Genomic DNA, 57,013 nt, shown 5'->3' with positions numbered 1-57,013 from the left:
TCTGGCCGTGGGCCGCATCGGGGCTGTCCCTGCTGTGCGTCGCGTACGGCGTCTATCTCATGGGGCTCGGTCTCAGCGCCTGGCAGGCCCTCCTCACCGGGGCGATCGGTTACGTGCTGTCCTTCGTCCTGGTCGGTCTGGTCTCGGTCGCGGGGGCGCGTACGGGAATGCCCACCATGGCCATCGGCCGTGGCCCCTTCGGGTGGCACGGCAACAAGCTGCCCACGCTGTTCAGTTACGTCTCGAACGTCGGCTGGGAGACCGTACTGGTCGCGCTCTCCTCGCTGGGCGGAGCGGCCATCCTGGCGCGCGTCGCCCCGGGTGCCTTCGCCCACGCCGACGGGAAGACGCCCACCACCGCCGCGCAGGCCCTGTGTTTCGCCGTGACGGCCGTGTCGGTGGTGGTCGTCGGGATCTTCGGGCATGCGTTGATCATGAAGGTGCAGAAGTACCTGACCGCGGCGATCACCGTGATGACCGTCGCCTACATGGTGTTGATGGCCGATCGCATCGACCCTTCCGCCCTCGGTCGCGGTGCGTCGGGCGACCTCGGCACCCTCGTCGGCGGCATCGTGTTCGCGATGACGCTGCTGGGCCTGGGCTGGGTCAACTGCGGTGCCGACTACAGCCGCTACCTGCCGCGCGGAAGCGGCGGCCGGGCCATCACCGGGTGGACGACGCTGGGCGGGGTGCTGGCCCCTGTGGTGCTGCTGGTCTTCGGCGTCCTGCTGAACGCCGGTGACCCCCGACTCGCCGACGCGGCGGCCGCCGACCCCGTAGGGGCCCTGGCCGCCGAGCTGCCGACCTGGTTCCTGGTGCCGTATCTGCTGACCGCCATCGGGGGCTTCGCGTCCGGGGCGATCATGGACATCTACAGTTCGGGCATGTCGATGCTGGCCCTTGGTGTCCCGGTCCGCCGTCACTTGGCGGTGCTGGTGGACGGCGTGCTCATGGCCCTCGGCGGCTGGTATGTCCTGTTCGTCTCGCCCAGTTTCTTCGCCACCTTCCAGGCGTTCCTGTCCGTCATCGGGGTGGCGATGGCCGCGTGGACGGCTGTCTTCCTGGTGGAGCGGTGGCGCAGGCGCCACGCGGACCGCGACCTGGCGGCCGAACGGGCCGTGGGCTGGCCCGCGGTGGTCTCCCTCGCGGCCGCCACCGGGGTCGGGCTCGGCCTGATCACCTCCGCCGATCCGCACATGGCCAAGGTGGTGGGCTTCCTGCTCACCGACAGCGCCGCCCACGGCACGCTGGGCGCCATGAACCTGGGCGTGGTGGTGGCCCTCCTCCTGGCCGGCGCGCTCTACGCCGTCACCGCCTCTCTGGCCGACCGTTCCGTCCCCGAAGGAGTCTCAATGACGGAAGTCAAGCTGTCAGGGCGATCGGAGGGGCAGGGGTGAAGACCCGTTGATCTCGCAGAAGTGCCCACAGGACGCTGGCCCGACGACGGGCCAGGGCGATCACGGCTTGGACATGCTTGAGTCCTTCGCCACGCTTCTTGAGGTAGAAGTCCCGGTTCGGGCCCTCGCGCATCATGCTGGTCTGTGCGGACATGTAGAACACCCGGCGCAGGTGGCGGCTGTAGCGCTTGGGCCGATGCATGTTGCCGGTCCGCCGTCCGGAGTCGCGCGGGACGGGCACCAGGCCGGCTGCGGAAGCGAGGTGGCCGGCGTCCGCATAGGCCGTCAGGTCACCCGCGGCGACCACAAACTCCGCGCCGAGTATGGGTCCCATACCTGGCAGGGACTCGATGATCTCCGCCTGCGGATGGCTGCGGAAGGTCTCGCGGATCTGCTTGTCAATTCGCTTCAGCCGGTCGTCCAGGGCCAGGATCTGGGCGGCCAAGTCGGCCACGATCTGCGCCGCGACGTCCTCACCAGGCAGCGCGGTCTGCTGGGCCTGCGCGGCCTCAAGCGCCGTTGCCGCTACGGCGTCGGCGCCGCGCACGCTGCGGTTGGCCAGCCATGCCGTCAGCCTCGCCTGCCCACGGCGGCGGATCGCGTCCGGGGTCTGATAACCGGTCAGCAGGACCAGTGCGGCCTTGTGGGACGAGTAGTCGAAGGCCCGCTCCAGCGCGGGGAAGACACCGGTCAGAACGTCCCTCAGCCGGTTGATCATCCGCACCCGGTCGGCGACCAGATCGGAGCGGTGCGACGTCAGCAAGGCGAGATCCGCAGCAAGCTGGGCAGGTACCTCGATCGCTGCGAAGTCCCGCCGGTGACGAGCCGTCTCGGCGATGACGTAGGCGTCACGGGCGTCGGTCTTGGCATCGCCCCGGTAGGCCCCGGACATCCGGTTGACAGTTCGGCCGGGGACGTAGACGGCCTGCTGGCCGTGAGCGGCCAGCAACGCGAGCAGCAATGCAGACGAGGTGCCGGAGATATCCACTGCCCAGTGGACCTCGTCGGCCAGGTCGAGGATTTCCCCGAGCGCGGTCAGGATCGCCGACTCGTCGTTGTCGATCTTCTTCGACCACAGGGTTGCACCAGTCTCATCGACCACCGCCGCCCAGTGATGCCCCTTACCCGCGTCGATGCCGACCCAGGCCCGGGCCCGTCGCTCATGCACTCGCCCCTCCTCGCTCCGAACAGCATGCCGTCGGCCCGAGGAACACCCCGCTGTCATCTCCGTAAAAGCGACTTGAGCGCACATCTCAATCAGCAGCCAGGGCGCCCCGAAGAGCCGGGCGGCCACTCCTTCGAAGCCACTGATGGCAGAGCCTGATCAGCCACACCCGGCCCTTCCGGGCCGCCTAACAACTTACGGAGCCCGATGACCGACGACCACGCCGACCGCGCCCACGACGTCCGCGCGTTCTTCGCCGCCCGCGCCGCCGGCTGGGACGACCGCTTCCCCGACGACGGCCCCGCCTACGCCGCGGGCGTCGCCGAACTGGGGCTGCGCGACGGCGACCGGGTGCTGGACGCCGGGTGCGGTACCGGGCGCGCCCTGCCGGCGCTACGGCAGGCCGTGGGCGCGCGCGGGACGGTGCTCGGCGCGGATCTCACGCCGGAGATGCTGGACGCCGCCGCACGGGCCGGACGCGCCCGCAGTGCGGGGCTGGTGGTGGCGGATGTGAGCCAACTTCCCCTGCGCGACGCCTCGTTGGACGCCGTCTTCGCCGCAGGGCTCCTCTCCCACTTGCCGGACCCCGCGAGCGGACTGACCGAACTGGCCAGGACCGTGCGCCCCGGTGGCCGGCTGGCACTCTTCCACCCCATCGGCCGGGCGGCGCTCGCCGCCCGCAAGGGCCGCGCCCTGACCCCCGACGACCTCCGGGCGGAGCCGAACCTGCGGCCGCTGCTGGCCGAGTGCGGTTGGGAGCTCATCCGCTACGTGGACGCGGACGCCCGCTACCTGGCGCTGGCCGTCCGCGGGGGTTGAGGGGCGGCCCGGCTCGGCGCCCGCCCGGGGTGAGCATCCGGGGCTGCCGAGGGGTCCGTCGAGCAGGGCCTCAGGGAGGCCGCCGGGGCCTCCAGGGGCGGGCCGGGCGGGCGGTGAGGCGGGCATGCCCGGGCCGGGTCTGGAAGCCGTCCGGGGAGCCCGTGGTGCCCGGGGCTCCGGCGGGCGTAGTGCGGCACATCACCGATGCCGACGGGCCATACCGCCACGGAGTGGGCCAGCGGGCCGTACCGCCACGGGGTGGGCCAGCGGGCGTCCGATACAGGCCGGGCCGCCTCGCCACAGCCGGGCCGGGCCACTTCGTGGTCAGCCCGGCGCCGCGCAAGGTTCTGGTCGGCCCGGCGGCGCGTGATCTCCCTGTCGGCATCGGCGGCGCGCGAAATGCTGAAGGGGTCGGCGAAGACCCGCGAGGCGCCCAGGTGCTGCCCGCTCTCAGCCGCGTCGGCGCGCGGGGGCCCGTCGGCGCGCGGGGGCCGGTCGCCGGGCGGCCCGGGCGGCGGCGGTGCCGTAGCGGTCGGTCACGGTCGGGTCCGCCGTCGCCAGTGCCTGGGAGACGGGCATGCCGGTGCGGTCGGCGAGTGCCAGCCGGTCGCGGACCTCGCGTGGCGTACGGGGACGGTAGCCCGGTCCCGTGCCGCAGCAGCCGCCGTGGAAGGTGAGCCCGGCACGCAGGACGGCTTCCAGGGCGCGCCAGCCCGCGTCGTCCCGCCGCTTGGGAACGGCCAGGTGGGCACCCGCGTCGATCAGCACGCCGCGGCACCGTGGGCAGGGGCTGCCGCCCGGCGCCTGGGCCTCCGGGGTCTTCTTGAAGGCGACCCGGCAAGCCGGGCACACGTGGTGCCCGCGGCGGCTGTAGAAACACATGAGCGCAGGGTAGGGCTGGTGACAAGCCGCTACCAAGCAAATTAAGGTGCGCCGACGTACTCCGGACGGATCGGATGGGGAGGCCCGCGTGCCCACGACGGAGAGCGCCGACAACGATCAGTTGTTCGTGCTGACGGCGGTGCTGCTGACGCCCGCCCAGTTCCCGAGCGTGCTCGGCGACGACTATCCGCAGGTATGCGCGGACCTCGGGCTCGAACCGTACGCGGAGGGCTACGGCCTGGTCCTCGGGCAGGACGGCGAGGGCGCGCGATGGACCGTGGCGACCGAGGACGTGTCGCTGGTGGCCTGCGCGATCGCGGCCTGGGACTGCGGGATGGAGTACGACCTCTCGCCGGACGAGAACAGCATCGTGGCGGCGCTGCCCGGCTGGCCGCTCCCCCTGGCCGTGTCGGCGCCCGGGGTCCCGGCGCCGCACGACCCGCCACCGCAGGAGGGGGATCCGGCCCCCTTGGCGCCCCCGGAGGCCGACGCCTGGGGGCCGGCGCAACGGCGGCTGGGAGCGGACGAGATCGCCTTGCAGTGGGCGGCGTGGCGCGAGCAGGTGGACGGAGAGGCCGCCTTCGCCGACCCGGGCGTGGAGACCCACAAGGGAGTGCGGCGGGTCCTTGAGGAGGCGCGCGGCTATCTGGCGGAGCCGCCGCCGCCCGGCAGGGTGCGGTCGTCGTTCGCGGCGGGCGAGGCGCGCACGCTGCGCGTCGACGGGCCGGGGTGGAGCATGGTGGCGCGCACCGACGACATCGCGTTCGTGTTGCTGGACGACGAGCCCGGCGAGGTGCATCCCGTGGGCCGGGGGCCCGAACTTCCCGGTCTCCTCTCGGCGTTGGACGCGCTGGCGGCACGGCCCGTCTGACGGGTCCGGCGCGGGCCCGGGACCCCCGGTGCCGCGGGCGGGGGCCCGAGGGCTCAGCGGCCGATCTGCTTGCGGCCGACGCGGCGCAGCCGGCGGCGCTGCGAGGAGTCGAGCGTCAGATAGGCCAGGGCGGGGACCCCGACCATGACCAGAACCGCCGCCCAGAACGGCAGCAGCCACAGCAGGACCACTCCTACCGCCACGCCGCCGATCGCGACCTTCGCCTGTGTGGACATCCCTCACGTCCCTTCCGCGGCTCGTGCCGCGCTCGGTGTAACCCATTGAACGCCGTTTTCTCGCCGCGGGTTCCCTGCGCGGCCTGATGATCCTGTACCCTCGGGCGCTCCTGCCGTCAGTAGTCAAACTTGAGGAGCTATCGGCCCAGTGGCATCACTCCCCACGGTCATCCCCGACCGGCTCACCGATCTCGCCCGCTGTGCGGCGGTGTTCCTGCCGTCCGATCCCCCGCGCGCCGGGCGGATCGCCTTCTGGCGGCCCGACGGCGAGCCCGTCACGGCCGGCGACGCGGGCTCCCCGCCACGGACACCCGCGCGGCCGCCGAGCGAGGCGGAGGTCGAGGAGGAGGTGCTGGTCGCGCTGCCGGACGAGGACGGCGGGATCGAGGTGTTCGGCGTCCCGGCCGTCGTCCTGCCCGTCGCTGCGGCGGTGCCCGTCCTGACCCGGGCCCGGGCCGCCCGTGGGGCGGATCCGGCCGCCGCCTTCTGGGGAGCGGCGTGTCTGCTGGCGCTTCAGCTCGCCGCCCGGGGACGGCTGCTGCCCGGCCTGAGCCCCGCCGACCATGACGCCTGGCGGCTCGGCCCGTTCGACCAGGGGGACGTCGAGCGGCTGCGCGACCTCGCGGCCGCCATGCCGCCGTACGCGCACGCCACTCCCCTGCCGGGCACCGATCCGGTCGAACTGCCCGAACCCGAGCGTCATCTGCGGGCCTTCCTCGACGCGGTGGCCGACGGCCTGCCCCGCTCCCCCGCCGCGGCCCTGGCCGCCGGCGGCCCGGCCTTCGCCGCGACGGCCCCGCAGCGCATCCCCGAGCAGCGCGCGTGGGCCGCCGACGTGGCCGCGGGGCACGACGCGGGCGTACGGATCTCCCTGCGCGTGGAGATGCGCGGCGCCCTCGGGGCGGGGCGGTCCTTCGATGCGACCACGGGTGCGGACGGTGCCGGCGGTGCCGGCGGTGTCGGCGGCCAAGGCGGAGCCGACGGTCCCGCCGCCACCAGCAGTCCCAGCACCCCCACCAGCGATCCCAGCGCCACCACCGACATTCCCACCGCCACCACCGGCGTCTCCTTCACCGCCGTCCTCCAACTCCACAGCCTCACCGATCCGACGCTGGTCGCGGACGCCGCCGAGGTGTGGGCCGGGACGTCGCCGGCCGGGCAGGGGTTCGGTCCGCGGGCGCGGATGGACACGCTGCTCGCGCTCCGGCGGGCCGCTGCCGTGTGGGCGCCGCTCGCCCCCTTGCTGTCGGCCGCGGTGCCCGGGGCGCTCGAACTGGCCGATGAGGAGATCGCCGAACTGCTCGGGCCGGCCTCCCGCGCGCTGGCCGCCGCAGGTGTGCGGGTCCACTGGCCCGAAGAGCTGGCGCGCGGGCTGAGCACCCGGGCCGTGGTGGGGCCGTCCGATCCGGAGAACCCGACGGACCGGACGGACCGGACGGCCCCGGGAGACGTGGGGGACGGAGCGCCCGGCACCGGGTCCGCGCTCCCGTCGATGCTGTCCGCCCAGGCCCTGCTCTCCTTCACCTGGCGGTTCGCGGTGGGCGGCCAGGAGGTGGACCGGGCGGAGCTGGAGCGGCTCGCCGAGGCCGGTCGGCCGCTGGTGCGGCTGCGCGACCGGTGGGTGCTGGTCGACCCGGAGGAGCTGCGGGCCGCCCGGGAACGCCAGGATCGCAAGATCACGCCGCTGGACGCGCTCGGCGCGGCCCTCACCGGCAGCGTCGAGGACGGCGACGGGCGGCGGGTGGAGGTGGCGGCCACCGGCTGGCCGGCGCGGCTGCGTGACCGTCTCGCCGACCCGGAGGCCGGGGACGCGGCTCCCGTCGAGCAGCCCGCCGCGCTCACCGCGACGCTGCGCGACTACCAGCTCCGCGGACTCGGCTGGCTGCACCGGATGACCTCGCTCGGCCTGGGCGGCTGTCTCGCCGACGACATGGGCCTGGGCAAGACCATCACCCTCATCTCGCTGCATCTGCACCGCCAGAGCGATCCCGACTCGGCCGGCCCCACGCTCGTCGTCTGTCCCACGTCCCTCATGGGCAACTGGCAGCGGGAGATCGAGAAGTTCGCGCCGGGCACCCCCGTCCGCCGCTTCCACGCCGGCCGGCGCAGCCTGGCGGACCTTGCCGACGGCGAGTTCGTGCTCACCACCTACGGCACGATGCGGCTCGACGCGGCCAGGCTGGCCGAAGCCGGCTGGGGACTGGTCGTCGCCGACGAGGCGCAGCACGTCAAGAATCCTTTCTCCGCCACGGCCAAGGCGTTGCGCGCGATTCCGGCCAAGGCGCGGGTGGCGCTGACCGGCACGCCGGTGGAGAACAACCTGTCGGAGCTGTGGGCGATCCTGGACTGGACGACGCCCGGGCTGCTGGGGCCGCTGGGCCGCTTCCGTAAGCGCTACGCCCAGGTCATCGAGGGCGGCGCGGGATCGGCCGAGGCCGCGGAGGCCGCCGAGCGGCTGGCCCGGCTGGTGCGGCCGTTCCTGCTGCGCCGCCGCAAGTCCGATCCGGGGATCGCGCCGGAGCTGCCGCCCAAGACGGAGACCGACCGCGCGGTGGCGCTCACCACGGAACAGGCCGGGCTGTACGAGGCGGTGGTGCGCGAGGGGCTGAGTGAGATCGCCGGGACGGACGGGTTCGCCCGCCGGGGTCTGGTCGTCAAGCTGCTCACCTCCCTCAAGCAGATCTGCAACCACCCCGCGCAGTACCTCAAGGAGTCCGGCACCGGGGACAACGCGCCGCGCATCGCGGGCCGTTCGGGGAAGGTCGAGCTGCTGGACGAGCTGTTGGACACCCTCCTGGCCGAGGAGGCGAGTGTGCTGGTGTTCACGCAGTACGTGCAGATGGCGCGGCTGCTGGAGCGGCACCTGGCGGCGCGTGGGGTGCCCACCGCGTTCCTGCACGGCGGGACGCCGGTGGCGCGTCGTGAGGAGATGGTGCGGCGCTTCCAGGAGGGCGCGGTGCCGGTGTTCCTGCTGTCGCTGAAGGCGGCGGGCACGGGTTTGAACCTCACCCGGGCCTCGCATGTCGTGCATTTCGACCGCTGGTGGAATCCGGCCGTCGAGGCGCAGGCCACCGACCGTGCGTACCGCATCGGACAGACCCAGCCGGTGCAGGTCCACCGCATGATCACCGAGGGCACGATCGAGGACCGGATCGCCGAGATGCTCGGCCGGAAACAGCGGCTGGCCGACGCGGTGCTGGGCTCCGGCGAGGCCGCGCTGACCGAACTCACCGACGCCGAACTGGCGGATCTGGTCGCACTGCGAGGGAGCGAGCGATGAACACGCCCGGGGACGACGACGTGAACGACGTATACGGATACGCGGGTGAGGGGAGCGCGCACGGGGACGACGCGCACCGTGCGGGCACCGGTGCGCCCGGGCCGGAGCGCACGTTCGCCGCGCTGCCGGCCGCCCGGGGCCGGGCCTTCGCGCGCACCTGGTGGGGGCAGGCATGGCTCAAGGCACTGGAGGACACGGCGCTGGACGGCGAGCAGCTCAAGCTCGGCCGGCGCCACGCGCGCGCCGGGGCGGTCGGCGCGGTGTCGGTGCGTCCGGGCCGGATCACCGCGGTCGTCCAGGACCGTGACCACACGCGGCACCGCTCCGACGTCCTGGTGCAGCAGCTCGGCGCGGCCGACTGGGACCGCCTTCTGGACCTGGTCGCGGACCGGGCCGGGCACATCGCGGCGCTGCTGGACCGGGACATGCCGCCGGTCCTGGTCGAGGACGCGGCGGCGGCCGGGATCGAACTCCTGCCGGGGATAGGCGATCTGGAGCCGGAGTGCACCTGCGAGGCGTGGGACCACTGTGCGCATTCGGCGGCCCTGTGCTACCAGTTGGCGCGGCTGCTGGACGAGGATCCGTTCGTCCTGCTGCTGTTGCGCGGGCGCGGGGAGCGGGAGCTGCTGGCGGAGTTGCAGGCGCGCAGCGCGTCCCGGGCCGAGGGGGCGGCGGGGCCCACCGGGGTGACGGGCGCGCCGGCGGAGCCGCGGCCTGTCGCGGGGGTGCCGGCCGCGGAGGTGTACGCGGCGCGCGACATCGTGCCGCCGCTGCCCGCCGCGCCACCGCCCGTCGACGTGGCGGGCGCTCCGCCGGTGCTGGGCGGCGGCGCCCCGCCCGCGCCCGGGGTGGACGTGGCCGCGCTGGAGTTCCTGATCGGCGACGCGGCGGCGCGCGCCCAGCGACTGCTGGCCGACGCGCTGTCGGCGTGGCATCCCGACGATCCGCCGCCGGCCGCCCTCACCCTGTCCCAGGACGCGGTACGGCTGGCCGCGGTCGGCCCGGGACCCGCCATGGCGGGTCGGCTGGCGGCCGGTACGGGGCGCGATTCACGGGAGTTGGCGCCGGCGGTGCGTGCCTGGCGGCTGGGCGGGACGGCCGGGCTCGCGGTCCTGGAGGAGGACTGGGAACCGGACCGGGAGGCGGTGGCGCGTGCCACCGCCTCCCTCGCCGCCGCGTGGGAGGACGGCGAGATCCGGCCACGGCTGCGGGCCACCGGCAACCGCTGGACCGTGGTCGGCGGCGACGCCCAACTGCGCTACGGGAGGGACGGCCGCTGGTGGCCCTTCCGTGAGGAGGGAGGCCGGTGGGTGCCCGCGGGGCCGCCCACGGACGACCCGGCGGCGGCGCTCGCGGGACTGTCCGCGGAGGGGTGAGCGGAGGGTATCGGCGGCGGGGCAGGGGCCGTGCCGGCTACGCGCCGCCCGCCGCCAGATCGCTCCTGATCGCTCCTGATCGCTCCTGATCCCTCCTGATCCCTCCTGCCCGACGGCCCGGGCGAGGGGCCGGTTCCCCCCACACCGTTCCCCACACGGCCGCCCCGCCACCGGCGTTACGATCCGAAGGATCGGGCCGGGCCGGAGATCCAGGCCGGCCGGCAGCAACGAGAGGTGCCGCATCATGCCCAGCACGACCCCGCCGCTCGCCGAAGCCCTTGCCGTGGGGCCGGTCGTCCTCGACGGTGGGTTGTCCAACCAGCTCGAATCGGCGGGCCACGACCTGACCGACTCGCTGTGGTCGGCGCGGCTGCTCGCCGAGGATCCCGAGGCCCTGGTGCGGGCGCACCTGGCTTATTACGAGGCGGGCGCGCAGGTCGCGATCACCTCCAGTTACCAGGCGACGTTCGAGGGGTTCGCGCGGCGTGGCATCGACGCGGCGCGGGCGGCGGAGCTGCTCGGCCGCAGTGTGGAGCTGGCGCGTGAGGCGGCCGGGCGGGCGCGGGCGGGCGGTGTGCGGCGGCCGCTGTACGTCGCCGCGTCGGCGGGTCCGTACGGCGCGATGCTGGCGGACGGCTCGGAGTACCGCGGTCGTTACGGTCTGTCGGTGGACGCGCTGGAGCGTTTCCACCGGCCGCGTCTGGAGGTGCTGGCCGCCGCGCGGCCCGATGTGCTGGCGCTGGAGACGGTGCCGGACGCGGACGAGGCCCGGGCGCTGTTGCGGGCGGTGCGCGGTCTGGGCGTGCCGGCGTACCTGTCGTACAGCGTCGCGGACGGCCGTACCCGGGCCGGGCAGCCGCTGGAGGAGGCGTTCGCCCTGGCGGCGGACGCGCGGGAGGTGATCGCGGTCGGGGTGAACTGCTGCACGCCCGACGACGCGGACCGTGCCGTCGAGGCGGCGGCGCGGGTCACCGGCAAGCCGGTGGTGGTCTACCCCAACAGCGGGGAGAGCTGGGACGCCGGGGCGCGGGCGTGGCGTGGCAGCGGGTCGTTCAGCGCGGAGCGGGTGGCGGGGTGGGCCGATTCGGGAGCGCGCCTGATCGGCGGCTGCTGCCGGGTGGGCCCGGACGCCATCGCCGAGCTGGCGGCCTGCCTCGGGCGCTGAGCCCGGGGCCGCGTCCGAACGGCCGTGCCCGCGAGAAGGGGCACGCGCAACCGCCCCGGCCGACACCGGCCGGGGCGGAAGGCTGCCATGTGCCGCAGGCGGCCGGCGGGTCAGCCGAGCGTCGCGATGGCCTGGTTGAAGGTCACCGACGGACGCATGACGGACGCGGCCTTGGCCGCGTCGGGACGGTAGTAGCCGCCGATGTCGGCCGGCGAGCCCTGGACCGCGATCAGCTCGTCGACGATCGTGCGCTCCTGCTCGGCGAGCGTCTTGGCGAGAGCCGCGAACGCCTCGGCGAGCTTGGTGTCCTCGGTCTGCTTCGCCAGCTCCTGGGCCCAGTACAGCGCCAGGTAGAAGTGGCTGCCACGGTTGTCGATGCCACCGAGGCGGCGGCTGGGCGACTTGTCCTCGTTGAGGAACGTGGCCGTCGCGCGGTCGAGGGTGTCGGCGAGCACCTGGGCGCGCGCGTTGCCCGTCGTCTGTGCGAGGTGCTCGAAGCTGACCGCGAGCGCGAGGAACTCACCCAGGCTGTCCCAGCGCAGGTAGTTCTCCTTGACGAGCTGCTGGACGTGCTTGGGCGCGGAGCCGCCGGCGCCGGTCTCGAAGAGGCCGCCGCCATTCATGAGCGGGACGACCGACAGCATCTTGGCGCTCGTGCCGAGCTCCAGGATGGGGAACAGGTCGGTCAGGTAGTCACGCAGCACGTTGCCGGTGACCGAGATGGTGTCCTCGCCGAGGCGGATGCGCTCCAGGGAGAACGCGGTCGCCTCGACCGGCGACATGATCTCGATCTGGAGGCCCTCGGTGTCGTGCTCGGCGAGGTAGGTCCGGACCTTCTCGATCAGCTTTGCGTCGTGCGCGCGGGTCTCGTCGAGCCAGAACACCGCGGGGTTGCCGGTCGCGCGGGCGCGGGTGACGGCGAGCTTGACCCAGTCGCGGATCGGCAGGTCCTTGGTCTGGCACATGCGGAAGATGTCGCCGGCGCCGACCACCTGCTCCAGCACCGCGTTGCCGGCCGCGTCGAGGACGCGGACGGTGCCCGTGGTGGGGATCTCGAAGGTCTTGTCGTGGCTGCCGTACTCCTCGGCCTTCTGCGCCATCAGGCCGACGTTGGGCACCGAGCCCATCGTCGCCGGGTCGAAGGCGCCGTTCGCGCGGCAGTCGTCGATGACGACCTGGTAGATGCCGGCGTAGCTGCTGTCCGGGAGGACCGCGAGGGTGTCGGCCTCCTGGCCGTCCGGGCCCCACATGTGGCCGGAGGTGCGGATCATGGCCGGCATGGAAGCGTCGACGATGACGTCGCTCGGTACGTGCAGGTTGGTGATGCCGCGGTCGGAGTCGACCATCGCCAGCTCGGGGCCCTCGGCGAGCTCGGCCTCGAAGGACGCCTTGATCCGCGGGCCCTCGGGCAGCGACTCCAGGCCCTTGAGGATGCCGCCGAGACCGTCGTTGGGGCTGAGGCCGGCCGCGGCCAGCGTCTCGCCGTGCGCGGCGAACGTCTTGGGGAAGAAGGCCCGCACGACGTGGCCGAAGATGATCGGGTCCGAGACCTTCATCATCGTGGCCTTCAGGTGCACCGAGAACAGCACGCCCTCGGCCTTGGCGCGGGCGACCTGCGCGGTGAAGAACTCCCGCAGGGCCGCCACCCGCATGACCGACGCGTCCACGACCTCGCCCGCGAGCACGGGCACCGACTCGCGCAGGACGGTGGTGCTGCCGTCGTCCCCCACCAGTTCGATGCGCAGCGTGCCGGGCTCGGCGATGACGGCGGACTTCTCGGTGGAGCGGAAGTCGTCGGTGTCCATGTGCGCGACGTTGGTCTTCGAGTCGGCCGTCCACGCGCCCATGCGGTGCGGGTGCGCCTTGGCGTAGTTCTTCACCGACGCCGGCGCGCGGCGGTCGGAGTTGCCCTCGCGCAGGACCGGGTTGACGGCGCTGCCCTTGACCTTGTCGTAACGGGCGCGGATCTCCCGCTCCTCGTCGGTCTTGGGGTCGTCCGGGTAGTCCGGCAGCGCGTAGCCCTGCTCCTGGAGCTCGGCGACGGCCGCCTTGAGCTGGGGGATGGAAGCCGAGATGTTCGGCAGCTTGATGATGTTCGCGCCGGGAGTCTTGGCAAGCTCGCCGAGCTCGGCGAGGGCGTCCTCGATGCGCTGGTCTTCCTTGAGGTGCTCAGGGAAGCTGGCGATGATCCGCCCGGCCAGAGAGATGTCACGGCTCTCCACAGTGACCCCGGCCGTCGAGGCATACGCCTCGACCACAGGCAGGAACGAGTACGTCGCCAAGGCCGGGGCCTCGTCGGTGTGCGTATAGATGATGGTCGAGTCAGTCACCGGTGCTCCGCTCCACGTCTGCAACATTGCTCGACATCAAGATATCTCGTGAGCGGCCCCTCCTCGACAGGACCCCGCGCCCGGCGGGCGGGGACGGCCGCCAGGCGGCCCGGGCGGCCGGTGCGGTCACCGCGCGTGGGCGGTCGGCACCGTCCGTGACGTACCGGGGCGGACGCTTCCCGTCCGGTGGCCGAGCGGCCCGAAGATCGCGGCGGTCGGGTTACGGGGTCGAAGGCGTTACCCAGACGCAACCCTCATAGCCGCGACAGGCACCGCGGCCGATGGCAGTATGCAGGCCAACTCTCAGCACGCACGGCTTGTTCGCTTCACATCCGCTCTGGAGGACCCGTGTCCGCTCGCTCCTCGTTGCCCGTGATAGCCGTCGCGGCGGCCGTCGCCGTCCTGGCGGGGTGCACCAGCACCAAGTCGGACGGGAAGAAGACGTCCGGCCTGGAGCTGGTCTCCTCCGGGACGCTCAAGACCTGCACCCACCTGCCGTACGCGCCGTTCCAGGTCAAGAAGGACGGCAAGGTCGTCGGATTCGACGTGGACCTGGTGGACCTGGTGGCCAAGGAACTCAAGGTCAAGCAGGAGATCGTCAACACGCCGTTCGAGGGCATCGAGACCGGCCAGGACTTCTCCATCCGCAAATGCGACCTGGCCGCCGCGGGCATGACCATCACGCCCGCGCGGGACAAGGTCATGGATTTCTCCGACCCTTATTTCAACGCCACCCAGGCGCTGCTGACAAAGCAGGGCAAGTCCTTCAAGAAGGTCGAGGACCTCAAGGGCAAGAAGCTCGGCTACCAGAAGGCCACGACCGGCGGAATCTTCGCCAAGGAGCACGGCAAGGGCGTCGAACTGGTGGAGTTCGAGGACCTCGGGCTGCTGCTGACGGCCGTGAAGTCCGGCCAGGTCGATGCCGGCATCAATGACAACGGTGTGCTCTTCGACTACGTGAAGTCGAACCCGGACACCGAGGTGACCGCGGAATTCAACACCGGCGAGCACTACGGCATCGGACTGCGCACCGGAAACGACGCGCTGCGCGAGAAGGTCAACGCGGTCCTGAAGAAGGCGAAGTCCGACGGCAGCTACGACCGGATCTACAAGAAGTGGTTCGGCACCGCCCCCAAGAGCTGACCCGGCCGCGCGACCCCTGGCGTAACGAACGGAGTAGGTCGGCCCTCATGCCCCTGTCCAAACGACGGCGCGCGCGGATCATCCGCGGCGCGCAGTACGGCGTCCTGATAGCCGCCGTGGTGGTCTTCGCGCTGGTCGCCGACTGGCACCAGCTCCGGGTGGCGTTCTTCGACATCGAAGTCGCCAAGGCCATGTTCCCCGACATCATCGTCACCGCACTGGTCAACACCATCCTCTACACGCTGCTCGGCTTCGGTTTCGGGCTCGCGCTGGGGCTGGTGCTGGCGCTGATGCGGCTCTCGTCGGTGCCGCCCTACCGCTGGCTCGCCATCACCTATATCGAGTTCTTCCGCGGGATTCCGGCGCTGCTGGTGTTCATCGCGCTCGGTTTCGGTGTGCCGCTGGCGTTCGAAGTGGCCCTCGATATGAACATCACCGTCATGCTGTCCCTCGGGCTGGTGGGCGCCGCGTATATGGCGGAGACCATCCGGGCGGGAATCCAGGCCGTGCCCAAGGGGCAGACGGAAGCGGCTCGTTCGCTGGGGATGTCGCACGGGCGGGCCATGGTCTCGATCGTCATTCCGCAGGCGTTCCGGATCGTGCTGCCGCCGCTCACCAACGAGTTGATCCTGCTGACCAAGGACTCGTCGCTGGTGTATCTGCTCGGCCTTTCCCTCACCCAGTTCGAGCTGGCCAACTTCGGCCGGGACGCGCTCAACGAACACAAGAGCCTGACGCCGATCCTCGTCGCCGGTCTGCTCTATCTCGTGATCACCCTCCCGCTCGGCCAATTGGTCCGGCGGCTCGAGGCCCGTACGGCGAAGGCCAGGTGACCGGTATGCGGCGGGACAAGACTCCACAGGGCTCCGGCGGCGAGAAGGCCATCGACGTACGGGGACTGCACAAGGCGTTCGGCGAGCTGGAGGTGCTGCGGGGGATCGACTTCTCGGTGGCGCGCGGCGAGGTGGTGTGCGTCATCGGGCCCTCCGGCTCGGGCAAGTCGACGCTGCTGCGCTGCGTCAACCTCCTCGAAGAGCCCAGCGCCGGGCAGGTCACCGTGGCCGGCACCGAGGTCACCGACCCGGATGTGGACATCGACCGGGTACGGCGCCGGATCGGCATGGTCTTCCAGTCCTTCAACCTCTTCCCGCACCTGACGGCGCTGGAGAACCTGACGATCGCCCAGCGCCGGGTGCTGCGGCGCGACCGGGCGGAGGCGGAGCGGATCGGGCGCGCCAATCTCGAACGGGTCGGCCTGAGCGACAAGGAAGGGGCCTATCCGGCGCAGTTGTCGGGCGGCCAGCAACAGCGGGTGGCGATCGCCCGCGCGCTGTCCATGGACCCGGAGCTGATGCTCTTCGACGAGCCGACCTCGGCACTGGACCCGGAGCTGGTCGGCGACGTGCTGGCGGTGATGCGGTCGCTGGCGCGGGAGGGCATGACGATGCTGGTGGTCACGCACGAGATGAGCTTCGCGCGGGAGGTCGCCGACCGGGTGGTCTTCATGGACGGCGGAGTGATCGTCGAGGAGGGCACGCCGGACCGGGTGGTGGGCGATCCCCAGCACGAGCGGACCAGGACGTTCCTGGCGCGGGTGCTGGACCCGGCGGCGGCCGAGGTGGGCGAGGTGGCGGACACCGGTCCGGTCGTCAAGCGCGTCGACCGCTGACCGGCGGGCCCGCCGGTGGCCGCGGCGTCATGGCGACGGCGCGGCCGCCCGGCTTCAGGACAGCGGCCTGGTGAGCTTCTTGGTGCCGGTCCGGTTGCCCATCAGGCTGCAGCTGACGGTTTTGATGCCGAGCCGGTAACCGCTGATGTTGGGGAACTGGACGTAGGTGCCCTCGGCGGTTCCGGAGGGCTGGCGGGCCGCCTTGCTCTCCAGCTCGTTCTTGCACAGCGACGCCGCCTTGCTCTTGATGGCGGAGCTGGTCGTGAAGCCGGAGTCGAGGCGGTGGGTGGTGACGACCTCCGCGTCGTGCGGGCCGTTGCAGGACGCGGACTCGTTGTTGCCGCTGCCGGAGGCCGGGAGGTTGTAGCAGTCGCCCACCTTGAGCTGGAAGAAGGGGATCTTGCCGTCGGTGGGCGACGGCATCAGGCTCTCCATGTCGGTGCCGGTCGGTGTCGCGGACGGCGAGGGGGTGTCGGAGGGCGTCGGGGAGGCGCTCTCGGACGGCGTGGCGCTGGTGCCGGAAGCGCTGGGCTGCGCGCGGTGGCGGTTGTCGTCGTCCCCGCTGTTGCCGATGACCACGGCGACGATGACGGCGGCCACGGCTATGACACCACCGCCGATGATCGCCGCGATCGTCTTGCCGTTGCCGCCACCGCCGGGCGGGCCGGCCGGCTGCTGCCAGCCGCCGGGTCCTCCCGGGCCGGCCGGGCCGCCGGGTCCTCCGGGGCCGAAGCCGCCGCCCGCCGGCGGGTAGCCGCCGGGCGGCTGGTTGGCGGCCGGCAGGCCGAAGCCGCCCTGACCGTAGCCACCCTGGCCCTGGCCGCCCTGGCCGTAGCCACCGGCGGGCGGGCCGTAGCCGCCCTGATTGTCGTGGGGCGGTTGGTTCGGCGGCGGGGGCGGAGGAAAGCTCATGGCAGAGATGATCGCTTCTTTACGGGGTTGTGGCGGACACGGTGACCAACCTGGAACATTCGCCGTCTGAACGACGCGTCACACGGGGACGGTTGGCGACAGTCAGCAAGCCACCCTACGGGCCGGGAGTTTTCCGCGTGCACCGCCCTCCCCCGGACGCGCCGCGCCCGGCGTGCGGCACCCCGGGACCGGTCCCCCGACCCCGGCTCAGGCGGCCCCCAGCAGATGGTCCACAGCGAGCTGGTCCAGCCGCTCGAACGCCATGCCGCGCGCGCCGGCCGCCCCGGCGTCGAAGGACTCGAAGGCGGTGGCGTCCGCGAGCAGGCCGGCCAGGCCGTCCTCGGCGGTGGGGCGGGCCAGTTCGGGCAGGCGGGCGGCGCGCAGGGCCTCCTGGACGGCCGGGTCGGCGCGGAAGGCGGCGGCGCGCTCCTTGAGCAGGAGGTAGGTGCGCATGCAGCCGGCCGCCGAGGCCCAGACGCCGTCCAGGTCCTCGGTGCGCGGCGGTTTGAAGTCGAAGTGCCGCGGCCCTTCGTAACCGCCCGTCTCCAGCAGGTCCACCAGCCAGAACGCGGACCGCAGGTCGCCCGCACCGAAGCGCAGGTCCTGGTCGTACTTGACGCCGCTCTGGCCGTTGAGGTCGATGTGGAAGAGCTTGCCCGACCACAGCGCCTGGGCGACGCCGTGTGCGACGTCGAGCCCGGCCATCTGCTCGTGCCCCACCTCGGGGTTGACGCCGTAGAGCGCGGGCCGCTCCAGCCGTTCGATGAACGCCAGGGCGTGGCCGACGGTGGGCAGCAGCAGGTCGCCGCGTGGTTCGTTGGGCTTGGGTTCGAGGGCGAACCTCAGGTCGTAGCCCTGCTCGACGACATACTGCCCGAGGAGGTCGAACGCCTCCTTCAGCCGGTCCAGGGCGGCCCGCACGTCCTTGGCGGCGCCGGACTCCGCGCCCTCACGCCCGCCCCAGGCGACGTAGACGCCGGCGCCCAGTTCCGCGGCGAGGTCGATGTTACGGAGCGTCTTGCGCAGGGCGTAGCGGCGGATGTCGCGGTCGTTGGCGGTGAACGCGCCGTCCTTGAAGACGGGGTGGGTGAAGAGGTTGGTGGTGGCCATCGGGACGACCATGCCGGTGGCGTCGAGCGCCTGCCGGAAGCGTTTGACGGCGACCTCGCGCGCGAGGTCGCCGGAGCCGGGCGGAACGAGGTCGTCGTCGTGGAAGGTGACGCCGTGGGCGCCGAGGTCGGCGAGCCGCCGGACCGACTCGACGGGGTCCAGCGCCCGGCGGGTGGCGTCCCCGAACGGGTCGCGGCCCTGCCAGCCGACCGTCCACAGGCCGAAGCTGAACTTGTCCTCGCGCACGGGCTGATGACTCATCGCGACTCCCTCGGTGATTTCGTCAACGCGCCTTACAAATCACGTCGCGGCCAAACTAATATGCGGCAGCACACCGGGGAACCCCCTGGACCAGGAGCGCAACACCGGCCGCCGAAGGAGAGCGCACGATGGGCGCACAGTCAGCGGGACCGCTCGTCGTCGGGGTGGACAGCTCCACCCAGTCCACCAAGACGCTCGTGGTGGACGCGGAAACCGGCGTGGTCGTGGCGCGCGGGCAGGCGCCGCACACCGTCAGCGGCGGGGCGGGCAAGGAGAGCGACCCCGCGCAGTGGTGGCGGGCGCTGGGCGAGGCGCTGCACCAGTGCGGTGACGCCGCCCGGCAGGCCACCGCGCTGTCCGTGGCCGGCCAGCAGCACGGCCTGGTGACGCTCGACGCGGCCGGCGCGCCGGTGCGCCCGGCGCTGCTGTGGAACGACGTACGGCCCGCTGCCCAGAGCGAGCGGCTGATCGGGGAGTTGGGCGGGGCGCGGGTCTGGGCGGAGCAGGTCGGGAGTGTGCCGGGGCCGGCGTTCACGGTGGCCAAGTGGGCCTGGCTGCGGGAGAACGAGCCGGCGGCGGCCGCCGCGACGACCGCGGTGCGCCTGCCGCACGACTATCTCACCCAGCGGTTGACCGGCGAGGGCGTCACCGACCGCGGTGACGCGTCGGGGACGGGCTGGTGGGCGTCGTCCACCGAGTCCTACGACAGCCGGATCCTGGAGCACGTGGGCCTCGCCCCCGAGGCGCTGCCACGGGTCGCGCTGCCGGGCGAGGCGGCCGGCACCGTACGGTCCGGCGATCTGCCGGTGCCGCGCGGCGCGCTGGTCGCCGCCGGCACCGGCGACAACATGGCGGCGGCGCTCGGCCTGGGCCTGCGCCCCGGACAGCCGGTGCTGAGCCTGGGCACCTCGGGGACGGCCTACGCGGTCTCCACTCGCCGGCCCGCCGACCCGACCGGCACCGTCGCGGGGTTCGCCGACGCGCGCGGCGACTGGCTGCCGCTCGCCTGCACCCTGAACTGCACCCTCGCCGTGGACCGGATCGCGGCGCTGCTGGGGCGCGACCGGGAGGCCGTCGAGCCCGGTGGCGGCGCGGTGCTGCTGCCGTTCCTGGACGGCGAGCGCACCCCGAACCTGCCCGGCGCCTCCGGCCTGGTGCACGGGCTGCGGCACGACACCACGGCCGGCCAACTGCTCCAGGCGGCCTACGACGGGGCGGTGTTCACCCTGTTGCGGGCCCTGGAGCGGGTGCTGGACCGGGACGCCGGGCCCGATGCGCCGCTGCTGCTGATCGGCGGCGGCGCGCGCGGCGGGGCCTGGCGCGACACCGTGCGCCGGCTGTCGGGGCGACCGGTCGTGGTGCCGCGGGCCGGGGAGCTGGTCGCGCTGGGCGCGGCGGCGCAGGCGGCCGGGCTGCTGCTGGGTGCGGATCCGGCGGGGGTGGCGCGTCGCTGGGGGACGGCGCGGGGCGAGACGTACGAAGCGGTGGAGCGGGACGGCGCCGCCTGGGAGCGGCTGACCGCGACGCTGACCGACGGGCAGGCGCTGCTACGGAGGTGACGCGGCCCGCGGCCGTCCGCCCGAAGCCGCCTTGGCCGCCCCGGCCGCGTACTTCTGCCGACATCCGACACCCGGAACCCGACGCCGACACCGATACCCGACGCCCACCCCCACCCCCACCCCCGCCATCCGCCCCGAGGAGACCACCATGCCCGCGTCCGGCGGCGACACCCAGCACGGCATACGACGGCGCAACCTGGCCAGGGTGCTGCGCACCGTGGCCGCGCGCGGTCCTCTCTCGCGGGCGGGCGTCGCGGCGCTGATCGGGCTGACCAGGGCCGGGGTGGCTCCGCTCGTCGAGGAGCTGCTGCGGGCCGGGCTGCTGGTGGAGGCCGGGAGGGCGGCGCCCAGCGGCCGGGGCCGGCCGGGCAGCGAACTGACGGTCAGCGACCGGGGGCCGGCCGGGATCGGCGCGGAGATAGGCGTCGATCATCTGGCCGTGTGCGCGGTGGACCTGCGCGGCCGGGTCCGGGCACGGGCCGCCCTCGACACCTCCAACCGGCACAGCGCTCCGGGCCCGGTGCTGCGGCGGCTGTCCGCGCTGCTCGCGCGGGTGACGGCGGAGATCGCGGCCGACGGACTGTGGCCGGCCGGGCTGGCGGTGGCGGTTCCGGGCCTGGTGGCCCGTGGTTCGGCGACCGTGGTGCACGCGCCCAATCTGGGCTGGCGGGACGCGGATCTGGCCCCGGGCCTGGCCACCGCCCTCGGTGATCCGCTCCCCCGCCCCCTCCCCCTCACCGTCGAGAACGAGGCGCATCTGGGCGCGCTGGCGGAGCTGCGACTGGGCGGTGGCGCGGACGGGTCCGCCCCGCCGCCGGACTTCCTCCATGTGTCGGCGGAGGCCGGGATCGGTGCCGCGATCGTCGTGGACGGTCAACTGCTGCGAGGCGTAAGGGGTTTCGCGGGCGAGTTGGGGCACGTACCGGTCCATCCGGACGGCCGGGTGTGCGGTTGCGGCGCGCGCGGCTGCCTGGAGGGGTACGCGGGCGAGGAGGCCGTGCTGCGCGCCGCCGGGCTCACGCCCGGGCGGGCGGCCGCCGAACATCCGGGGCCCGGCGCCCGGATCGCGCTGCTCGCCCACCGGGCCGCCGCCGGCGACCCGGCCACCGTCCGCGCGCTGGAGGAGGCGGGCGCGGCTTTGGGTATCGCGCTGGCCGGGGCGGTGAATCTGCTCGATCCCCGGGCGGTGGTCCTCGGCGGGGCGCTGGCCGGGCTGGCGCCGTGGGTCATGCCTTCCCTGGAGCGGGAACTGACGCGGCGTACGGCCGTCGGGGCGGCGGGCGGGCGGCCCGGTCCGTCGGTGCGGGTGTCCGGGCTGGGCGCGGACGGGCCGCTCCTGGGGGCCGCGCACGCCGCGCTCGCCACGGTCTTGGAGGACCCGTTGAATGCCGGCATCCCGGCACACTCTCCCCCGCTCTAGATTCCACTAAACCTTTCCACGGAAAGGGATTTCCATGCCACTCTATCGTGTGATTGTGCCGATAAAAAGCGCACCACTATCGTCGCTACCGCGGGCTGCCGCCGGACGTGCTCAAAGGTGCGGTCGGGCGTTTGCTTCCGCACCGTACGACGAGATAGGCGGAGCTTGTGACGATTGCCGAAGAAACGTTAACTGCAAGCGCTGAAGAGGGACAGCGGTCCAGCCTGAGCACGGCCACCGCGCGGAATTTGGCGACCACCACCAAAACCGCTCCGCAGATGCAGGGCATCACCTCCCGATGGCTGCTCCGACTGCTGCCCTGGGTCCAGGTTTCCGGCGGCACGTACCGCGTCAACCGCCGGCTGGTCCACACCGTCGGTGACGGGCGGATCGATTTCGACATCTCCGGCACCGAGGTGGCGATCATCCCCGAGGAGCTGCGCGAGCTCCCCGCGCTGCGGGAGTTCGACGGGCTCGACGTGCTCGGGGCGCTCGCCGAGCGGTTCACGCAAGCCGAATACGCCCCCGGCGAGCTGATCGCCGAGGCCGGCCACCCCGTCGACCGGCTGGTGCTGATCGCACACGGCCGGGTGGACCGCGTCGGGACCGGCAAGTACGGCGACGCGACGGTGCTCGAAGCGCTGGCCGGCGGCGACCACCTCGGCGACGCGCCGCTCACCTCACCCGACGGGACCTGGCCGTGCAGCTACCGCGCGGTGACGCGGGTGACCGTCATGACGCTCCCCCGGCAGGCGGCGCAGGAGGTCATCGACCGTTCGCCGGAGCTGCGCGCACACCTCTCGGCGGACGGGCAGGGCCCGGCGCGTCCGACGAACGCCAGCGGCGAATCGGCGGTCGCGGTCGCCGCCGGACACCACGGCGAACCGTCCCTGCCCGGCACGTTCGTGGACTACGACCTGTCGCCGCGCGAGTACGAACTCAGCGTGGCGCAGACGGTGCTGCGTACGCACACCAGGGTCGGCGACCTCTACAACGACCCGATGAACCAGGTCGAGGAGCAGCTCAAGCTGACCGTCCAGGCGCTGCGTGAGCGCCAGGAACACGAGATGATCAACAATCGGGAGTTCGGGCTGCTGCCCAACGCCGACCTCAAGCAGCGCATCCGCACCCGCAGCGGCCCGCCCACACCCGACGACCTCGACGAGCTGCTCGCGACGGTCTGGAAAGACCCGGGCTTCCTGCTCGCCCATCCCAAGACGATCGCCGCGATCGGGCGGGAGTGCAGCGCGCGCGGGCTGTATCCGACGGCGGTCGACTTCATGGGGCATTCGCTGCCGTCATGGCGCGGCGTGCCGATTTTCCCCTGCAACAAGATCCCGGTGACGAAGGAGCGGACGAGTTCCATTCTGCTGCTGCGCACCGGCGAGGAAAAGCAGGGTGTGGTCGGGCTGCACCGCAGCGGAATTCCCGACGAATACGAGCCGAGCCTCTCGGTCCGTTATATGGGAATCGACGAACGGGCCGTCCTCAAATATCTGGTGAGTGCCTACTATTCGGCGGCGATTCTCGTACCGGACGCGCTGGGTGTCCTGGAAGACGTGGAAATCGGTCTCTGAAAAAGCCGCGGGGAGGGGCGCTTCGTCCGGCACGGCCGGATGCCGCGCTCCGGCACTGAAGCACCACCCAGCCACACAGCACGTCCGAGCACCAGCACCGACAAGAACAGGTGAGCTTTCTCCATGACCACATCGGTGGACCCGACGTCCGGCCCGCAGACCTCCGAGATCCAGCAGGACCGTTCGAGTCTGGACACATCGGCGGCGCGCAAGCTCGCGACCACCACCAAGACCGTGCCGCAGATGCAGGGGATCTCCTCCCGCTGGCTGCTGCGGATCCTGCCCTGGACACAGGTCTCCGGCGGCACCTACCGCGTCAACCGCCGGCTCACGCACACGCTCGGCGACGGGCGGGTGGAGTTCGTCACGACGGGCGCGGAAGTGCGGGTGATCCCGGCGGAGTTGCGGGAGATGGCGCCGCTGCGCGGCCTGGAGGACGGTCCGGCGCTGGAGGCCCTGGCCGACCGGTTCGAACAGGTCGAGTTCGCCCCCGGTGACGTCCTGGCCGAGCAGGGGCAGCCCGCGGACCGGGTCATCCTGATCGCGCACGGCAAGCTGGACCGGCTCGGCACCGGCAAGTACGGCGACGAGGCGGTGCTGGGGGTGCTCGCCGACGGTGACGCGCTCGGCGAGGCGGCGCTGCTGGGACAGGACGCGCAGTGGGAGCACTCCGTCCGGGCGGTGACCCGGGGCACGGCCCTGACACTGGCGCGCGACGCGTACGAGGAGGTGCTCGGCCGCTCCGAGGCACTGCGCGAGCACATCGAGAGTTTCCGCTCCGCGCTGGTGCCGCCGCAGAACAAGCACGGTGAGGCGGCCATCGACCTCGCCTCCGGCCATGTCGGCGAGCCGGAGCTGCCGGGCACGTTCGTGGACTACGAACGCGCGCCCCGGGAGTACGAACTGAGCGTCGCGCAGACCGTGTTGAAGATCCACTCGCGGGTCGCGGACCTTTACAACGACCCGATGAACCAGTTGGACCAGCAGCTCCGGTTGACCGTGGAGGCGCTGCGCGAGCGCCAGGAACACGAAATGATCAACAACCGCGAGTTCGGGCTGCTGCACAACGCCGACCTCAAGCAGCGCCTGCACACCCGTAGCGGCCCGCCGACCCCGGACGACCTCGACGACCTGATCTCGCGGCGCCGTAAGACGCAGTTCCTGCTGGCGCATCCGCGCACGATCGCGGCGATCGGGCGGGAATGGAACGCGCGCGGGATCTATCCGACCGGGGCGGAGGTCGACGGTACGCCGGTGCGCGCCTGGCGCGGCATTCCGCTGCTGCCGTGCAACAAGATCCCGGTGAATCCGGACCAGACCAGCTCGATCCTGGCGATGCGGGTCGGCGAGGAGAACCAGGGCGTGGTCGGCCTGCATCAGACCGGTATTCCGGACGAATACCAGCCGGGCCTCTCGGTGCGTTTCATGGGCATCAACGACCAGGCCGTCATCAACTACCTGGTGAGCGCCTACTATTCGGCGGCCGTGCTGGTGCCGGACGCGCTGGGCGTCCTGGAGGACGTGGAAATCGGCCACTGAGCCGAGGTGCCCACCGCCCGGGTGCCGTCCGCCGGCCTGGGGTCCAGGGCCGTCGGGCGGCAGCCGGGTGACGGCCGAACAGGTGCCGCTCGGCACCGGCCGCCGCCCCCTGCGACCGCCACGACCCTCCTCAAGGGCCGCGAACATCCCCTCGGCCGTGCCGAACACCCGGGCAGGGCATGGCCCTCCAGCCCCACCGGCCGCCGACCTGATGACGCGTCACACCGGGACACGACGAGCGTTCGGCGCGTGTACGGATTCATGACACCGCCGGGCCATAGTGGGCGCCCTCGGCACCTGGAACAGTGGACGGGAGGTCAGGGGGGATCGTGAGGCGGCGATTCGGGCGGGTGCGCGCGGTCCTGACCGCGCTGGTGGCATGGAGTGTGCTGGTCGGCGCGGGAGTGGCGAGCGGGGCTCCGGCCACGGCCGCGGAAGCGTCGGTCCTCCGCACGCAAGCCGTGCCGGTGGCACCCGGTGTGGCGTACGAGGAGTTCTGGGTGCCGGTGGCGCGCGGCGTCGCGCACGGGCATCTGCTGACCGCCGATCTGGCCGATCCTCGCGTTTCGGTGGACCTGCTGTATCCCGGGGCGGTCGGCGCGCGGTCACCGGTGTCCCAACTGGCCGCCGCCCGGGGGGCGGTGGGCGCCGTCAACGGCGATTTCTTCAACATCACCGAGACCCAGCACCCGGGTGTCGAGCCGACCGGCGCCCCCGTCGGCCCGGCGATCGCCTCGGGGCGGCGGCTGAAGGGCGCGGTGCCGGACGGGCAGCGGTTCGGTCCGGCGATGCCGCCCGGCGCGAGCACCGAGGACGTCCTCACGGTGGGACACGACCGCCGGGCCCGGCTCGACCGGCTCACGCTGCGCGGCACGGTGCGGACGGCGGCGGGACCGCTGCCGCTGCGCGGGCTCAATCAGTACGCGCTGCCGGTCGACGGCATCGGGGCTTACACCAAGGAATGGGGCCCGGTCTCACGGGTGCGGGCGACCTGCGGTACGGACACCGACCGGGCGGCGCCGTGCAGCGCGGAGACCGCCGAGGTCACGGTCCGGCACGGCCGGGTGACGGCGCTCGCCCAGCGGCCGGGCGGCGGCTCGGTCGCGGCGGGCAGCGTGGTGCTGGTGGGCCGGGAGGAGGGGGCGCGGCACCTGCGCGGGCTGCGGATCGGCGAGCCGGTGAGTGTCCGGGCGCGCCTGGTGAGCGGTGCTTCCGTGCCGCCGCTGTGCGCGGTCGGCGGCTTTCCCCTCGTGCGGGACGCCCGGCCGGTCGACGGCCTGGACACGGTCACCGCGGCGGTGCGTACGGCGGCGGGGACCGACGCGGACGGCCGGTCGCTGTATCTGATGGCGCTGGACGGTGCGGCCGGGCAGGCCGGTCTGACGGTGCGCGAACTGGCCGAGGTGATGGCGGATCTGGGGGTGACGGACGCGGTGGATCTCGACGGTGGCGGCTCCTCGACGCTCGTCACCGGTGATCCCTACGACGAGGAGGTCACCGTGCGCAACCATCCGTCGGGCGGCGCGGAACGGCCGGTGCCCAACGCTCTCGGGGTCTTCTCCGACCTGTGAGCGGGCCCGCGCCACCACCCGGCCGTGGGTGTCACGGGCGCACGCTGCTCACGACGTCGGCGGCGCCGGCGAGGCCGTTGTGGATATCGGGGGCGAGGCTGCTGCCGGCGAGGTAGAAGCCGAGCAGCGCGCATACCAGGGCGTGCGAGAACTTGAGCTTTCCGCTGCGCAGGAAGATCACGGTCAAAATCAGGAGCAGTAGGACGACCGAGATGGAAATAGCCATGGGGGACCTCCTCGACCGCCGCCCGAACGGACGGCAATGGGCGGCCAGTTTGGCGCATTTCGGGGTATGTCCGGTGGGAGTCGGGGTGCTCCGATCAGGTGATCACTGCGGGTCACCGGGCCGGCCGGCGGCGGGGTGGTGACGTGGATCACTTTGCTCCCCGCAACGGCGCCGGGGGATTGGCCGTCTTAGCGGCCGGCACCCACGCCGCCCGGCCCCGGCGGCCGGTCCCGCCCCCGCATCCGCACCGCCGACCGAAAGCCCGCAGATGAGCCAGTCCTCCCTCGCCCGCCACCCGGGCCCCGTCCGGTCGCCGCGCGCCGCCCTCGCGCTGGTCGCGCTGGCCGGCATCGGCGCGCTGTCCGGGTGCGGCGGCAGCGCGGCGTCGGCGCCCAGGGGCGGCCCGGTGGCGGTCGAGCTGGGGGCGGCGAACGGCGCCGGGACCGTGCGGGCGGGCGACCGGCTCAGGGTGTCGGCCGCCGACGGCGTGCTGACCGAGGTGACGGTCACCGACCCCAGGGGCCGGCGCCTGGCCGGCCGGCTCGGGAAGGGCGGCACGGTCTGGACCTCGCGTGCGAGGGCCGGACCGGACACCAGATACAGCGTGCTGGCGCGGACGAGGAACGCACGGGGGACGACCGGCGAGGCCAAGGAGTCGGTGACCACAGCGAAGGCGGGGACGATCGACGAGCTTCGGTTCCACTCCGGAGCGCGGGGCGCCGTCCGGGACAAGGTGGGACGGATCGGCGACGGCGGGGGTCGGGGCGGGACGACCGATGCGGACGCGGGCTGACTGTATGGCAAAGTCCCGGTGGGTGACCCGTTCGAGGTCACCGGTTCCTCCGTGAGAGGGAATGCCGACGAAGCCGACGGGATCGGAGACCGGATGGTCGACCGGACCGGGTGGCGACGAAGAGCGCCCTTCCATCGAGCAACTGACGACCTTCAGAGCCTAATGTGACGGAATGAGCACCGTGCAGGACCAGGATCAACTCACCGGGTGGCAGCGCTTCCGGCGGCGTGTCCCCAATGGCTTCGCCATCATCTTCAGCGCGCTGGGGCTGTTCTGCGCCCTGACGGCGCTGTTCGGGCCGTTGCGGCGCTGGCTCCATCCGGTGATCTACTGGCTGGACACCCTTACCATCCCCGTGGCACCGAACTTCGCCTACGCGGCGTTCCTTTTCCTGCTGGCCGCGGCCATGACGGCGCGCAAACGCGTCGCCCTGTGGTTCGTTGTAGTTTACATGCTCCTGGTCACGCTGGCCGACGCGCTGTTCCTCGCCGAGGGCTACTGGGAGTTCGCCGCCTCCCTGGTGCTGTGCACCGGGGCACTGGTGCTGCTGGTCGTCTCGCACCGCGAGTTCTACGCCATCACCCGGCGCGGTGCGTTCCTGCGGGCCGCGCTGGTGCTGGCCGCCGGACTCGTCGTCGCGGTCCTGATCGGCTGGGGACTGGTCGCGCTCGCCCCCGGCTCGCTGGAGGCCGGCGGCGCCAACCGCCTGCTGTGGGCCGCCAATCGTGTCTGCGGCGGCCTGGTCGGCGGCCGTCTGGTCGAGGGGCATCCGCCGCACTGGATCATCACCGTCCTGGGTCTGCTCGGCGCGCTGGCGCTGCTGAACGCCGCCGCCACGCTGTTCCGTTCGCAGCGCATGGAGGCCGCGCTGCACGGTGACGAGGAGGCCCGTATCCGGGCGCTGCTGGCCCGTTACGGCAGCCAGGACTCGCTCGGCTACTTCGCCACCCGCCGCGACAAGGCCGTGGTCTTCTCCCCCAGCGGCAAGGCGGCCGTCACCTACCGCGTCGAGGCCGGCGTCTGCCTGGCCAGCGGCGACCCGGTCGGCGACCGCGAGGCGTGGACGCCGGCCATCGAGGCGTGGCTGGAGGTCGCCGGGCGCTACGGCTGGCAGCCCGCCGTCATGGGCGCGAGCGAGGACGGCGCCAAGGCGTTCGCCCGCTGCGGGCTGGGCGCGCTGCAACTCGGCGACGAGGCGATCCTGCACGTGGCGGGCTTCGACCTGGACGGCCGCGAGATGCGGGTGACCCGGCAGGCCGTCAACCGTGTGCAGCGCACCGGCGCCACCTTCCGCGTGCGCCGGCACTCCGCGCTGTCCGACGAGGAGATGCAGGAGGTCATCCACCGCGCGGACGCCTGGCGCGACACCGAGACCGAGCGCGGCTTCTCGATGGCGCTGGACCGGCTGGGCGACCCCGAGGACGGGGACTGCCTGCTGGCGGAGGCGTTCGACGGCGACGGCAAGATGATCGCGCTGCTGTCGTTCGTGCCGTGGGGCAACGACGGCATCTCGCTGGATGTGATGCGCCGCGACCGCAGCGCGCCCAACGGCGTCATGGAGTTCATGGTCGCCCAACTGTGCGCGCAGGCCGGTCAGCTCGGAGTGCGCCGCATCTCGCTGAACTTCGCGGTCTTCCGGTCCGCCTTCGAAGAGGGCGCGCGGATCGGCGCGGGCCCGGTGCTGAAGTTCTGGCGCCGACTGCTGCTGTTCTTCTCCAAGTGGTGGCAACTGGAGGCCCTCTACCGCTCCAACGCCAAGTACAACCCCGAGTGGTATCCGCGGTTCCTGTGCTACGCGGACGCCGGCGCGCTGGCCCGCATCGGCCTGGCGTCCGGTATCGCCGAGGGCTTCGTGGCCGTGCCGAGCCTGGGCAAGCTGTGGGGCAAGGGGCACAAGAAGCGGGTGCTGGCGCCGGCGAGCACCGCGGGTCTGCCCTCGCTGCACGAACTGGGCCTGGTGGGGACGCCGGCCACCGAGGAGGAGCGGCACGAGCGGGAGCTGGCCGCGCTGCCCGAGCAGGTACGGGTGCGCCACCGCAAGCTGGAGCGGCTGCGGGAGGACGGCGTCGACCCGTACCCGGTGGGCGTGCGGCGTACGCACACCCTCGGCGAGGTGCGCGGCGAGCAGCCCGACCTCGCGCCGGGGGCCCGTACCGGCAAGACCGTGAGCGTCGCCGGGCGGGTGCTGCTCACCCGTGACCACGGCGGTGTGCTCTTCGCGGTGCTGCGGGACTGGTCCGGCGATCTGCAGATCGCGCTGACCCGCGACGGCAGCGGCACCGAACTCCTGGAACGCTTCGGCGCGGACATCGACCTTGGTGACCATGTGGAGGCCGAGGGCGAGGTCGGCGCGAGCGACCGCGGCGAGCTGACAGTGTTCGTGACCGGTTGGCGGCTGACGGCCAAGTGCCTGCGTCCCCTCCCGGACAAGCGGCGCGGCCTGTCCGACCCGGAGGCCAAGGTCCGCCAGCGCTATGTGGACCTGGTCGTCTCGCCGGACGCGCGGGAGACCGTACGGGCCCGCAGCACGGCCGTGCAGGCGCTGCGCCAGGGCCTGATCGACCGCGGTTACCTGGAGGTCGAGACGCCGATGCTCCAGCAGATCCACGGTGGCGCCAACGCCCGCCCGTTCCACACCCACATCAACGCCTACGACCTCGACCTGTATCTGCGGATCGCGCCGGAGCTGTATCTCAAGCGGCTGTGCGTCGGCGGTATGGAGAAGGTCTTCGAGATGGGGCGGACGTTCCGCAACGAGGGCATCTCCTACAAGCACAACCCCGAGTTCACGATGCTGGAGGCGTACCAGGCGTTCGCCGACTACGACGTGATGCTCGATCTGACCCGGGAGCTGATCCAGGGCGCGGCGGTCGCCGCGTTCGGCAGCGCCACCGCCCGCAAGGCGGACGCGAACGGGCGGCTGGTCGAGCACGACATCTCGGGCCTGTGGCCGGTCAAGACCGTCTACGGCGCCATTTCGGAGGCGCTGGGCGAGGAGGTCGACGCGGACACCGGCCCGGACGTGCTGCGGCGGCTGTGCCACGCCTCGTCGGTGCCGGTGAAGCCGGAGATGGGCCGCGGGGACATCGTGCTGGAGATGTACGAGCGGCTGGTGGAGGAGAAGACCACGCTGCCGACCTTCTACAAGGACTTCCCCACCGACGTCTCGCCGCTGACCCGTCAGCACCGCCGCGATCCGCGGCTCGCCGAGCGCTGGGACCTGGTCGCGTTCGGCACCGAACTGGGCACCGCCTATTCGGAGTTGACCGATCCGGTGGAGCAGCGCCGGCGACTGACGGCGCAGTCGCTGCTGGCGGCCGGCGGTGACGTGGAGGCGATGGAGCTGGACGAGGACTTCCTCCAGGCCCTGGAGTACGCGATGCCGCCGACGGGTGGTCTGGGCATCGGCGTGGACCGGCTGGTCATGTTCCTCACCGGCCTGTCGATCCGCGAGACGCTGCCGTTCCCGCTGGTGCGGCGGCGCTAGGGGCGGTGGACGCGCACGTACGGCAAAGGCCGGAAGGGGCATCCCCTTCCGGCCTTTCCGGTCTTTCCCGGACTTTCCGCCGTGGTGGCCCGGGTCAGCCGCGGCCGGCCGCGACGCCTTCGAGGACCTCGGGGTTGGCGCAGTGCGCCAACGGCTCGCCGCGCAGGTAGCGGCCGGCCTCCTCGGCGACGATGCGGGCCGCCTTGTGCGCGACCTCCTGGCTGCCGCCCGCGATGTGCGGGGTGAGGACGACACCGGGGGCGGTCAGCAGCCGGGAGCCGGCGGGCAGCGGCTCCTCGGGGAAGACGTCGAAGCCGGCGCCGGCGAGCTGCCCGGACTCCAGCGCGTCGCAGGCGGCGTCGTAGTCGAGCAGGGCGCCGCGGGCGCAGTTGACCAGGACGGAGCCGCGCGGCATCGCGGCGATCTGCGCGCGGCCGATCATGCCCTTGGTCTCCTCGGTGACCCGGGCGTGCAGCGAGACGACACGCGAGCGGCGCAGGAGCTCGTCCAGGCCGACCTGCTCGGCGACGCCGGCCAGGGCCTCGGGCCGTACGTATGGGTCGTGCACGAGGACGGTGGCGCCCATGGCGTTCAGGACCTTGGCGACGCGGCTGCCGATGGCGCCGAAGCCGATCAGGCCGACGGTGGCGCCGGCGATCTCGATGCCGCAGTTGTCGTAGTCGTAGTAGTCGCCGCGCCAGACCCCCCTGCGCAGGTCGGTGTGGGTGTCGCCGACGCCGCGGGCGGCGGCGAGCATCAGGGTGAGGGTGTGTTCGGCGGTGGCGGTGGCGTTGCGGCCGGGGGCGTGGCAGACGGCGACGCCGTGCCGCGTGGCGGCTTCGAGGTTGACGTTGACCGGGCCGCCGCGGCTGGTGCAGAACAGCTTGAGGTCGGGGCAGTGGGCGAGGACGCGTTCGGTGAGCGGGCCGTGCTCGGTGAGGCAGATCTCGACGCCGCGGAGCGCCTCGATCATCTCCTCCTCGCTGCCGGATGCCTCGATGACCTCGGCGACCGGGCCGAACGGCGTGTGGGGCCATGGGTATTGGAGCTCGCGCACCTCAAGTGGGGTGTCCCCGGCGGCCCGGCGCACGGCCTCGGTGAACAGGCCCGGGCGGATGAAGTGGTTGCCGGCGGCGAGGACGGCGACGGTCATGTGTCTCTCCAGCGAGTGGTGGTGCGGGGCGGGCGTGGGGGCGGGTGTCGCGGGGTCAGCGCAGGGCGGTGGCGGCGGCCACCGCCGGGGCGTTGAAGCTCATCAGGGCGGTCCGGCCGTGCTCCACCCGGATCTCGTTGAGCGCGCCGTTGTGCAACTGGGGGAAGACCCGGCGGTAGTCGGCGAGCGGGATGCCCAGCAGGTGGCAGAGCAGGACCCGCAGAAGGGTGGAGTGGGCGACGACGAGCACGCGGCCGTCGGGCTGGTCGCGGGCGATGTCGGCCAGGCAGGCGGCGGCGCGTTCGGCGGCCTGCCGGGGGTGCTCGCCGTCGGGCAGGTGGCCGGCGACCGGGTCGGCGAGGAAGTCGGCCAGCCGGCCGGGAAAGCGCTGGCGCATCTCGTCGCGGGTCAGGCCCTCGCCCTGGCCGAAGTCGAGCTCGTAGAGGCGGTCGTCGATGCGGGGGATGAGGCCGCAGGCGTCGGCGGCGGGCACGGCGGTGAGGTGGGCGCGCGAGAGCGGGGAGCTCCAGACGGCGGTGAGGCCGGCGGTGGCGGCCCAGGCGGCGAGCGCCCCGGCCTGCTCGCGGCCGCGCTCGGTCAGCGCCACGTCGGTGCGCCCGGCGTAGCGGTTCTCCGCGTGCCAGACGGTCTCGCCGTGGCGTACGAGGATGAAGTCGGTCACTGCGCGGCCCTCCTGCGGGCGTGGTCGGCGACGGCCTGGTCGAGCCAGCCGCGGCGGGTGAGTTCGTCGGTGAAGCGGAGGTAGGCGGGGGTGTAGCGGGCGGTGCGCTCCGGTGCGGGCCGGATCTCCTCGCGGACGCGGACCATCGCGGCGGCGGCCTGCTGGAGGCCGGTACCGGAGGAGGTCGCGGCGAGGACGGCCATGCCGAGGGCGCCCTCGGCCTGTTCGGGCAGGCGTACCGGGCGGCCGAGGACGTCGGCGCGCAGTTGGCACCAGTAGGCGTTGCGGGCGCCGCCGCCGGTGAGGGTGAGCGGCCCGTCGACGGGGGCGCCGAGATGGTCGAGGTAGTCGAGGCAGAGCCGCTCCAGGCAGGCCACGCCGAGCAGGTAGGCGTGGAACTCGGCGGCGCGGGTGGGGGCGTGGCCCAGGAGGAAGGGCTCGGCGTCGGGGGCGCGGAAGGGGAAGCGTTCGCCGCCGGTGGAGACCAGGGGGTAGGCGACGGCGTCCGCGTCGAGGGCGGCGGCCTGGCGGGTGAGGGCGTCGAGGTCCTCGCCGGGGAAGTGCCGGGCGAGGGCGCCCGCGCCGCTGCCGGACGCGCCGCCCGGCAGCCAGTCGCCGTCCGGTCCGCGGTGGCAGTAGACGACGCCGGCCGGGTCGCGGACCAGGTGGGGGCTGCTGCCCTTGAGGACGAGCGTGGTGCCGAGTACGGAGTTCCAGGCGCCCGGGGCGAGGGCGCCGGCGCCGATCTGGGCGGCGCAGCCGTCGGTCATGCCGGCGACGACGGTGGTGCCCCGGGGGATGCCGGTGGCGTCGGCGGCGCCCGCGCAGACGGTGCCGAGCACGCTGCCGGGCCGTACGACGTCGGGCAACAGCCTGTCGGGAACGCCCAGTTCGGCCATCACCTCGCGCGGCCAGCGTTCCTCCACGAGGTGGTAGCCGGTCTTGAGGGCGTGGCTGGCGTCGCTGGGTACCTGGTGCCCGGTCAGCCGCCAGGTGATCAGGTCGACCTGGTGCAGCAGCCGCGCCCCGGCCGGCGGGCCGTCGTTGGCCGCGTGGTCCAGGAGCCAGCGGAGTTTGGGCAGTGCCCAGGACGGCTGCATGCTGCGGTAGCCCAGCTCCCGCCAGACGGCTCCCCCGGCCTCGTTGACGGCCGCGGCCTGGCCGGCGGCGCGCCCGTCGTCGTACATCAGGCCCGGGGTGAGCGGGGTGCCTTCGGCGTCGGCGAGCAGGATGGTCCCGGAGGTGCCGTCCACCGCCAGTCCGCGGACGCGGCGGGGGTCGAGTCCGGCCAGGGCTTCCCGGCAGGCGGCGGACAGGGCGGTCCACCACTGTTCGGGGTCCTGTTCATGGCGTTTGCCGTCGCGCCGGCTGGTCAGCGGGCGGGCGGCGGTGGCCAGGACCTGGCCGGTGCCGTCGACGGCGACGCAGCGGGCGCTCTGGGTGCCGAGGTCGAGGCCGAGCCAGATGCCGTCGAGGGTGGTGGCGGTGTCGCGGGCGTCAGACACGGTGGCCTCCGGCGGCGGGGGTGGCGGGGGTCGCGCAGAGGTGGGCGGCGGATTCGGGCGTCCGCGGGTCGCCCGCTTCCGGCTCCGCGGGCGCCCCGGCCGGCCCCGCCGTGCCGCTCCCCCGCCAGACGGCGCCGCCCCGCCAGCCGGCCTCGCGGGCGAGGGCCCGCCGGCCGAGGAAGTCGTCGTAGAGCGCGGTGTAGAACTGGGCGCGTTCCGGGTCGGGATCCCAACTGCGCTGCATCCGGACGTACTTGGCGGCCGCGGTGTGCATGCTGGTCTCGGCGCCGGAGCGGACCAGGCCGGTGAGGAAGGCGCCCTTGGCGCCCAGTTCGGTGTCGCCGGAGCGGGCGGTCGGCACGCCTGTCGCGTCGGCGATCAGCGCGCACCACGCGTCGCTGTTCGCGCCGCCGCCGCACAGCCGCAGTTCGGTGATGTCCGTGCGGGCGGCGGCGAGTGAGTCCCGCAGGACGAGGGAGAGCCCGTCGAAGACGGCGCGGGCCATGTCGGCGCGCGAGTGCTCCAGGGACAGGCCCCAGAAGGAGCCGCGGGCGGCCGGGTCGAGGAACGGCGCGCGCTCGCCCGCCGGGGAGAGGTAGGGCAGGAACAGCAGGCCGTGGGCGCCCGGCTCCGACCGGAAGGCCAGCTCCGCCAGCTCCGGGGGGCCGGCCACGTCCAGGGTGCGCGCCGCCCAGCAGAGCACCTCGGCCCCGTTGAGGGTGGGGAAGGCGCGCAGCACCCGTTCGCGGCCGCGATAGGCGATGTTGACGCCGGCCGGTTCGCCGCCGGTGTCGATCTCGGTCCGGACGATTTCGGTGCACAGGGTGGTGCCGAGGATGGCGCACGCCTGGCCGGGGTTGACCACGCCGACACCGCGGGCGGTGGAGGCGATGTCGTACGGGGCCATCACGACGGGCAGTCCGGCGGGCAGGCCCAGTTGCCCGGCGGCCTCCCCGGTGATCTCGGCGATCCGCTCCGACTCCCCCAGCACGGTCGGCAGCAGCCGGGCGTACGCGCCGAGGCCGAACAGGTCGAGGATGTACGGGTCGTAGTCGCCGGTGGCGTGGTCGAGGAAGGGCGCGGAGGCGTCGGATTCGTCGGTGGCGCGCACTCCGGTCAGGCGCAGGAAGAGCCAGCCGGCGGCGGTGAGGCAGGTGGTGGAGCGGGCCAGGCGGTCCGGGTCGTGGGCGGCGAGCCAGGCGAAGAGGGCGTTGGGCATGCCGGCGCAGGTGAGGGAGCCGTTGCGGCGGAAGGCGGCTTCGAGAATGCCCTCGCGCTGCCAGGCGGTGAGCAGTTCCCCGGCCCGCCCGTCGGACCACAAGAGGGCGGGGCCGGTGGGGCGGCCGCGGTCGTCGACGAGCCAGGCGCCGTCGCCCTGGGCGGTGAAGGACACCAGCCAGACGGGGTCGGTCAGCTCGGTCAGGACGCTGCGGACGGTGAAGACGACGGCGTTCCAGACCGCCTCCATGTCCTGCTCCGCCCAGCCGGGGTGCGGCCGATGGACCTCGGTGGCCTGCCGGGACACGGCGATCTCGGTGCCCTGGTCGTCGAAGACGACCGACTTGATCACCGTGGTGCCGACGTCGATGGTCAGTACGGACATCAGTGGGGTCCTTTCACGCCGGGGCCGGGGCCGCGGTGGGCGCGTTGTCCTCGGGGGCCTCGCCGCGCCGCGCGCCGGCGCCGTCCGCGTCCGCCGGCGTCTCCCGCTCGTCGGGCAGCTTCAGGAAGAAGGCGAGCACGGTGCTCACCGCGTACATCCCGGCGAAGATCCAGACGACCCCTTCGACGCCGAGCGGCCCGACGAAGGCGGCGACGACGGCGGGACCGACGAAGGTGCTGGCGCCCGCGCCGAGGTTGAGCGCGGCCAGCGCCTGACCCTTGTGCCGCGGCTCCAGGGAAGGCACCAGGGCCGAAAGCGGTACATACCCCGCCAGCGTAGCTCCGTAGAAGGCGGCGACCACCAGGGCGAGCGGGAAGTCGGCGCCCGCGGCGGTGGGGACGTAGTACAGCAGGAGGGTGCTCAGGGTGCAGCCGGCGCCGCCGAACCAGGCGATGGTGCGCCGCCAGCCGAACCGGTCGCCGATCACGCCGAACAGCAGGTTGGCGAAGATGTTGGTGGCGAACATCGCGCTGAGCAGGTGCAGCCACTGCGTGAGGCTGAAGCCGACGGTTCTGGTGAAGTGCAGCGGCATGATCACGAAGAAGCCGAACTGCGAGGCGGTGTTGATGACCCGGACGGCGGAGCCGACGCCCACCCGCGGATTGCGCCACAAGATGGTGAGGCTGCCGACGAGTGTGGCGAGCGGGCCCTCGCCGTCGGGCACCGCCCGCTTGGCGCCCCGCTCGTCCCGTACGAGCAGCAGGGCGATCAGGCCGCCCGCGGCCACCAGGGCCAGCGCCGCCCACAGGGTGGCGTAGGAACCGATCCGCGGGATGAGGCCGCTGGCGACGAGGGAGCCGAGCGTGGGCAGGCCGCCGGTGAAGGCGAACCAGAACCATCCCATGGCCGTGCCGAGCCGGGCGCGGGGGGCGACGCCGGCGATCCAGACCAGGAATCCGTAGGCGAACAGCGGATAGCCCAGGCCGCGCAGTCCGTAGGCCGTCATCATCAGCGGGTAGCTGGTCGTGGGGAGGGCCACGACCAGGAAGAGAAGCTGGAAGACCCCCCAGATGCCCAGGCCGGCCCACATGACGCGGCGCGGGCCCCACAGGTCGGACAGGACGCCGGAGAGCCAGGCGGCGACGCCGGCCGCGATTCCGTAGACGGTGAACAGCAGGGCGACCCGGGGCTCGGAGAGGCCCTGGTCGCCGAGGTACGGCGAGAGGTAGCCGGATTCGACCCCATCTCCGATCATGAACAGGAGGAGCCCGAGGTATCCCCAGGCGAGGGTCGGCGGTATGCCCAGTCGTGTGATCAGCGAACGCGGAGGAGTGTTCGTCATCGAAGCTCCCCTTTCTGGGGGGCGGCCCGGTGGGATGGACGAGGTGATGGAATCCCTGGGCCGAAAGGGCAGTCAATGGCGGTCGTATTCTTCGCATCGGGGCGGCGACCTGCCGTGTTGCGTCGCGACGGAGCCGGGCGCGGACGTCGCTCCCGCCGCTCGCGGTACGTTAATTCCGTGCGAACATAACGCGGCTGTTCACGCCGCGCCGCGTGCCCGACGCGGCAGGATGTCCGAGGGAGCGGTGCCATGGACCGGGTAGAGGCCCAGGAGGAACGGCGGCGGAACATGCGCGACGCCGTCATCGCCCGCGGGTTCGTGCGCACCGCGGACCTCGCCGCGGAATTCGACGTCAGTCTGATGACCGCGCACCGCGATCTGGACGCGCTCCAGGCGCAGGGCTGGCTGCGCAAGGTGCGGGGCGGGGCGACGGGGCTGCCCTCGGCGCAGTTCCACGGCAGCGTCGCCGAACGCATGACGACCATGGCGCAGACCAAGCAGTTGCTCGCGCGGGCCGCCGCGACGCTGCTCGTCCCCGGGCAGACGGTGCTGCTCGACGACAGCACCACGTGTCTGCTGCTGGCGCACCAGGTCGCCGAGCACACCCCGCTGACGGTGATCACCAACTCGCTCCCGGCGATCACCACCCTGGCCAAGGAGCCCGGGATCTCCCTGATCACCCTGGGCGGCGCCTACTTCCCCGCCTACGACGCCTTCATGGGCCTGCACACCGCGGACGCGGTGCGGGCCTTTCGCGCCGATGTGCTGTTCCTTTCCACCACGGCCGTCACCAACGGCCGCTGCTACCACACCTCGCCGGAGACGGTGCAGGTCAAGCGGGCGATGATGGAGAGCGCGGCGCGCAGTGTGCTGGTCGCCGACCACACCAAGTTCACCAAGGACGGGCTGTACGCGCTGGCGCCGCTGACCGCCTTCGACCTCTTGATCGTCGACGACGGGCTGGCGGCGGAGCAGGTCCGGGCGGTGCGGGCGGGCGGCACCGAGGTGATGGTGGTGCCCGGCCGCGGCTGAGCGGCGGCGGGCGGGGGCCCGGCTGCGAGGTCCCGCCCGGCCCCTGGTGGCGGGCCGGTCAGGCGGCGTTCGTGCGCAGCGTCAGATCCCACTTCGCCAGGGCCTCGCCGACCGGCTGGAAGATGGTGAGGGTCTCGTCGTCGTCGGCGTCGTCGCAGGTGGTGGTGCCTCCGCCGGAGTGCAGCCCGACCGCCTTGGGCGTGCCGGGCTGCGTGACGTAGGAGCCGCCCGAATCGCCGGGCGCGGAGCAGGCGTCGGTGTAGGACAGGCCCTCGACGACCGTGCTGCCGTAGTCGACGGTCTGGTCGGTCCGGGTGATCTCGCCGCAGTGCCAGCCGCTGCTCTGCCCGGAGCGGCACACGGACATGCCCACCACGCCCTCCGTGAACCCCGTGACGGCGACGGGCGCACCGCCCCGGCCCGCCACGTTCGGGCTCAGCGTCCAGCCCGGCTGGTCGACGCCGACCAGGCCGAAGTCGCCCTCGGCGCCGTTGACGCTGTGCCGACCGCCCTCGTTGGAGGTGCCGACCCGGCTGCCGTCCTTGCCGAACGCGGCCTGGTCGGGCGTGTGGGTGCAGTGGCCGGCCGTCAGGAAGCCCTGGTAGCCGGCGGCGCCGGTCACCGAGAAGCCGATGGAGCAGATGCCGTCCCGGCCCGGCATCCACTTCTCGCCGCCCACGATCTCCCCGCCCTGCTGGCGCGGCGAGCCCTTCCCGCGCTCCACCCGCAGGGGGATGCCGGCGCGCGCCGCCAGACCCGCCGCGGTCCGCTCGAAGGCATCGGTGCGAGCGGTCCGGGCCGTCCGGTCGACGCGGATCACCACGCCGTTGGTCCGCTCGTCCACGCCCCAGCCGGTCACTCCCGGCACGCCGTCACCGGCCCGCTCCGCGATCTGCCGCACCAGTGCGGTGAGCTCGGCCCGTCTGTGCGGAACCGTTCTGGGCAGCGCGCCGGCCCGTCGTACGCGCTCCGCGTCGCCGGCGCCGGTCACCGCGACGACGAGCTTGCCGGTCGCCTTGTCGAACCACATTCCGGCGGGCGGCGCGCTGAGCGCCCGGCGCACCGCGACGGCCGTACGCTGCGCCTCGGCCTCCTGCGCGAGGCGGACGCGCGCCTGGCCCGGCGTCAGCCGCAGGTCGCGGCGCATCGCGTCGAGCATGCCGCGCGGCGAGGGCTGGGGCGCCGGATCGTCGGGCCGCGGCGCGGCCTGCGCCGGGCTGAGCGGGATGACGGCCGCCAGGACGGCGGTCACGGTCACGCCCCAGAGAGCGGCCTTACGGGTGCGGCGTCGCATCGGGGGATCTCCTCGCGGGGTCGAGTGCACGTCGGATCCGGCGTGTCGAGCCTGCTCGACCCCGCCGCGTACGGCTCGGCGGAGATCTCCCGCATCATGGCCTGATGAGCCCCGCCCCCGACCCCCAACTCCCCCTCGGCCACGGCCCGGACCCGCTCGGGCATCTGCCTCCGGCCCTGCGCGACGTCCCCTACTCAGGCGCCCGCCATCCGGGAGCGGGCGCACCTGAATGCCCGTCACCCGACGGGGCGCCGCGGGACACCGGTGCCCACGCCGTCGGCGACCTCCGCGCGGGCGCGAACTGCCAGCTCTACGCCTACGCCGTGCTGGCCCATTTCGGCCTGCGGGTACCGCCGTTGCGCTCGGCCGAGCTGTGGGCGGACACCCTCGCCACGCGGCGCGCCGGAGAGCCGCGGCCGCTGGACCTGGTGCTGTTCGACGGCGGGCCGGTCACCGGGCGCCCGCCCGGGTACGGCGCGCACGTCGGCGTCCACGTGGGCCCGGACACGGTGCTGCACCTGTGCCGGGAGGCGGGCCGCCCGGCACTGTGGCGGTACGCCGACTTCGCGGCCCGCCCCCGTTACGCGCGTTTCCTGGGCGCCAAGCGGGTCAGGGACGCGGACGGCGCCCCGGGGACGGCCCTCTAGGCGAAACCGCCGTCCGGGCGGGATTCCCGCGCGGCCTCAGAAGCCGCCGCCGTCACCGCCGAAACCGCCACCGTCTCCGAAGCCGCCACCGTCTCCGAAGCCGCCGCCGTCACCGAAGCCGCCGCCGAAGTCGTCGGAGTTGAAGTCGGAACCGGAGTAGTCGCCGCCCTCGGCGCCGGTGGGGCCGCCCATGTCGGAGGCGTAGGCGTGGGAGGACAGCATCATGTTGCCGAGCATGGTGCCCACCAGGAGGCCGGGGAGCATGCCGCCGCCGAAGTAGCCGCCGGCCCAGGGGCCGTAGGCGGGGCCCGCCTCCCAGTAGGGGCGGTCACCGTAGGGGGTCCGGACCGTGCGGGCCATCGGCTCCAGGCCCTCTTCGAGGCGGGTCTTGTCCGCGGCGCAGACCGGTACGGTGCGCTCGGCGCCGCCGGCCGGCGCCCACTGCGCGTCCGCGACGGACGGGCCGTGCCGCGGGTCGAAGAAGCAGGGCTTGCGGCGTTCGGGCACCGGCCGGCCCTCGCGCCGCGCGGCCAGCGTGGCGAGCGAGAACCGGCCGTCCTCCAGCGCCTCGGTCACGGCCCGTACGTCGCCGGGGTGCTCGGCCGTCGCCATCACCGACTTGGCGTTCTCGTAGGCGTCCAGCGCGTGGGCGTAGTCGGCGCGCATCGCCTCGTCCGCGCCCGGCTCGCCGGGGTCGAAGTCGAGGCGGTCCAGCTCCTCGCCGAAGGCGGTGATGTCCTCGTCGACGACGACCCGCAGGTCCTCCAGCGCGGCGCGCTCCTCCTCGGCCCGCCTGCGGCGGTTGCGGCGGGCGATGGCGTAGACGCCGCCGCCGCCCACGACGACCAGCGCGCCGAGACCGATCGCGGCACCGGTGCTGATGCCCACCTCGCCCGAGCCGCCCCAGGCGGCGGGGGCGTGCCCGTCGGCCTGCGCGGCGGCCGTGTCGACGAAGCTGTTCAGGCGTTCGCCGACCGTGGGGTAATGGGAGCGTTCGACCGCTCCGACGAGATTCCGCACGGCGTTCTGGGACATCACCCGGGAGTCGGCGCCGGCGTTGAAGCCGTCGCCCAGCTCGACGGCGTAGACACCGCTGATGCCGACCTTGGCGCGCAGGTCCCGCAGCACGGTCTTGGGCGGGTACTCGGCGGCCTGCGGCAGCACCGCGACGAAGACCGGCTTGCCGGCGTCCTTGATCTTCTCGGCGAGCGCGTCCGCGTCCGCGGCGGAGAACTTGTCCGAGGCGCGCGGATCGACGTAGACGGGTCCCGCCTTCAGGGCGGCCGCGGCCTCGTCGAGTCCGCCGACCGCACGGGCGCCGGGCGCCAGCGCGGTGACCACCACCAGCAGGGCGGCCACCATGAGCAGCACCGGGCCGAACAGCACGCGACGCGTTGCGGTTGTCATACGTACGACGCTACCGGAACCCGGACTTTCAGGACATCACCGGGCGCAGGACCAGTTCGCCGGGAGGTTGTCACGCGGGCGCTGTCCATCCAGGTGATCGGGCCGCGCGTCATTTTTGATGATCATGGTGACCGGGGATGTTCCGGAATCCTTCCATCCCCCAGGAAACGAGGACCCGATGCGCAGGGCCGTTTCGAAGGTCACCTCGGTGGCCATCGCCGCCGCCAGTGTCTCCATCGGTTGCATGGTGGTGCTCCTGATCGCCCCCTCGCACGGCGGCGCCCCGCAGACCGGCCCGCCGGCCGCCGGGGCCTTCGCCGCCACCGCCGGTCAGCCGGGGCCTCCGGGCCACGCCGCCCGGGCGGCCGGTGCCGCCCTCGGCGCGGGGGCGCCACCCGTCGCCGGTGCCGGCGACAGGCCCGCGCCCGTGCCGGCCCGCGAGGGCCGGATCGAGGTGACGACTCCCCCGCCGGGTCTCACCTTCCGGGTGAACGGCAGTTTCCCGGTGGCCTGGCGGAACTCGACGGGCGAGAACGTGAACGTGTGGCTGATCGCGGGCGCGGACACCACCCATCCGCAGCGGCTCGCGCTGGTCGCGCCGCGCGCGGGCAGCCGGCCGGACGGCGAGGCCCTGGTCAGGCTCCCCCGGGTGCCGTCCGGCCCCGGCTACAAGCTGGAGGTCACCACGGCGGACGGCTACCCGAACGCCTACTCCACCACCTTCGGCGTGACCGGCTGAGCGGTCGACGCCGAGCTGGTGAGCGGTTGAGCGGCCGACCGCCGAGCAGTGGACCGGCCTCCCTTGGGCCCGGAAGGGCTACGGCGCCTCCAGCCCCACCAGGCCCGCCAGTGCCGCCCGGTGCCGCCCCGGGGTGCCGAGAGCGGTCGCGGTGGTCTTGGCGCGCTTGAGGAACAGATGGGCGGGGTGTTCCCAGGTCATGCCGAGGCCGCCGTGCAGTTGTACGCACTCCTCGGCGGCGTGGACCGCGACGGGCGCGCAGTACGCCTGGGCGACGGCCACCGCGACCGCCGTGTCCGGGCTGTCGGTGGCCAGCGCGTCGGCGGCGTTGCGGGCGGCCGCGCGCGCCGAGGCGACTTCCAGCCAGAGGGCGGCCATCCGGTGCTTGAGTGCCTGGAAGGAGCCCACCGGCCGGCCGAACTGGGTGCGCTCGGCGGTGTAGCGGACGGTTTCGGTCAGGCACCACTCGGCGACGCCGAGCTGTTCGGAGGCGAGCAGTCCGGCGCCGGTCAGCAGCGCGCGTTCGACCGCCGCCCGGGCCCGCTCGCCGGTGGCCAGGAGGCTGCCGCGGGCGCCGTCGAGGGTGACGTGGCCGAGGGGCCGGGTGAGGTCGAGCGAGGTGACCGGCTCGGTGCGCACCCCGTCGGCCGCGGCCTGGAGCGCGTACAGCGCCGGGCCGTCGGGACCCTGGGCCGGCACGAGGAAGGTGTGCGCCGCCGCGGCGTCGGCGACGGAGGTGACCCGGCCGGTCAGGGTGCCGTCGGCCGCGGCCCGTACAGAGGCGTGCGCCGCCCCGCCGGGCGCGGTGGGCAGCGGCAGGGCCAGGACGCCCACGGCCGAGCCGTCGGCGAGCGCGGCGAGCAGCGTGGCGACCGCCGCCTGATCCGGGTCGCAGCCGAGCAGGGCCGTCACCGCGAGGACGGCACTGGTCAGGTAGGGGACGGGGGCGACCGAGCGGCCCAGTTCCTCCAGGACGACGGCGGCCTCGCGGGCGCTCGCGCCCTGCCCGCCGAGCTTCTCGGGCACCAGCAGGCCCGCCGTGCCGATGTCGGTGGCGAGCGCGCGCCACAGGCCGGGGTCGTAGGGGGTGCCGGAGTCCAGGGCGGCGATCACGGTGGCGGGCGCGGCGCGGTCGGTGAGCAGCGCGCGTACGGCGGCGCGCAGCGCGTCCTCGTCCTCGGAGTAGAGGAGGTCCGGGTCGGGCGCGGGGGTCGGGGCGGTCATCGGGGGAGGTCCTTCCACGCGACGTCCTTGTCGGTGCGCGGCTCGGACGGCAGCCCCAGCACGCGTTCGGCGACGATGTTGAGCAGCACTTCCGAGGTGCCTCCTTCGATGGAGTTCCCCTTGGCGCGCAGATAGCGGTAGCCGGCCTGCCGCCCGGTGAAGTCGACGCCTTCGGGGCGGCGCAGCGTCCAGTCGTCGTAGCGCAGCCCGTCCTCGGCGAGGAACTCCACCTCCCAGCCGCTGATCTCCTGGGCGAGGCGGGCGAAGGCCAGCTTCATGCCCGAACCCTCCGGTCCCGGCTGGCCCTTGGTGAGCTGCTGGCGCAGCCGCTCCCCGGTGAGCCGGGCGACCTCGGCCTCCACCCACAGCTTCAGCAGCCGCTGGTGCAGGTCGTGGGTGCGCAGGTCGGGGCGCTCGCGCCAGTCGGCGGCGGCTACGCCGATCATGCCGCCCTCGCGCGGGATGCGGGCGCCGCCGATGGCGACCCGCTCGTTCATCAAGGTGGTCTGCGCGACCCGCCAGCCCTCGCCGACCTCGCCGAGGCGGTGGGTGTCGGGAATGCGCACGCCGGTCAGGAAGACCTCGTTGAACTCGGCCTCGCCGGTGATCTGCCGCAGCGGACGGACGTCGACGCCGGGGTCGGTCATGTCGCAGACGAAGTAGCTGATGCCGCGGTGTTTGGGCAGGCCGGGGTCGGTGCGGGCGATGAGGATGGCCCAGCGGGCCTGGTGGGCGCTGGAGGTCCAGACCTTCTGACCGTCGACGACCCATGTCCCCTCGCCGTCGCGTACCGCGCGGGTCGCGAGGGCGGCGAGGTCGGAGCCGGCGCCGGGTTCGCTGAAGAGCTGGCACCACACCTCCTCGCCGGTCCACAGGGGGCGCAGAAAGCGCTGTTTCTGCTCGTCGGTGCCGTAACGCAGGACGGTGGGGGCGGCCATGCCGAGGCCGATGCCGATGCGTCCGGGGTCGTTGCCGGGCGCGCCGGCGGCCTCCAGTTCGGCGTCCACGACGGCCTGGAGGGCGCGCGGGGCGTCCAGGCCGCCGAGTCCGGCGGGGAAGTGGACCCAGGCCAGTCCCGCGTCGAAGCGGGCGCGCAGGAAGTCCAGCCGCGCGGTGGTGGCCGGGGGGTGGGCGGCGAGCAGTTCGGCGGTGCGCCGGCGCAGGTCGCGTGCGTCGGGCGCGGGGGCTTCGGTCATCGTGCCGCCTCCATCCCGGGAAGGACGACGAGTCGGCCGGTGGAGGCGCCGTCGGCGACGCGCTGTACGGCCTCGGCGGCCTCCTCCAGAGGCACCCGGCCGCCGATCAGCGGTGCGATGGCGCCCTGTGCGGCGAGTTTGGTGAGTTCGTCGTGGCAGGCGTCCACGGCGGCCGGGTCCTTGGTGTTGTACAGGCCCCAATGCAGGCCCAGGATGGCGTAGTTCTTCACCAGGGCGTGGTTGAGGGCGGGGGTGGGGATGGTGCCGCCGGCGAAGCCGACGACGACGATCCGGCCTTCGAAGGCGACGCATTTGGCGGACTGGGTGTACGCGTCGCCGCCCACCGGGTCGTAGACGACGTCCGCGCCGCGGCCGCCGGTGGCCTCCTTGACGCCGGCGATGATGTCGTCGGTGCGCCGGTCGAGGACCACGTCGCAGCCCAGTTCGCGGGCGACGCGGGCCTTGTCCGCGCCGCCGGCCACGCCGATGACGCGGGCGCCGGCGGCCTTGCCGAGCTGGACGGCGGCGCTGCCGACGCCGCCGGCCGCGGCGTGCACCAGCAGGGTTTCCCCGGGCTGGAGGCGGGCCCGGCGGTGCAGCCCGAACCAGCCCGTCTGGTAGCCGATGTGCAGGGCGGCGGCCTCGGCGTCGTCGAGTGCCTCGGGGGCCGGGCGCACGGTGGCCGCGTCGGCGACCGCGAGTTCGGCGAAGCCCCCGTGGGGCAGCGGCGGCTGCGCGAGGACGCGCGCGCCGACCTCGCCGGCCGCGCCCTCCCCCACGGCGAGGATCTCCCCGCAGATCTCGACGCCCGGTGTGAACGGCAGCGGCGGGCGCACCTGGTACCGGCCGCGGCACAGCAGCGCGTCCGGGAAGTTGATGTCGGCGGCCCGTACCCGCAGCAGCAGTTGCCCCGGTCCCGCCTGGGGGTCGGGCACCTCTTCCAGCCGCATCACCTCACGCGGCTCGCCGTTCGCGTGTACGCGCCATGCCTTCACCTGGTGCCTCCACAGACCTCGGATACGCGGGTGGCGCGGGGAGCACGGCCGACCGCGGCGGCTCCCTCGCCTCCGGCATACTAAGCGGTCGGTATCCTCTGTGGGAACAGTCTCCGGCATACCGCGGTGGGATCGCCCGCCCCGGCGGCCCCGCGGCTACTCGCCGCGGAGCGCGGACCAGAACTCCGGGTCCTCGAATCCGAGCGCCCACAGCCCGGTGCCCCGCACCCCGTACTTCCGCAGCAGGGGCAGGTGTTCGCGGACCCCGCGCGCGTCCTGGTACCACACCTCGTGGTCCCGGCCCGCCTCGCGGTAGGTGAAGTGCGGGGTGCCCGAGACGGTGTCGAAGCGGTAGGCGGCGCCCTTCCGCTCGCGCAGCGCCTCGGCCTCCTTCCATGTCAGATGGCCGGCGCGGGCCTTGCTGCCCTTCGTCCAGTCCCAGCCGTAGCCGGGGAACGCCACCTCGATCTTCTTCTTCGGGACGGTGGCGGTGGCGTAGCCCAGGAACTCCTCGTACCAGTCCTTCGCGGACAGCGGTCCGGCCTTGCCGCCCGCCCAGTGCAGGTCGTAGCCCATGATCCGGACGCGGTCGGCGACCTTGCCCAGGTGCGCGTAGTCGAACGCGTCGCCCGATCCGCGGGCGTGCGCCATCACCGTGACCACGCACTGCTTGCGCAGGCCGTGCAGCCGCTCGCACAGGTCGCTGGTGAGGGCGTTGTAGCCGGTCCTGACGCGGGCGCGGGCGGCCCGGTCGCCGGTCACGGCCATGCGCTCGTAGTCCAGGTCGAGGCCGTCGTACGGCCGGCTCCCGACCGTCCTGATCAGCGCGTCCACGTGCGCGGCCCGGCGACCGGGGTCGTGCATCAGCGCGGCCATCTCGTCGGCGGCGAGGGTCTCGGTCACGGTGGGCACGACGTTGACGCCCGCGTCGTGCAGGCCGTCGATGACGCGGCGCCCGCCCGCCCCCTCGTGCCCCTTGACGGTGGTGGCCGACGCCTCGTACCAGAAGGGGCTGACGGTGTGGAGCTGGTCGGCGTGGTCCAGCGCGTCCTGGTAGGCGGCTTCGGTGTCGCCCCAGTACGGCAGCCAGGCGGAGACGGTGCCGTCCCCGCCGACGTCGGCACGGTCACCGGGGGCCGGGGCGGACGCGGCGACGGCACCGGGTGCGGTGACCGCGGTGGCCGCCGGCGTCACGGAGGCGGCGAGCGCCAGGGCGGCCAACAACGCGAGCCCGGACCGGATCCGGGATATCGATGCGTGGTCCATTCCCCGAGCCTGGCCCGTCGCCGACCGGCGCGCCCGGCCGACTGCGCCGAACGGAGGCAGGCCCGTGCGGCGCCCGGGGCGGGGCCGTTGGGCCGTAAGAGTGACGCGAGCTGACGATGCGTCAGGCCAGGCTCGCGGTGACCGTTTCTAGGTGCGCCCGGCCCGCTCCTGGGCGTCCCTCATGGCCTCCGACGGGACGGCCCACCGGGCGCGCAGGACGGGAAAGCCGGCCTGTTCGCAGGCGTCGCAGACGAGTTCGTCGTCATCGACCACCCGGCGCACCTCGCGGCCGCGGGCGAGGCGCCGCAGGATCTCCAGCTTGGTCCGGCGGGCGGGGCGGCGGTCGTCGTTCGGGCGCATCCACAGGCGGCCCTCGGGCAGGCCGTGCCGGGCGAGCCAGGCGAGGGTGTCGCGGCGGCAGCGTTCGGGGCGGCCGGTGAGGTAGACGACCTCGCACTCCTCGGCGCTCTCCAGAACCAGGGCCACGCCTTCGGCGAGCGGCGGGTCGTCGGGCGCCGCCGCGAAGAACGCGTCCCAGTCGCGCGGGGCGCGCTCCAGCAGATGCTGGCGGTGACGGGCGTCGGAGAGCGTGCCGTCCAGGTCGAAGACCGCCAGGGGGCGCGTGGTCATGCTGGTGCCGTCCTCGATTCGTCTCTGCCGGGTGTGCGTCTGCGCCGGGCTTCCTCGCGACCGGGCCGGCCGGCCGCCGGGCCCGGGGCGAGGTGATCGTACGCGACGGCGGTGCGCGGCCCCGGGCCCCCGGCGCCGTACCCCCCATGGGACGTCTCCCGTGGCGGCCCTCACCCGGACGGGCGCACCGCTCGGGCGCCGCCGCCGCCCGCCGCCGGACCGGCCGGCGGCGGCGGGAGACGCGCGGGAAGGCCGTCCGGCCGCCGGACGGGCGTCGCGGCACCGTCCCCCGGCCCCCCACCCCGGCCCGCCCGCTCGCCCGCCGGGCGGCCCGCACGGCGCCGTCATGACCGACGAGGCGCCCTTGAGACGGGCGCCCGCAGCCGCTTAGGTGGAAGGCGGCACTCCTGCCGCACCCGGAGAGGAGAGGGAAAACATGCCCGTACGGCCCGCGGTCACGGAAGCGGAACTAGAGGCTCACCTGCGCGGAATCTGCTTCAAGACCGGCCCGCCCCGCCGCATCGGGGTCGAGATCGAATGGCTCGTCCACGACGCGCGCAACCCCCGATGTCCGGTCGAACCGTCCCGGCTGCACGCCGCGGCCGCCACCCTGCGCACGCTGCCCCTCACCTCGCTTCTGACCTTCGAACCCGGCGGCCAGCTAGAGCTCAGCTCGCTGCCCGCCACCTCCCTCACCGCCTGCGTCGACTCCGTGGCGGCCGACCTCGCACTCGTCCGCCCCGCCATGCTGGACATGGGGCTGGGGATGGCCGGGCACGGCCACAACCCCTGGCATCCACCGCGCCGCGTGCTGCTGGATCCGCGCTACGACGCCATGGAGGCGTACTTCGACCGCTGGGGCGCCGCCGGCCGGTCCATGATGTGCGCCACCGCCTCCGTGCAGGTGTGCGTGGACGCGGGCCATGAGGAGCCCGGTCCCCTGGGGCTGGGCCGTCGCTGGCTGCTGGCCCATCTGCTGGGCGCCGTACTGTCCGCGGCGTTCGCCAATTCGCCGACCAGCGAGGGCTGCCCGACGGGCTACCGCACCACCCGCCAGGTCCTGTGGTCCCAGCTCGACCCGGACCGCACCCTCGCCCCGCCGCAGGGCCCCGACCCCCGCGCCGAGTGGGCCCGCTACGTCCTCGACGCGCCGGTGATGTGCCTCCGCGCCCAGGACGGGCCCTGGGACGCCCCCGAGGGCCTCACCTTCCGCGAGTGGATCCGCACCGGCGCACCCAGACCGCCCACGCGCGAGGATCTCGACTACCACGTCACCACCCTCTTCCCGCCGGTCCGGCCGCGCGGCCATCTGGAACTGCGGATGATCGACGCCCAGCCGGGCGATTCCGGCTGGATCGTGCCGCTGGCCGTCACCGCCGCGCTCTTCGACGACCCGGAGGCGGCGGAGCTGGCCTACCGCGTCGTCAAGCCCCTCGCGGAGACGGCCGGCGACCGGCCCCCGCCCCGCAACCCGCTGTGGCGGCGCGCCGCCCGCGCGGGGCTGACCGACCCGGAGCTGCACGCCGCGGCGGTGGCCTGCTTCGCCGCCGCGCGGGAGGCCCTGCCCCGGCTCGGCGCCTCCCTCGGCGTCCTCGCCGCCGTCGCGGATTTCACCGAGCGCTACGTGGCCCGCGGCCGCTGCCCCGCCGACGACCACCTCGACGCCCTGTACGCCGCGGACCCGGCCGCCGCCGCGGACCCGGCCCGCCCCGGCGACCCGCCCGACACCGCCGGCGGCGCGTCCACCCCCCGGAAGGACAGCCAGTGACCCCCGACCCCGAGTCGCTCCGGGAGCGCGCGGCCTCGGCGCTGCTCACCGCCCGCGACCGTACCCGTCTGCTCACCACCTGCGTCGACGAACCCGAACTCCTCGCCCAGCACTCCCCGCTGATGTCGCCGCTCGTGTGGGACCTGGCGCACATCGGCAACCAGGAGGAGCAGTGGCTGCTGCGCGCCGTCGGCGGCCGTGACGCGCTGCGCCCCGACATCGACTCCGTCTACGACGCCTTCGAGCACCCGCGCGCCGCCCGCCCCTCGCTGCCGCTGCTGGCCCCCGCCGAGGCGCACGGCTACGCCGCCGACGTCCGCGCCCGGGTGCTGGACATCCTGGAGCACACCCCGCTGCGCGGCGGTCCGCTGCTGGATTCCGGCTTCGCGTTCGGCATGATCGCGCAGCACGAGCAGCAGCACGACGAGACCATGCTCATCACCCACCAGCTACGCCGCGGCCCCGCGGCGCTCACCGCGCCCGAGCCGCCGGTCACCTCCGACGGCATCCTGCCGGCCGAGGTCCTGGTGCCCGGCGGGCCGTTCACGATGGGCACCTCCACCGAGCCGTGGGCGCTGGACAACGAGCGGCCCGCGCACCGCCGGCTGGTGCCGTCCTTCATGATCGACACGACGCCGGTGAGCAACGGCGCCTACCAGCGGTTCATCGACGACGGCGGCTACGACGACCCCCGCTGGTGGGCCGACGAGGGCTTCGCCCAGGTCCGCGAGCACCAACTGCGCGCCCCCCTGTTCTGGCGGCGCGAGGGCGGTCAGTGGCTGCGCCGGCGGTTCGGCGTGGTGGAGCCGGTGCCCGCCGACGAGCCGGTGCTGCACGTGAGCTGGTACGAGGCCGACGCCTACGCACGCTGGGCGGGCCGGCGGCTGCCGACGGAGGCCGAGTGGGAGAAGGCCGCCCGGCACGATCCGGCCGGCGGGCGGGCGCTGCGCTATCCGTGGGGCGACCAGGACCCGACGCCGGCGCACGCCAATCTGGGCCAGCGGCATCTGCGGCCGGCTCCCGTCGGCAGCTATCCGGACGGCGAATCGCCTCTGGGCGTACGGCAGTTGATCGGCGACGTGTGGGAGTGGACGGCGAGCGACTTCCTGCCGTACCCCGGCTTCGCCGCGTTCCCCTACCGGGAGTATTCGGAGGTGTTCTTCGGCGGCCCGTACAAGGTGCTGCGCGGCGGGTCCTTCGCCGTCGACCCGGTCGCCTGCCGGGGGACGTTCCGCAACTGGGACCTGCCGGTCCGGCGGCAGATCTTCTCCGGGTTCCGCACCGCCCGAGACGCCGACGGACTCGCCTGATGTGCCGTCATATCGCCTACCTGGGGCCGGAAGTGCCGTTCGGCGACGTCGTCCTCCGTCCGCCGGAGGGCCTGTACCGGCAGTCCTGGGCGCCGCGCCGCCAGGTGTACGGCACGGTCAACGCGGACGGTTTCGGGGTGGGGTGGTACGCACCGGGGGACCCGGTGCCCGCCCGCTACCGCAAGGCCGGGCCGATCTGGGCCGACGACCTGCTGCCGGACCTGGCGCGGGTGGTGCGCACCGGCGCGCTGCTGGCCGCCGTGCGCGATGCCACCGAAGCGGGGGCGGACGCCGAGGCCGCCGCCGCGCCGTTCGCCGCCGGCCGGTATCTGTTCAGCCACAACGGCGCCGTGACCGGCTGGCCCGGCTCGGTCTCCCCGCTGGCCGCCGCGCTGCCGGCGCAGGAGCTGCTGCGGTTGCAGGCCCGCTGCGACGCGGCGTTCCTGTGGGCGCTGGTGCAGCACCGGCTGGCGGACGGCGACGATCCGGGCGACGCGCTGGCCGGCACCGTCACGGCCGTCGCCGAGGCGGCGCCCGGCTCCCGGCTCAACTTCCTCCTGACCGACGGCACCACCATCGCCGCGACCACCTGGGGCGACACGCTCTTCCACCTGGCCCTGCCGGGAGACGGCATGGTGGTCGCCTCCGAACCCTACGACGATTCCCCCCACTGGACCGAGGTCCCCAACGGCACGCTGCTGCGCGCCACCCGCACCGACGTCCATCTCTCCCCGCTCAAGGAGCCCGCCGCGTGAGCCCCCTCAGCATCACCCGCACCCTCCCCGCCGACGCCACCGCGGCCGCGCTGCGCGCCGACGTCACCCAGGGCCTGACCCGCAGCCCCAAGCAACTGCCGCCCAAGTGGTTCTACGACGCCCGCGGCAGCGAACTGTTCGAGGAGATCACCTCACTGGCCGAGTACTACCCCACCCGCGCCGAGCGGGAGATCCTGCTCACCCGCGCCGACGAGATCGCCGCGGCCACCCGGGCCCGGACCCTCATCGAACTGGGGTCGGGCTCCTCGGAGAAGACCCGTCATCTCATCGGGGCGCTGACCGGCCTGGAGACCTATGTGCCGGTCGACGTCAGCGAATCGGCGCTCGCCGCGGCGGGCGAGGGGCTCCTCGCCGACCATCCCGACCTGACGGTGCACGCCCTGGTCGCCGACTTCCAGCGCGGCCTGACCCTGCCCGCCTCGCCCGGCCCCCGGCTGCTGGCCTTCCTCGGCGGCACCATCGGCAATCTGCTGCCCGGGGAGCGGTCCGCGTTCCTGCGCTCGGTGCGGGCGATGCTGTCGCCGGGCGACGCGCTGCTGCTGGGCACCGACCTGGTCAAGGACGAGGCGACCCTCGTCGCCGCGTACGACGACGCCCGGGGCGTGACGGCCCGGTTCAACAAGAACGTGCTCCACGTCATCAACCGCGAGCTGGGCGGCGACTTCGACCCCGAGGACTTCGCGCATGTCGCGCTGTGGGACGAGGAACGCGAGTGGATCGAGATGCGGTTGCGGGCCCGCAAGGAGCTGACCGTGAAGATCCCGGCGGTGGATCTGGCGGTGTCCTTCGCGGCGGGCGAGGAGGTGCGCACCGAGATCTCCGCGAAGTTCCGCAAGGAGGGGGTGCGCGCCGAACTGGCCGACTCGGGCTTTGAGTTGAGTCAGTGGTGGACGGACAGCGCGGACCGGTTCGCGCTGTCGCTGGCCGTCCGCGGCTGACCGGCGCCGGCTCCTGGGCGTCCGGTTCGCCCTGCCGGCCGGCGGATCTCGTCCGCGTCCGCCGGCCGGGTGCCGCGTCCGCCGTTCGTGTGATTCGATGCCGCGGTCCCGGGCGCCCTGTCAGAACACCGGCGGGGCACCGGACGCGGACACCGACGCGACGGGCAGGGGTGGGGCGGCATGGAGCTGGACCGGCGGGGTTTCCTCAGGAGTGCGGCCGCGATGGCGGGCGCCGGGGTGCTGGCGGGCGCCGGGAGCGGGCGGTTCCCGGCCGGCGCGGCCGAGCGCCGGCCGGCGCCGCTGCCCACCGAGGACTGGATGGCGGGGCTCGGCGACGGCACCGCCCTGCGACGGCTGACGATCCCGGGCACGCATGATTCCGCCGCCCGCGTCGGCGGCCCCTGGGTCGCCTGCCAGAACACCGCGATCGACGCCCAACTCCTCGGCGGCATCCGCTTCCTGGACATCCGCTGCCGCGCCGTCGACGGCGTCTTCGCCCTCCACCACGGCGCCGTCTACCAGAACCTGATGTTCGGCGACGTGCTCAACGCGTGCCGGGCGTTTTTGGCGGCGCACCCGTCGGAGACGGTGCTGATGCGGCTCAAGCAGGAGTATTCGGAGGTCTCCGACCAGGAGTTCCGCCGGATCTTCGACATCTACCTGGACGACAAGGGCTACCGGTCGCTGTTCCGGCTCGACGGCGGCCTGCCGTCGCTGGGCGAGGCCCGCGGCAAGGTGGTGCTGCTGGCGGACTCCGGCGGTCTGCCGGGGGTCCGGTACGCCGATCCGGCGCTGTTCGACATCCAGGACGACTACGTGGCGGAGCCGTTCGCGAAGTATCCGAAGATCGAGGCGCAGTTCCGCGAGGCCGCCGCCGCACCGGGCGAACTGTTCGTCAACTACGTCAGCACCGCCGCCCTGCTGCCGCCCCGCTCGAGCGCCGACCGGCTCAATCCGCGGGTCAAGAGCCTGCTGGAGGGGTCGGAAGGGAGCGGCTGGCGGGGCCTTGGCATCGTGCCGATGGACTTTCCCCAGGAATCCGGGCTGACCCGGACGCTGATCCGGCACAACCCGGTGGCGTAGGGCGCCTCTCGGCAGCGGCATCGGATGCCGACCCCGCCCGCGTACAGCAGACTGGTGCGAAATGTCTGTTCCGGTGTCCGTCCGGCCGTCCGACGGCAGGGCACCGGCCGATGCGACGAGGCGGCAGTCTGGTGAAGACGAGCGAACGCGGACCGGCCCCGGCGGGGGACGCGGGCGGCACGGACCGGGCCCCGGCGCCACGGCGGCGCCGGGGCGGGCCGCGCCGCGCCGTCGCCACGCTCCGCGCGCGTCCGGCGCTCGTGCTGTTCGTCCTGGTCGTGGCCGGCACGGCGCTGGCGTTGCGGGCCGCACCGGCCGATCCGTACCTGGCCACCGGAGACGCCACCAGAGGGACGTACGCACCGGACCGGGCGGCCGGTGACGCGGCCGCCGCGGCGGTGCTCGCCGGGCCGTACACCGAACGGCCGGGCCCGCCGGTGGCAGCCCGCGGCGGCGGCACACCGGCGCGGATGGCGGCCTCCCGGCCGAGGGTGGCGGCCCCGGCGGCCCCGGCGCCGCCGGTGGGCGCGCTGTTCTCCCCCGGCGACGACGAGGACCCGGTCCACCACTGCACCGCGAGCGTGGTCCATTCCCCCGCCCGGGACCTCCTCGTCACCGCGGCGCACTGCGTGCACGACGGCGGCTTCCGCGCCCGGCTGGTGTTCGCGCCGGGGCTGCACGACGGGGTCGTGCCGTACGGGCTGTGGGTGCCCACCCGGATCGATGTCGATCCGCGCTGGATCAGCGACCGGGACCCCGACCACGACGTGGCGTTCGTCCGGGTGCGCCGGTCCGGGCGGACGGACGACCGGATCGAGGACGTCACCGGCGCCGAACGCATCCGCTTCGACGCGCCGGCCGGGCGTCCGGCGCAACTGACCGGCTATCCCGACGACCAGGACCGGCCGGTCGGCTGCCGGCACACCGCCTACGCCCAGGGCCCCTCCCAACTCCGGTTTCCCTGCCCGGGTTTCCCGAACGGGACGAGCGGCGGCCCGCTGCTGACCGACCTCGATCCGGCCACCGGTACCGGTGCGCTGATCGGGGTGATCGGCGGGCTGGACGAGGGCGGTGACGACGAGACGTCCTACAGCAGCCGGTTCGGCGCGGACGTCGCCGCGCTCTACCGGCGGGCGACCTCCTAGGAGGCGTCCGTCGCGGCGCCGCGCGGCAGGACCTTCTGGAGCACGGACGGCAGCGGGTACCAGTCGGCGGTCGCGAAACTGGCGTGGGCGGCGGCCAGTTGGCGGACCCGGGCGAGCGCCTCGGCCTCGGTCGGCTTGGTGCCGTCGATCTGCGGTGCCACCTTGTGCGCGTCGGTCATCACCAGGAGGTAGTGGCGCCGGTCGTACCAGGCGGTGTCGATACGGCCGTTGAGATAGGTCGCGGCGTCGCCGTCGAAGGCCACGAACCAGGGGCGCAGGGCCGGGTCGGTGTAGCGCTCGCGGGGGTCCCCCGCGGCGGCGCCGTGCACGGCGGGGAAGGCCGTCGACTGCGCCAGGCGGCCGCCGGCGGCCAGGTTCTTGAGGTGGGTGGCGTACTCCACGTCCGTCCACAGCTTGTCGAGCGGGTTGTCCTCCTCGACGGTGCCGGGAATCAGCTCGATCAGGAACTTCCCCGCGAGGGCCGAGCGCGCCGGCCAGCCGCCGGCCCGCACCGCCTCGTCCGGGGTGGCGTGCGCGCCGGTCAGGTCGCCGGGGCCGTAGACCGCGTCGCCCAGCTCCCGGCGGACCAGCGTGTCGAACTCGGCGGGGCCACGGCCGCCCTTGGCGTTGAAGCCGTCCTTCATTTCGACCTTGACCCATATGGGACGGTGGCCGGGGTGGGCGTCGTGCCAGGCCCGCATATCGGACAGGCAGCCGCCGAAGTCCTGGTTACGGCTCTTGGCGCGCAGCTCGTCGGCGGTGGTGGCGTCGACGCAGTTGTTGTTGTTGCCGAGCGGGTTGCTGTGGGAGACCCGCCAGGACCTGCCGAAGCCGTTGGCCCAGACGTCGAGTTCGAGGAGCGCGGAGCCGGAGTCCAGCGCGTCGGCGAAGTAGGGGTACTTGTCCTTCTCGTAGGCGTTGTGCACGCCCACGGAGGTACTGGTGTCGTATGTCGTGGCGGCCGGTTCGGCACCCGCCGGCCCCGTCACCGCGATCACCGCCGCCGCCGCGACGGCCACCGTCCCCACGCACCGCGTCCTGTTCATGTGCCCGCTTTCCCCTTGGGTCCTCGGCCGTCCGGCCGCTCATCCGGTGGTCATCCGGTCGAGTGGGCAGCAGCGTACGGGAGTTGTCAGGGGTGGGGGTGAGGAGACGGGGGTAAAGGAGCAACGGAGGGTGCCTGAGCGGCGGTCACCAGTCGATGCGGTAGTCCGTCAGCCAGTCGGCGGCGCCCGCGCTGCCGCGTTCGGGGGGATCCTGACCGCCCGCCGGGGCCGGCGCGATGCGGCCGGCCATGCCGGCGCTGGCCGCGACGACCTTCTCCACCCGCTCCCGGCGCAGCGCCTCGTACGCGGCGAAGGCGCTCGGTGGATCCGGCTCGTCCCGCAGGCACCTGGCCAGGACGATGCCGTCCTCGATGGCCATGGAGGCGCCCTGGGCGGCGTTGGGCGCGGCGGCGTGCGCGGCGTCACCGAGGACGACCATGGTGTCGGTGTGCCAGGCCGGGAGGGTGGCGAGGTCGTGGGCGTGGGAGGCGATGACGCGGTCGCCGGTGGCGCGGACGAGGGCGGCGGCCGGGGTGGCGTCCTGGTCGAAGTGTGCCGCGACCCGGTCGCGCCACGCGTCGGGGGTGGCCGCGCCGGCGCCGTCCGGGGCGGTACCGGGGACGTTGGCGAACCACCAGACCTCGCCGTCGGGGGCGCGGGTGCAGCCGAAGAAGGCCCGGCTGCCGAAGATCATGGTGTAGGTGTCCGGCTCGGGCGCCGCCGCGGCGCTGGGGGTGTAGCCGCAGACGGTGGTCTGGCCGGTGGGGCGGGGGCGGGGCGCGGCCGGGTCGATCAGGGTGCGGGTGACGGAGTGCAGGCCGTCCGCGCCGATGAGCAGGTCCCCTTCGGCGCGGGTGCCGTCGGCGAAGACCGCCACCACCTTCGCCCCGCCCGCGGTGGGCACCCGTTCGGCTCCGACCAGGCGTTTGCCGTGCCGTACGGTCACCCCGCGGCGCGCGGCCTCGGCGTTCAGCACCTGGTGGAGCGTGGCCCGGCGCAGGGTGCGCGGGCCGAGGCCGGCGTCGCGCCCGGCGCCCGCGAGGGGCCGCTCGCCCAGCCGTTCGCCGCGGTCGCCGAGGAACGCCACGCGGTGGGCGGGGAAGGAGTGGTCCAGGACGGGGCCGTGCGCGTCGATCACCTTGAGGGCTTCCAGGCCGTTGGCGAAGACGAGGAGGAACGCGCCCGCCTCGTCCGCGCCGCCGGGGTATGCCTCGAAGATCTCGGCGTCGATTCCGGCCCGCTGCAGGGCCATCGCGGTGACGGCGCCCGCGATGCCGCCGCCGATGATGAGAGCTTTGGTCATGCCGTGGGTCCCCCCGGGTCGTGGGGGGGGGGGGGGAGGGGGGGGAAGGGGGGGGGGGGGGGGGGGGGGAAGGGGCGGTGGGGGGGGACGGGGGGGGAGGGGGGGCAGAGACGGGGGTGAGAGGGTGGGCAGCACGACCAA

The 57,013-nt window shown here is 73.6% G+C and carries 46 protein-coding genes (1 of these 46 cut by a window edge); 25 read left to right on the top strand and 21 right to left on the bottom strand.

The features are described 5' to 3' along the window. On the top strand, nt 1-1,397 hold the 3' portion of the coding sequence (locus ACZ45Z_RS02370; protein ID WP_468354693.1) for a purine-cytosine permease family protein. 130 nt of this gene lie to the left of the window's left edge; 1,397 of the gene's 1,527 nt are visible here — the last part of the coding sequence; its start codon lies beyond the left edge, outside the window; the stop codon is at nt 1,395-1,397. Here the strand turns inward: ACZ45Z_RS02370 and ACZ45Z_RS02365 are convergent. Then, complete coding sequence (locus ACZ45Z_RS02365) at nt 1,363-2,565, bottom strand: IS110 family RNA-guided transposase (protein WP_468354689.1); 1,203 nt, start codon at nt 2,563-2,565, stop codon at nt 1,363-1,365. The genes ACZ45Z_RS02370 and ACZ45Z_RS02365 overlap by 35 nt on opposite strands. A gap of 204 nt (nt 2,566-2,769) precedes the next feature. Between ACZ45Z_RS02365 and ACZ45Z_RS02360 the strand changes: the two genes are divergently transcribed. Next, nucleotides 2,770-3,381 carry a class I SAM-dependent methyltransferase gene (locus ACZ45Z_RS02360; RefSeq protein ID WP_468354686.1) on the top strand — a complete coding sequence of 204 codons (612 nt, stop codon included), beginning with the start codon at nt 2,770-2,772 and terminating at the stop codon, nt 3,379-3,381. Nucleotides 3,382-3,831: 450 nt separating this feature from the next. Here the strand turns inward: ACZ45Z_RS02360 and ACZ45Z_RS02355 are convergent, their stop codons facing one another. Then, a complete protein-coding gene (locus ACZ45Z_RS02355; protein WP_468354683.1) occupies nt 3,832-4,263 on the bottom strand; it encodes a hypothetical protein in 432 nt (143 codons plus the stop codon). An 88-nt stretch (nt 4,264-4,351) separates the two neighbouring features. On the opposite strand from ACZ45Z_RS02355, the gene ACZ45Z_RS02350 reads away from it, so the two are divergent. Next, on the top strand, nt 4,352-5,134 hold the full coding sequence (locus ACZ45Z_RS02350; protein WP_468354681.1) for a hypothetical protein: 783 nt from the start codon (nt 4,352-4,354) through the stop codon (nt 5,132-5,134). Between the two features lie 53 nt (nt 5,135-5,187). Here ACZ45Z_RS02350 and ACZ45Z_RS02345 read toward each other — a convergent pair whose 3' ends face one another. Further along, nucleotides 5,188-5,370: a hypothetical protein gene (locus ACZ45Z_RS02345; RefSeq protein ID WP_468354678.1), complete on the bottom strand. Its 183-nt coding sequence runs from the start codon at nt 5,368-5,370 to the stop codon at nt 5,188-5,190. 148 nt (nt 5,371-5,518) lie between these two features. Here ACZ45Z_RS02345 and ACZ45Z_RS02340 point away from each other — a divergent pair, with 148 nt between their 5' ends. From ACZ45Z_RS02340 to mmuM, 3 genes are all read left to right on the top strand, one after another. Further along, nucleotides 5,519-8,650 (top strand): DEAD/DEAH box helicase, encoded by a 3,132-nt coding sequence (locus tag ACZ45Z_RS02340; RefSeq protein ID WP_468354675.1) that lies wholly within the window; start codon nt 5,519-5,521, stop codon nt 8,648-8,650. Beyond that, nucleotides 8,647-10,026, top strand: a complete 1,380-nt coding sequence (locus ACZ45Z_RS02335; protein ID WP_468354672.1) for an SWF or SNF family helicase — start codon at nt 8,647-8,649, stop codon at nt 10,024-10,026. The genes ACZ45Z_RS02340 and ACZ45Z_RS02335 overlap by 4 nt, the downstream gene beginning before the upstream one ends. Before the next feature lie 244 nt (nt 10,027-10,270). Continuing rightward, a complete protein-coding gene (mmuM, locus tag ACZ45Z_RS02330) occupies nt 10,271-11,191 on the top strand; it encodes a homocysteine S-methyltransferase (protein ID WP_468354670.1) in 921 nt (306 codons plus the stop codon). Nucleotides 11,192-11,301: 110 nt separating this feature from the next. Here mmuM and ACZ45Z_RS02325 read toward each other — a convergent pair whose 3' ends face one another. Beyond that, complete coding sequence (locus ACZ45Z_RS02325; RefSeq protein ID WP_468354667.1) at nt 11,302-13,521, bottom strand: NADP-dependent isocitrate dehydrogenase; 2,220 nt, start codon at nt 13,519-13,521, stop codon at nt 11,302-11,304. A 348-nt stretch (nt 13,522-13,869) separates the two neighbouring features. On the opposite strand from ACZ45Z_RS02325, the gene ACZ45Z_RS02320 reads away from it, so the two are divergent. Genes ACZ45Z_RS02320 through ACZ45Z_RS02310 form a run of 3 tightly spaced genes read left to right on the top strand, consistent with a single transcriptional unit; the run spans nt 13,870 to nt 16,333 of the window. Beyond that, nucleotides 13,870-14,664: an ABC transporter substrate-binding protein gene (locus ACZ45Z_RS02320; protein ID WP_468354664.1), complete on the top strand. Its 795-nt coding sequence runs from the start codon at nt 13,870-13,872 to the stop codon at nt 14,662-14,664. Nucleotides 14,665-14,711: 47 nt separating this feature from the next. Beyond that, nucleotides 14,712-15,497, top strand: a complete 786-nt coding sequence (locus ACZ45Z_RS02315) for an amino acid ABC transporter permease (RefSeq protein WP_468354661.1) — start codon at nt 14,712-14,714, stop codon at nt 15,495-15,497. A gap of 5 nt (nt 15,498-15,502) precedes the next feature. After that, nucleotides 15,503-16,333 carry an amino acid ABC transporter ATP-binding protein gene (locus ACZ45Z_RS02310; RefSeq protein WP_468354658.1) on the top strand — a complete coding sequence of 277 codons (831 nt, stop codon included), beginning with the start codon at nt 15,503-15,505 and terminating at the stop codon, nt 16,331-16,333. Nucleotides 16,334-16,387: 54 nt separating this feature from the next. Here the strand turns inward: ACZ45Z_RS02310 and ACZ45Z_RS02305 are convergent, their stop codons facing one another. Further along, the gene (locus ACZ45Z_RS02305) at nt 16,388-17,245 is read right to left on the bottom strand and encodes a hypothetical protein (RefSeq protein ID WP_468354655.1); all 858 of its coding nucleotides are present in this window, start codon (nt 17,243-17,245) and stop codon (nt 16,388-16,390) included. 207 nt (nt 17,246-17,452) lie between these two features. Further along, on the bottom strand, nt 17,453-18,616 hold the full coding sequence (xylA, locus tag ACZ45Z_RS02300) for a xylose isomerase (RefSeq protein ID WP_468354653.1): 1,164 nt from the start codon (nt 18,614-18,616) through the stop codon (nt 17,453-17,455). A 128-nt stretch (nt 18,617-18,744) separates the two neighbouring features. On the opposite strand from xylA, the gene xylB reads away from it, so the two are divergent. From xylB to ACZ45Z_RS02275, 5 genes are all read left to right on the top strand, one after another. Then, complete coding sequence (gene xylB, locus ACZ45Z_RS02295) at nt 18,745-20,175, top strand: xylulokinase (protein WP_468354650.1); 1,431 nt, start codon at nt 18,745-18,747, stop codon at nt 20,173-20,175. A gap of 148 nt (nt 20,176-20,323) precedes the next feature. Beyond that, a complete protein-coding gene (locus ACZ45Z_RS02290) occupies nt 20,324-21,595 on the top strand; it encodes an ROK family protein (protein WP_468354648.1) in 1,272 nt (423 codons plus the stop codon). Nucleotides 21,596-21,762: 167 nt separating this feature from the next. Further along, entirely contained in the window at nt 21,763-23,172 is a 1,410-nt protein-coding gene (locus ACZ45Z_RS02285) for a family 2B encapsulin nanocompartment shell protein (protein WP_468354645.1), read from the top strand. Between the two features lie 123 nt (nt 23,173-23,295). Continuing rightward, nucleotides 23,296-24,711 carry a family 2B encapsulin nanocompartment shell protein gene (locus ACZ45Z_RS02280; protein ID WP_468354643.1) on the top strand — a complete coding sequence of 472 codons (1,416 nt, stop codon included), beginning with the start codon at nt 23,296-23,298 and terminating at the stop codon, nt 24,709-24,711. A gap of 329 nt (nt 24,712-25,040) precedes the next feature. Continuing rightward, complete coding sequence (locus tag ACZ45Z_RS02275) at nt 25,041-26,282, top strand: phosphodiester glycosidase family protein (protein ID WP_468354640.1); 1,242 nt, start codon at nt 25,041-25,043, stop codon at nt 26,280-26,282. A 31-nt stretch (nt 26,283-26,313) separates the two neighbouring features. Here the strand turns inward: ACZ45Z_RS02275 and ACZ45Z_RS02270 are convergent, their stop codons facing one another. Further along, nucleotides 26,314-26,508 (bottom strand): hypothetical protein, encoded by a 195-nt coding sequence (locus ACZ45Z_RS02270; protein WP_468354637.1) that lies wholly within the window; start codon nt 26,506-26,508, stop codon nt 26,314-26,316. 268 nt (nt 26,509-26,776) lie between these two features. Between ACZ45Z_RS02270 and ACZ45Z_RS02265 the strand changes: the two genes are divergently transcribed. Together ACZ45Z_RS02265 and lysX are read left to right on the top strand one after the other, a co-directional pair. Further along, nucleotides 26,777-27,301, top strand: coding sequence for an Ig-like domain-containing protein (locus tag ACZ45Z_RS02265; RefSeq protein ID WP_468354634.1), 525 nt, complete (start codon nt 26,777-26,779; stop codon nt 27,299-27,301). A 172-nt stretch (nt 27,302-27,473) separates the two neighbouring features. Then, nucleotides 27,474-30,788 (top strand): bifunctional lysylphosphatidylglycerol synthetase/lysine--tRNA ligase LysX, encoded by a 3,315-nt coding sequence (lysX, locus tag ACZ45Z_RS02260; RefSeq protein WP_468354631.1) that lies wholly within the window; start codon nt 27,474-27,476, stop codon nt 30,786-30,788. A gap of 94 nt (nt 30,789-30,882) precedes the next feature. Here the strand turns inward: lysX and ACZ45Z_RS02255 are convergent, their stop codons facing one another. The 5 genes from ACZ45Z_RS02255 to ACZ45Z_RS02235 are packed head-to-tail and all read right to left on the bottom strand — an operon-like array spanning nt 30,883 to nt 37,073. After that, the gene (locus tag ACZ45Z_RS02255) at nt 30,883-31,941 is read right to left on the bottom strand and encodes a 2-hydroxyacid dehydrogenase (protein WP_468354628.1); all 1,059 of its coding nucleotides are present in this window, start codon (nt 31,939-31,941) and stop codon (nt 30,883-30,885) included. Between the two features lie 55 nt (nt 31,942-31,996). Further along, nucleotides 31,997-32,623 carry a histidine phosphatase family protein gene (locus ACZ45Z_RS02250; RefSeq protein WP_468354625.1) on the bottom strand — a complete coding sequence of 209 codons (627 nt, stop codon included), beginning with the start codon at nt 32,621-32,623 and terminating at the stop codon, nt 31,997-31,999. Continuing rightward, nucleotides 32,620-34,128, bottom strand: a complete 1,509-nt coding sequence (locus ACZ45Z_RS02245; RefSeq protein ID WP_468354622.1) for an FGGY-family carbohydrate kinase — start codon at nt 34,126-34,128, stop codon at nt 32,620-32,622. The genes ACZ45Z_RS02250 and ACZ45Z_RS02245 overlap by 4 nt, the downstream gene beginning before the upstream one ends. Further along, the gene (locus tag ACZ45Z_RS02240; protein ID WP_468354619.1) at nt 34,121-35,731 is read right to left on the bottom strand and encodes an FGGY family carbohydrate kinase; all 1,611 of its coding nucleotides are present in this window, start codon (nt 35,729-35,731) and stop codon (nt 34,121-34,123) included. Before ACZ45Z_RS02240 ends, ACZ45Z_RS02245 begins: the two co-directional genes overlap by 8 nt. Before the next feature lie 13 nt (nt 35,732-35,744). Further along, nucleotides 35,745-37,073 carry an MFS transporter gene (locus tag ACZ45Z_RS02235; protein WP_468354616.1) on the bottom strand — a complete coding sequence of 443 codons (1,329 nt, stop codon included), beginning with the start codon at nt 37,071-37,073 and terminating at the stop codon, nt 35,745-35,747. 249 nt (nt 37,074-37,322) lie between these two features. On the opposite strand from ACZ45Z_RS02235, the gene ACZ45Z_RS02230 reads away from it, so the two are divergent. After that, entirely contained in the window at nt 37,323-38,105 is a 783-nt protein-coding gene (locus ACZ45Z_RS02230) for a DeoR/GlpR family DNA-binding transcription regulator (RefSeq protein WP_468354614.1), read from the top strand. Between the two features lie 58 nt (nt 38,106-38,163). Here the strand turns inward: ACZ45Z_RS02230 and ACZ45Z_RS02225 are convergent, their stop codons facing one another. Continuing rightward, nucleotides 38,164-39,399, bottom strand: coding sequence for an alpha-lytic protease prodomain-containing protein (locus tag ACZ45Z_RS02225; protein ID WP_468354612.1), 1,236 nt, complete (start codon nt 39,397-39,399; stop codon nt 38,164-38,166). A 104-nt stretch (nt 39,400-39,503) separates the two neighbouring features. On the opposite strand from ACZ45Z_RS02225, the gene ACZ45Z_RS02220 reads away from it, so the two are divergent. Beyond that, entirely contained in the window at nt 39,504-40,046 is a 543-nt protein-coding gene (locus tag ACZ45Z_RS02220; protein WP_468354610.1) for a cell wall hydrolase, read from the top strand. Nucleotides 40,047-40,082: 36 nt separating this feature from the next. Here the strand turns inward: ACZ45Z_RS02220 and ACZ45Z_RS02215 are convergent, their stop codons facing one another. Continuing rightward, nucleotides 40,083-41,453: a hypothetical protein gene (locus ACZ45Z_RS02215; RefSeq protein ID WP_468354607.1), complete on the bottom strand. Its 1,371-nt coding sequence runs from the start codon at nt 41,451-41,453 to the stop codon at nt 40,083-40,085. A gap of 178 nt (nt 41,454-41,631) precedes the next feature. On the opposite strand from ACZ45Z_RS02215, the gene ACZ45Z_RS02210 reads away from it, so the two are divergent. Then, nucleotides 41,632-42,192 (top strand): Ser-Thr-rich GPI-anchored membrane family protein, encoded by a 561-nt coding sequence (locus tag ACZ45Z_RS02210; RefSeq protein ID WP_468354604.1) that lies wholly within the window; start codon nt 41,632-41,634, stop codon nt 42,190-42,192. A gap of 78 nt (nt 42,193-42,270) precedes the next feature. On the opposite strand, the gene ACZ45Z_RS02205 is transcribed toward ACZ45Z_RS02210, so the two are convergent. The 5 genes from ACZ45Z_RS02205 to ACZ45Z_RS02185 form a co-directional block, all read right to left on the bottom strand. Next, a complete protein-coding gene (locus tag ACZ45Z_RS02205; protein WP_468354601.1) occupies nt 42,271-43,416 on the bottom strand; it encodes an acyl-CoA dehydrogenase family protein in 1,146 nt (381 codons plus the stop codon). Continuing rightward, entirely contained in the window at nt 43,413-44,612 is a 1,200-nt protein-coding gene (locus ACZ45Z_RS02200; RefSeq protein ID WP_468354598.1) for an acyl-CoA dehydrogenase family protein, read from the bottom strand. The genes ACZ45Z_RS02205 and ACZ45Z_RS02200 overlap by 4 nt, the downstream gene beginning before the upstream one ends. Beyond that, nucleotides 44,609-45,607 (bottom strand): NADPH:quinone oxidoreductase family protein, encoded by a 999-nt coding sequence (locus ACZ45Z_RS02195; RefSeq protein ID WP_468354595.1) that lies wholly within the window; start codon nt 45,605-45,607, stop codon nt 44,609-44,611. The genes ACZ45Z_RS02200 and ACZ45Z_RS02195 overlap by 4 nt, the downstream gene beginning before the upstream one ends. 156 nt (nt 45,608-45,763) lie before the next feature. After that, complete coding sequence (locus tag ACZ45Z_RS02190) at nt 45,764-46,873, bottom strand: glycosyl hydrolase family 18 protein (RefSeq protein ID WP_468354592.1); 1,110 nt, start codon at nt 46,871-46,873, stop codon at nt 45,764-45,766. Between the two features lie 147 nt (nt 46,874-47,020). Continuing rightward, complete coding sequence (locus ACZ45Z_RS02185) at nt 47,021-47,503, bottom strand: phosphatase domain-containing protein (RefSeq protein ID WP_468354589.1); 483 nt, start codon at nt 47,501-47,503, stop codon at nt 47,021-47,023. A 436-nt stretch (nt 47,504-47,939) separates the two neighbouring features. Between ACZ45Z_RS02185 and egtA the strand changes: the two genes are divergently transcribed. The 6 genes from egtA to ACZ45Z_RS02155 all read left to right on the top strand — a co-directional run bounded on the left by egtA (nt 47,940) and on the right by ACZ45Z_RS02155 (nt 54,523). Beyond that, entirely contained in the window at nt 47,940-49,271 is a 1,332-nt protein-coding gene (gene egtA, locus ACZ45Z_RS02180) for an ergothioneine biosynthesis glutamate--cysteine ligase EgtA (RefSeq protein WP_468354586.1), read from the top strand. Then, a complete protein-coding gene (gene egtB / locus ACZ45Z_RS02175; RefSeq protein ID WP_468354584.1) occupies nt 49,268-50,581 on the top strand; it encodes an ergothioneine biosynthesis protein EgtB in 1,314 nt (437 codons plus the stop codon). Before egtA ends, egtB begins: the two co-directional genes overlap by 4 nt. Next, nucleotides 50,581-51,336 carry an ergothioneine biosynthesis protein EgtC gene (gene egtC, locus ACZ45Z_RS02170; protein ID WP_468354581.1) on the top strand — a complete coding sequence of 252 codons (756 nt, stop codon included), beginning with the start codon at nt 50,581-50,583 and terminating at the stop codon, nt 51,334-51,336. The genes egtB and egtC overlap by 1 nt, the downstream gene beginning before the upstream one ends. Continuing rightward, nucleotides 51,333-52,295, top strand: a complete 963-nt coding sequence (gene egtD / locus ACZ45Z_RS02165; RefSeq protein ID WP_468354578.1) for an L-histidine N(alpha)-methyltransferase — start codon at nt 51,333-51,335, stop codon at nt 52,293-52,295. Before egtC ends, egtD begins: the two co-directional genes overlap by 4 nt. A 180-nt stretch (nt 52,296-52,475) precedes the next feature. After that, the gene (locus tag ACZ45Z_RS02160) at nt 52,476-53,378 is read left to right on the top strand and encodes a phosphatidylinositol-specific phospholipase C (protein ID WP_468354576.1); all 903 of its coding nucleotides are present in this window, start codon (nt 52,476-52,478) and stop codon (nt 53,376-53,378) included. Between the two features lie 131 nt (nt 53,379-53,509). Then, the gene (locus ACZ45Z_RS02155) at nt 53,510-54,523 is read left to right on the top strand and encodes a trypsin-like serine peptidase (protein WP_468354573.1); all 1,014 of its coding nucleotides are present in this window, start codon (nt 53,510-53,512) and stop codon (nt 54,521-54,523) included. Here ACZ45Z_RS02155 and ACZ45Z_RS02150 read toward each other — a convergent pair. Then, on the bottom strand, nt 54,520-55,569 hold the full coding sequence (locus ACZ45Z_RS02150; RefSeq protein WP_468354571.1) for a phosphatidylinositol-specific phospholipase C domain-containing protein: 1,050 nt from the start codon (nt 55,567-55,569) through the stop codon (nt 54,520-54,522). The genes ACZ45Z_RS02155 and ACZ45Z_RS02150 overlap by 4 nt on opposite strands. Before the next feature lie 145 nt (nt 55,570-55,714). Beyond that, the gene (locus ACZ45Z_RS02145; RefSeq protein ID WP_468354568.1) at nt 55,715-56,872 is read right to left on the bottom strand and encodes an FAD-dependent monooxygenase; all 1,158 of its coding nucleotides are present in this window, start codon (nt 56,870-56,872) and stop codon (nt 55,715-55,717) included. Nucleotides 56,873-57,013 lie beyond the last annotated feature (141 nt).

This window comes from Streptomyces sp. NPDC031210 (assembly GCF_055570395.1).
Note: the sequence above shows the minus strand (reverse complement) of the source record. Positions and strands in the feature narration are given on the sequence as shown.

Excerpts from the sequence above, each read along its gene's own strand:
- ACZ45Z_RS02290 (WP_468354648.1), top strand. The coding sequence starts at position 20,324 with ATGCCCGCGTCCGGCGGCGACACCCAGCACGGCATACGACGGCGCAAC.
- ACZ45Z_RS02240 (WP_468354619.1), bottom strand. The coding sequence starts at position 35,731 with ATGTCCGTACTGACCATCGACGTCGGCACCACGGTGATCAAGTCGGTC.
- ACZ45Z_RS02215 (WP_468354607.1), bottom strand. The coding sequence starts at position 41,453 with ATGACAACCGCAACGCGTCGCGTGCTGTTCGGCCCGGTGCTGCTCATG.
- ACZ45Z_RS02315 (WP_468354661.1), top strand. The coding sequence starts at position 14,712 with ATGCCCCTGTCCAAACGACGGCGCGCGCGGATCATCCGCGGCGCGCAG.
- ACZ45Z_RS02280 (WP_468354643.1), top strand. The coding sequence starts at position 23,296 with ATGACCACATCGGTGGACCCGACGTCCGGCCCGCAGACCTCCGAGATC.
- mmuM (WP_468354670.1), top strand. The coding sequence starts at position 10,271 with ATGCCCAGCACGACCCCGCCGCTCGCCGAAGCCCTTGCCGTGGGGCCG.
- ACZ45Z_RS02225 (WP_468354612.1), bottom strand. The coding sequence starts at position 39,399 with ATGCGACGCCGCACCCGTAAGGCCGCTCTCTGGGGCGTGACCGTGACC.
- ACZ45Z_RS02145 (WP_468354568.1), bottom strand. The coding sequence starts at position 56,872 with ATGACCAAAGCTCTCATCATCGGCGGCGGCATCGCGGGCGCCGTCACC.
- ACZ45Z_RS02355 (WP_468354683.1), bottom strand. The coding sequence starts at position 4,263 with ATGTGTTTCTACAGCCGCCGCGGGCACCACGTGTGCCCGGCTTGCCGG.
- ACZ45Z_RS02345 (WP_468354678.1), bottom strand. The coding sequence starts at position 5,370 with ATGTCCACACAGGCGAAGGTCGCGATCGGCGGCGTGGCGGTAGGAGTG.
- ACZ45Z_RS02230 (WP_468354614.1), top strand. The coding sequence starts at position 37,323 with ATGGACCGGGTAGAGGCCCAGGAGGAACGGCGGCGGAACATGCGCGAC.
- lysX (WP_468354631.1), top strand. The coding sequence starts at position 27,474 with ATGAGCACCGTGCAGGACCAGGATCAACTCACCGGGTGGCAGCGCTTC.
- ACZ45Z_RS02150 (WP_468354571.1), bottom strand. The coding sequence starts at position 55,569 with ATGAACAGGACGCGGTGCGTGGGGACGGTGGCCGTCGCGGCGGCGGCG.
- ACZ45Z_RS02205 (WP_468354601.1), bottom strand. The coding sequence starts at position 43,416 with ATGACCGCCCCGACCCCCGCGCCCGACCCGGACCTCCTCTACTCCGAG.
- ACZ45Z_RS02200 (WP_468354598.1), bottom strand. The coding sequence starts at position 44,612 with ATGACCGAAGCCCCCGCGCCCGACGCACGCGACCTGCGCCGGCGCACC.
- ACZ45Z_RS02220 (WP_468354610.1), top strand. The coding sequence starts at position 39,504 with ATGAGCCCCGCCCCCGACCCCCAACTCCCCCTCGGCCACGGCCCGGAC.
- ACZ45Z_RS02190 (WP_468354592.1), bottom strand. The coding sequence starts at position 46,873 with ATGGACCACGCATCGATATCCCGGATCCGGTCCGGGCTCGCGTTGTTG.
- ACZ45Z_RS02310 (WP_468354658.1), top strand. The coding sequence starts at position 15,503 with ATGCGGCGGGACAAGACTCCACAGGGCTCCGGCGGCGAGAAGGCCATC.
- ACZ45Z_RS02265 (WP_468354634.1), top strand. The coding sequence starts at position 26,777 with ATGAGCCAGTCCTCCCTCGCCCGCCACCCGGGCCCCGTCCGGTCGCCG.
- ACZ45Z_RS02235 (WP_468354616.1), bottom strand. The coding sequence starts at position 37,073 with ATGACGAACACTCCTCCGCGTTCGCTGATCACACGACTGGGCATACCG.
- ACZ45Z_RS02335 (WP_468354672.1), top strand. The coding sequence starts at position 8,647 with ATGAACACGCCCGGGGACGACGACGTGAACGACGTATACGGATACGCG.
- ACZ45Z_RS02160 (WP_468354576.1), top strand. The coding sequence starts at position 52,476 with ATGGAGCTGGACCGGCGGGGTTTCCTCAGGAGTGCGGCCGCGATGGCG.
- xylA (WP_468354653.1), bottom strand. The coding sequence starts at position 18,616 with ATGAGTCATCAGCCCGTGCGCGAGGACAAGTTCAGCTTCGGCCTGTGG.
- ACZ45Z_RS02185 (WP_468354589.1), bottom strand. The coding sequence starts at position 47,503 with ATGACCACGCGCCCCCTGGCGGTCTTCGACCTGGACGGCACGCTCTCC.
- ACZ45Z_RS02360 (WP_468354686.1), top strand. The coding sequence starts at position 2,770 with ATGACCGACGACCACGCCGACCGCGCCCACGACGTCCGCGCGTTCTTC.
- egtC (WP_468354581.1), top strand. The coding sequence starts at position 50,581 with ATGTGCCGTCATATCGCCTACCTGGGGCCGGAAGTGCCGTTCGGCGAC.
- ACZ45Z_RS02255 (WP_468354628.1), bottom strand. The coding sequence starts at position 31,941 with ATGACCGTCGCCGTCCTCGCCGCCGGCAACCACTTCATCCGCCCGGGC.
- egtA (WP_468354586.1), top strand. The coding sequence starts at position 47,940 with ATGCCCGTACGGCCCGCGGTCACGGAAGCGGAACTAGAGGCTCACCTG.
- ACZ45Z_RS02270 (WP_468354637.1), bottom strand. The coding sequence starts at position 26,508 with ATGGCTATTTCCATCTCGGTCGTCCTACTGCTCCTGATTTTGACCGTG.
- xylB (WP_468354650.1), top strand. The coding sequence starts at position 18,745 with ATGGGCGCACAGTCAGCGGGACCGCTCGTCGTCGGGGTGGACAGCTCC.
- ACZ45Z_RS02210 (WP_468354604.1), top strand. The coding sequence starts at position 41,632 with ATGCGCAGGGCCGTTTCGAAGGTCACCTCGGTGGCCATCGCCGCCGCC.
- ACZ45Z_RS02305 (WP_468354655.1), bottom strand. The coding sequence starts at position 17,245 with ATGAGCTTTCCTCCGCCCCCGCCGCCGAACCAACCGCCCCACGACAAT.